At 53.7% G+C, this 50,942-nt stretch carries 51 protein-coding genes and 1 pseudogene; 27 read left to right on the top strand and 25 right to left on the bottom strand.

The window, feature by feature from the left end; genetic code table 11:
- On the bottom strand, window positions 1–1,565 hold a 1,565-nt coding region (mobF, locus tag IQ254_RS09700), incomplete at its 3' end, for a MobF family relaxase (protein ID WP_193965971.1).
- Between the two features lie 224 nt (window positions 1,566–1,789).
- On the opposite strand from mobF, the gene IQ254_RS09695 reads away from it, so the two are divergent.
- The 10 genes from IQ254_RS09695 (at window position 1,790) to IQ254_RS09650 (ending at window position 9,693) form a co-directional block, all read left to right on the top strand.
- Window positions 1,790–2,893, top strand: coding sequence for a ParM/StbA family protein (locus tag IQ254_RS09695; protein WP_193965970.1), 1,104 nt, complete (start codon window positions 1,790–1,792; stop codon window positions 2,891–2,893).
- Window positions 2,890–3,306 (top strand): hypothetical protein, encoded by a 417-nt coding sequence (locus IQ254_RS09690; protein WP_193965969.1) that lies wholly within the window; start codon window positions 2,890–2,892, stop codon window positions 3,304–3,306. The genes IQ254_RS09695 and IQ254_RS09690 overlap by 4 nt, the downstream gene beginning before the upstream one ends.
- 100 nt (window positions 3,307–3,406) lie before the next feature.
- Window positions 3,407–4,150, top strand: a complete 744-nt coding sequence (locus IQ254_RS09685) for a response regulator transcription factor (protein ID WP_193965968.1) — start codon at window positions 3,407–3,409, stop codon at window positions 4,148–4,150.
- Window positions 4,137–5,156 (top strand): HAMP domain-containing sensor histidine kinase, encoded by a 1,020-nt coding sequence (locus IQ254_RS09680; RefSeq protein WP_193965967.1) that lies wholly within the window; start codon window positions 4,137–4,139, stop codon window positions 5,154–5,156. The genes IQ254_RS09685 and IQ254_RS09680 overlap by 14 nt, the downstream gene beginning before the upstream one ends.
- 183 nt (window positions 5,157–5,339) lie before the next feature.
- The gene (locus IQ254_RS09675) at window positions 5,340–5,483 is read left to right on the top strand and encodes a hypothetical protein (RefSeq protein ID WP_193965966.1); all 144 of its coding nucleotides are present in this window, start codon (window positions 5,340–5,342) and stop codon (window positions 5,481–5,483) included.
- Between the two features lie 297 nt (window positions 5,484–5,780).
- Complete coding sequence (locus tag IQ254_RS09670) at window positions 5,781–6,152, top strand: hypothetical protein (RefSeq protein WP_193965965.1); 372 nt, start codon at window positions 5,781–5,783, stop codon at window positions 6,150–6,152.
- Window positions 6,153–6,386: 234 nt separating this feature from the next.
- Complete coding sequence (locus IQ254_RS09665; protein WP_193965964.1) at window positions 6,387–6,998, top strand: Uma2 family endonuclease; 612 nt, start codon at window positions 6,387–6,389, stop codon at window positions 6,996–6,998.
- Window positions 6,999–7,164: 166 nt separating this feature from the next.
- Entirely contained in the window at window positions 7,165–7,554 is a 390-nt protein-coding gene (locus IQ254_RS09660) for a hypothetical protein (RefSeq protein WP_193965963.1), read from the top strand.
- Window positions 7,555–7,620: 66 nt separating this feature from the next.
- Window positions 7,621–8,681, top strand: a protein-coding gene (locus IQ254_RS09655) for an ISKra4 family transposase (RefSeq protein ID WP_193965962.1) whose coding sequence is annotated in 2 segments (ribosomal slippage) — window positions 7,621–7,777 and window positions 7,777–8,681 — 1,062 coding nt in all. Because the reading frame shifts where the segments join, the coding sequence is not laid out codon by codon here.
- Complete coding sequence (locus tag IQ254_RS09650; protein WP_193965961.1) at window positions 8,662–9,693, top strand: hypothetical protein; 1,032 nt, start codon at window positions 8,662–8,664, stop codon at window positions 9,691–9,693. The genes IQ254_RS09655 and IQ254_RS09650 overlap by 20 nt, the downstream gene beginning before the upstream one ends.
- An 87-nt stretch (window positions 9,694–9,780) precedes the next feature.
- On the opposite strand, the gene IQ254_RS09645 is transcribed toward IQ254_RS09650, so the two are convergent.
- From IQ254_RS09645 to IQ254_RS31395, 6 genes and pseudogenes are all read right to left on the bottom strand, one after another.
- Window positions 9,781–12,324, bottom strand: coding sequence for a DEAD/DEAH box helicase family protein (locus IQ254_RS09645; RefSeq protein ID WP_193965960.1), 2,544 nt, complete (start codon window positions 12,322–12,324; stop codon window positions 9,781–9,783).
- On the bottom strand, window positions 12,317–13,234 hold the full coding sequence (locus IQ254_RS09640) for an Eco57I restriction-modification methylase domain-containing protein (RefSeq protein WP_193965976.1): 918 nt from the start codon (window positions 13,232–13,234) through the stop codon (window positions 12,317–12,319). Before IQ254_RS09640 ends, IQ254_RS09645 begins: the two co-directional genes overlap by 8 nt.
- Window positions 13,235–13,249: 15 nt before the next feature.
- Window positions 13,250–14,854, bottom strand: coding sequence for a DUF6399 domain-containing protein (locus tag IQ254_RS31400; protein ID WP_228040439.1), 1,605 nt, complete (start codon window positions 14,852–14,854; stop codon window positions 13,250–13,252).
- A 126-nt stretch (window positions 14,855–14,980) separates the two neighbouring features.
- Window positions 14,981–15,658 (bottom strand): annotated as a pseudogene (locus IQ254_RS09630) (Eco57I restriction-modification methylase domain-containing protein); the annotation flags it as partial.
- Window positions 15,655–16,326: an N-6 DNA methylase gene (locus IQ254_RS09625; protein ID WP_193965959.1), complete on the bottom strand. Its 672-nt coding sequence runs from the start codon at window positions 16,324–16,326 to the stop codon at window positions 15,655–15,657. The gene IQ254_RS09625 and the pseudogene IQ254_RS09630, both read right to left, overlap by 4 nt.
- A gap of 276 nt (window positions 16,327–16,602) precedes the next feature.
- The gene (locus IQ254_RS31395; RefSeq protein ID WP_228040437.1) at window positions 16,603–16,833 is read right to left on the bottom strand and encodes a hypothetical protein; all 231 of its coding nucleotides are present in this window, start codon (window positions 16,831–16,833) and stop codon (window positions 16,603–16,605) included.
- Here IQ254_RS31395 and IQ254_RS09620 point away from each other — a divergent pair.
- The 3 genes from IQ254_RS09620 (at window position 16,823) to IQ254_RS09610 (ending at window position 20,072) form a co-directional block, all read left to right on the top strand.
- A complete protein-coding gene (locus IQ254_RS09620) occupies window positions 16,823–17,203 on the top strand; it encodes a hypothetical protein (RefSeq protein ID WP_193965958.1) in 381 nt (126 codons plus the stop codon). The two genes, IQ254_RS31395 and IQ254_RS09620, sit on opposite strands and share 11 nt — an antisense overlap.
- A gap of 99 nt (window positions 17,204–17,302) precedes the next feature.
- Window positions 17,303–19,552 carry an NB-ARC domain-containing protein gene (locus tag IQ254_RS09615; RefSeq protein WP_193965957.1) on the top strand — a complete coding sequence of 750 codons (2,250 nt, stop codon included), beginning with the start codon at window positions 17,303–17,305 and terminating at the stop codon, window positions 19,550–19,552.
- 349 nt (window positions 19,553–19,901) lie between these two features.
- Complete coding sequence (locus IQ254_RS09610; protein ID WP_193965956.1) at window positions 19,902–20,072, top strand: hypothetical protein; 171 nt, start codon at window positions 19,902–19,904, stop codon at window positions 20,070–20,072.
- A gap of 369 nt (window positions 20,073–20,441) precedes the next feature.
- On the opposite strand, the gene IQ254_RS09605 is transcribed toward IQ254_RS09610, so the two are convergent.
- The 3 genes from IQ254_RS09605 to IQ254_RS09595 form a co-directional block, all read right to left on the bottom strand.
- A complete protein-coding gene (locus IQ254_RS09605; protein ID WP_193965955.1) occupies window positions 20,442–21,278 on the bottom strand; it encodes a hypothetical protein in 837 nt (278 codons plus the stop codon).
- Window positions 21,279–21,358: 80 nt separating this feature from the next.
- Entirely contained in the window at window positions 21,359–21,589 is a 231-nt protein-coding gene (locus tag IQ254_RS33530; protein ID WP_369011298.1) for a tyrosine-type recombinase/integrase, read from the bottom strand.
- Window positions 21,590–21,666: 77 nt separating this feature from the next.
- Window positions 21,667–22,224 carry a site-specific integrase gene (locus tag IQ254_RS09595; protein WP_193965954.1) on the bottom strand — a complete coding sequence of 186 codons (558 nt, stop codon included), beginning with the start codon at window positions 22,222–22,224 and terminating at the stop codon, window positions 21,667–21,669.
- 332 nt (window positions 22,225–22,556) lie between these two features.
- Between IQ254_RS09595 and IQ254_RS09590 the strand changes: the two genes are divergently transcribed.
- From IQ254_RS09590 to IQ254_RS09580, 3 genes are all read left to right on the top strand, one after another.
- The gene (locus IQ254_RS09590; protein WP_193965953.1) at window positions 22,557–23,156 is read left to right on the top strand and encodes a ParA family protein; all 600 of its coding nucleotides are present in this window, start codon (window positions 22,557–22,559) and stop codon (window positions 23,154–23,156) included.
- Window positions 23,153–23,467, top strand: a complete 315-nt coding sequence (locus IQ254_RS09585) for a plasmid partition protein ParG (RefSeq protein WP_084173699.1) — start codon at window positions 23,153–23,155, stop codon at window positions 23,465–23,467. The genes IQ254_RS09590 and IQ254_RS09585 overlap by 4 nt, the downstream gene beginning before the upstream one ends.
- Window positions 23,468–24,204: 737 nt before the next feature.
- Complete coding sequence (locus IQ254_RS09580; RefSeq protein ID WP_193965952.1) at window positions 24,205–25,275, top strand: YhcG family protein; 1,071 nt, start codon at window positions 24,205–24,207, stop codon at window positions 25,273–25,275.
- A gap of 115 nt (window positions 25,276–25,390) precedes the next feature.
- Here IQ254_RS09580 and IQ254_RS09575 read toward each other — a convergent pair whose 3' ends face one another.
- From IQ254_RS09575 to IQ254_RS09560, 4 genes are all read right to left on the bottom strand, one after another.
- A complete protein-coding gene (locus tag IQ254_RS09575) occupies window positions 25,391–27,037 on the bottom strand; it encodes a hypothetical protein (RefSeq protein WP_193965951.1) in 1,647 nt (548 codons plus the stop codon).
- Between the two features lie 348 nt (window positions 27,038–27,385).
- Window positions 27,386–27,964: a hypothetical protein gene (locus IQ254_RS09570; protein ID WP_193965950.1), complete on the bottom strand. Its 579-nt coding sequence runs from the start codon at window positions 27,962–27,964 to the stop codon at window positions 27,386–27,388.
- The gene (locus IQ254_RS09565) at window positions 27,961–28,515 is read right to left on the bottom strand and encodes a hypothetical protein (protein ID WP_193965949.1); all 555 of its coding nucleotides are present in this window, start codon (window positions 28,513–28,515) and stop codon (window positions 27,961–27,963) included. The genes IQ254_RS09570 and IQ254_RS09565 overlap by 4 nt, the downstream gene beginning before the upstream one ends.
- On the bottom strand, window positions 28,512–28,712 hold the full coding sequence (locus IQ254_RS09560) for a hypothetical protein (RefSeq protein ID WP_228040435.1): 201 nt from the start codon (window positions 28,710–28,712) through the stop codon (window positions 28,512–28,514). Before IQ254_RS09560 ends, IQ254_RS09565 begins: the two co-directional genes overlap by 4 nt.
- 189 nt (window positions 28,713–28,901) lie before the next feature.
- Between IQ254_RS09560 and IQ254_RS09555 the strand changes: the two genes are divergently transcribed.
- The 7 genes from IQ254_RS09555 (at window position 28,902) to IQ254_RS09525 (ending at window position 33,769) form a co-directional block, all read left to right on the top strand.
- Entirely contained in the window at window positions 28,902–29,483 is a 582-nt protein-coding gene (locus tag IQ254_RS09555) for a hypothetical protein (RefSeq protein WP_193965948.1), read from the top strand.
- 63 nt (window positions 29,484–29,546) lie between these two features.
- The gene (locus tag IQ254_RS09550; protein WP_193965947.1) at window positions 29,547–30,209 is read left to right on the top strand and encodes a hypothetical protein; all 663 of its coding nucleotides are present in this window, start codon (window positions 29,547–29,549) and stop codon (window positions 30,207–30,209) included.
- Entirely contained in the window at window positions 30,193–30,426 is a 234-nt protein-coding gene (locus tag IQ254_RS09545; RefSeq protein WP_193965946.1) for a hypothetical protein, read from the top strand. The genes IQ254_RS09550 and IQ254_RS09545 overlap by 17 nt, the downstream gene beginning before the upstream one ends.
- Window positions 30,423–31,685, top strand: coding sequence for a hypothetical protein (locus IQ254_RS09540; protein WP_193965945.1), 1,263 nt, complete (start codon window positions 30,423–30,425; stop codon window positions 31,683–31,685). The genes IQ254_RS09545 and IQ254_RS09540 overlap by 4 nt, the downstream gene beginning before the upstream one ends.
- Window positions 31,685–32,233, top strand: a complete 549-nt coding sequence (locus tag IQ254_RS09535) for a hypothetical protein (RefSeq protein ID WP_193965944.1) — start codon at window positions 31,685–31,687, stop codon at window positions 32,231–32,233. The genes IQ254_RS09540 and IQ254_RS09535 overlap by 1 nt, the downstream gene beginning before the upstream one ends.
- Window positions 32,234–32,235: 2 nt before the next feature.
- On the top strand, window positions 32,236–32,658 hold the full coding sequence (locus IQ254_RS09530) for a hypothetical protein (RefSeq protein ID WP_193965943.1): 423 nt from the start codon (window positions 32,236–32,238) through the stop codon (window positions 32,656–32,658).
- On the top strand, window positions 32,642–33,769 hold the full coding sequence (locus IQ254_RS09525; RefSeq protein WP_193965942.1) for a peptidoglycan DD-metalloendopeptidase family protein: 1,128 nt from the start codon (window positions 32,642–32,644) through the stop codon (window positions 33,767–33,769). The genes IQ254_RS09530 and IQ254_RS09525 overlap by 17 nt, the downstream gene beginning before the upstream one ends.
- A gap of 195 nt (window positions 33,770–33,964) precedes the next feature.
- Here IQ254_RS09525 and IQ254_RS32045 read toward each other — a convergent pair whose 3' ends face one another.
- Together IQ254_RS32045 and IQ254_RS09520 are read right to left on the bottom strand one after the other, a co-directional pair.
- On the bottom strand, window positions 33,965–34,090 hold the full coding sequence (locus tag IQ254_RS32045; RefSeq protein WP_255526991.1) for a hypothetical protein: 126 nt from the start codon (window positions 34,088–34,090) through the stop codon (window positions 33,965–33,967).
- Between the two features lie 209 nt (window positions 34,091–34,299).
- Window positions 34,300–35,451 (bottom strand): ankyrin repeat domain-containing protein, encoded by a 1,152-nt coding sequence (locus tag IQ254_RS09520; RefSeq protein WP_193965972.1) that lies wholly within the window; start codon window positions 35,449–35,451, stop codon window positions 34,300–34,302.
- A 900-nt stretch (window positions 35,452–36,351) separates the two neighbouring features.
- Between IQ254_RS09520 and crtL the strand changes: the two genes are divergently transcribed.
- A complete protein-coding gene (gene crtL / locus IQ254_RS09515) occupies window positions 36,352–37,605 on the top strand; it encodes a lycopene beta cyclase (protein ID WP_193965941.1) in 1,254 nt (417 codons plus the stop codon).
- 138 nt (window positions 37,606–37,743) lie between these two features.
- Here the strand turns inward: crtL and IQ254_RS09510 are convergent, their stop codons facing one another.
- Complete coding sequence (locus tag IQ254_RS09510) at window positions 37,744–38,634, bottom strand: AraC family transcriptional regulator (RefSeq protein ID WP_193965940.1); 891 nt, start codon at window positions 38,632–38,634, stop codon at window positions 37,744–37,746.
- 147 nt (window positions 38,635–38,781) lie between these two features.
- Here IQ254_RS09510 and IQ254_RS09505 point away from each other — a divergent pair, with 147 nt between their 5' ends.
- The 3 genes from IQ254_RS09505 (at window position 38,782) to IQ254_RS09495 (ending at window position 41,929) form a co-directional block, all read left to right on the top strand.
- Window positions 38,782–39,897 (top strand): aldo/keto reductase, encoded by a 1,116-nt coding sequence (locus tag IQ254_RS09505; protein WP_193965939.1) that lies wholly within the window; start codon window positions 38,782–38,784, stop codon window positions 39,895–39,897.
- A 93-nt stretch (window positions 39,898–39,990) separates the two neighbouring features.
- Window positions 39,991–40,884 carry an SDR family NAD(P)-dependent oxidoreductase gene (locus tag IQ254_RS09500; RefSeq protein ID WP_193965938.1) on the top strand — a complete coding sequence of 298 codons (894 nt, stop codon included), beginning with the start codon at window positions 39,991–39,993 and terminating at the stop codon, window positions 40,882–40,884.
- A 34-nt stretch (window positions 40,885–40,918) separates the two neighbouring features.
- A complete protein-coding gene (locus IQ254_RS09495; RefSeq protein ID WP_193965937.1) occupies window positions 40,919–41,929 on the top strand; it encodes a nuclear transport factor 2 family protein in 1,011 nt (336 codons plus the stop codon).
- 298 nt (window positions 41,930–42,227) lie between these two features.
- On the opposite strand, the gene IQ254_RS09490 is transcribed toward IQ254_RS09495, so the two are convergent.
- From IQ254_RS09490 to IQ254_RS09455, 8 genes are all read right to left on the bottom strand, one after another.
- Window positions 42,228–42,788, bottom strand: a complete 561-nt coding sequence (locus IQ254_RS09490; protein WP_193965936.1) for a GNAT family N-acetyltransferase — start codon at window positions 42,786–42,788, stop codon at window positions 42,228–42,230.
- 109 nt (window positions 42,789–42,897) lie between these two features.
- Entirely contained in the window at window positions 42,898–43,470 is a 573-nt protein-coding gene (locus IQ254_RS09485; protein WP_193965935.1) for a cysteine hydrolase family protein, read from the bottom strand.
- Window positions 43,471–43,624: 154 nt separating this feature from the next.
- Entirely contained in the window at window positions 43,625–44,392 is a 768-nt protein-coding gene (locus IQ254_RS09480; protein ID WP_193965934.1) for a hypothetical protein, read from the bottom strand.
- Between the two features lie 172 nt (window positions 44,393–44,564).
- Entirely contained in the window at window positions 44,565–45,197 is a 633-nt protein-coding gene (locus IQ254_RS09475) for a LysE family transporter (protein WP_193965933.1), read from the bottom strand.
- Between the two features lie 271 nt (window positions 45,198–45,468).
- On the bottom strand, window positions 45,469–46,071 hold the full coding sequence (locus IQ254_RS09470; protein WP_193965932.1) for an arsinothricin resistance N-acetyltransferase ArsN1 family B: 603 nt from the start codon (window positions 46,069–46,071) through the stop codon (window positions 45,469–45,471).
- Between the two features lie 581 nt (window positions 46,072–46,652).
- Entirely contained in the window at window positions 46,653–47,135 is a 483-nt protein-coding gene (locus IQ254_RS09465; protein ID WP_193965931.1) for an AAA family ATPase, read from the bottom strand.
- A gap of 439 nt (window positions 47,136–47,574) precedes the next feature.
- Window positions 47,575–48,438, bottom strand: a complete 864-nt coding sequence (locus tag IQ254_RS09460; protein WP_193965930.1) for an SAM-dependent methyltransferase — start codon at window positions 48,436–48,438, stop codon at window positions 47,575–47,577.
- A gap of 480 nt (window positions 48,439–48,918) precedes the next feature.
- The coding region (locus tag IQ254_RS09455; protein ID WP_193965929.1) for an AAA family ATPase at window positions 48,919–50,942 on the bottom strand (2,024 nt) is incomplete at its 5' end.

Here is a 50,942-nt window from a genome sequence, read left to right as displayed (position 1 = left end):
TGGGCATCTTTGGCGGAGAGCAGCCCGGCCTCGTCAATTACCCAGATTTCCCGCTGTTCCGGTGCTGAGCCCCTATCAGATGCTGGAGCGTGCAGCAGGCTGGCCACGGTATCGGTCGGCAGTCCGGCTTCTTTGCCCAGCACGTTGGCTGCTTCCGCACTGGGGGCAAACCCTCGCACCGAAAAGCCCTGGGCTTCAGCCGATTGTTTAAAGGCCTGCAATACAAAAGTCTTGCCGCTGCCCGGCAGGCCCTGCCAGGCCAACATCTGATCGCGACTGGTCAGGGCTAGGGTGAGCGCCCGCTGCTGACCAGCACTCAGGGTCGGCCACTGCGGCAACTGCTCCTGGAGTTCGGCTTCGCTCAAAATCGGTGCCCACTGGTGCTGCCCCTGGTGCATGAGTTGAATGGTGTCTCGCTCCCGGTGCAGCGCTGCGGTAGTGGTGTACTTGTCCTTTACGACCTCGACGGACAGCAGCTCGCCCTGGGCTGAGATCGCCTGAGACAGAGTGGCCAAGGGCATTTCACCCAGGGCATGTTCTAGGGCAAAGCGTTCTACCTTCCCCCGGCGAAAGACTGACTCTCGCTCTGAGGCGTGGGCGGTGCCCGCGCGGGCCATCTGGTCTGCCTGGTGGTAGGCAGTATTGGATAAATCTCGCTCCTGGTGCGGCACCTCGGGCAGGGTAAAGTTCTGATCGCTAACCTGCTGCTGCCAGGCCGCCAGCAGCACCTCGCGGGGCACAGCTTGTTTTCGTTTTCGGGTGCGCAGGGTCGCCTGTTTTTTCTGGCTGGCATGGAGCGGACTGCCCTGGGTTTCTGCCAGGTTTTGCTGCCACTGCTGGAGGTAGGTTTCGATCTGGCGGGTGCGGGTGGAGAAGGTGCTGAGCAGGGTGGGGCTGTAGTCGTTCAGTTCAAATTGGCCTTTGCCCTGGGGGTCGATGTCGTAGCCGCTCTGCCGCAGTTGGTAGGCCAGCTCGTTTTGATAGATCTGCCCCAGCAGGATCTGATTGGCCACAATCTCTTCGTTGCTGAGGCTGCGCCAGGTGCCGTCCGGTAGCTGGGTAGTATTCATCACCACGCAGTGGCTGTGGAGCTGCGGGTCGAGTTCGCGGCTGCTGTCGTGCTGAAACACTGCCGCGACGATGTTGCCGGTCACTACCCGCTGCCGTCCTTCGGCGGTGCTGACGCGGGCTTGGGCAAAGCGCTCCTGTAAGACACTTAGGGCGGTATCGACGGCCTGGTTGTGGGCGGCGATCGCTCGCTCGTAACCTTGCACCAACCCAGCAATGGAGACGCTCTTGGGGGCTGAGAAGGTGTAGTCGGTGGCCGCCCGGTGCCGGGTGGGATCAATGGCGCGGGCGTGGAGGCATTCACCGTTGGGGGCGGTGCCGTGGAGTAGGGCTTTGAAGTCCTCGGGCTTGACCTCACCCTGGAGTCCGAGGGTGTTTGCGCCCTGGCCATACCACCGGGCAGTTGAGCGGGCCGCGTCGGTGCCTGCGGTGTAGTAGTCGTCTTTTTCGTAGTAAGTTTCGGCCTGGGCAGCGGAGACCGAGCACATCGATAGCATGGGGCTACAAGTCCCTCAACAGCGAAGTCCTCCTGGATATAGCCGTCAGCGTAAGGGACAAGACGGGCAGAGCCGAGGCGTGGGACGCCCCGGCTCTGCCTGTTTCATCGTCTAAAGTCAGGGAAATTGTGCGCCAATCACCGATGTCTGACGCCTCTGCCCCAGGCTGGTCACCTGGGGTTCGCGTCTAACGCTGATTGCCCATTTCGCTGGAGGAACCCTCTATGGCTACCCATCAACTCTTTATCGACCTTGGGATGTCGGGCACCAAGGCCTGTTTAACCGATGGCAACCGCTGCTACGGCTATGCCTGTCCACCTAAGGTGGCGGATTTACCGCCCTCGGAACTGGAGGTGCTGCGTCACCAGGGCCAGGAGTACGGCGGGGGACTGGGGGCTGGAGCCTATCTCCAGTGGAACAATCAGGCCTATGCCCTGGCCGACGATGCCGAGGGGCGTCCCAACAAATCCACGGCCACCCTGCGCAAGAGCACCCTGGCCCATCTCCGCAGCCTGGGCGCGGTGGGGGAAATGGCCCACACCCATCATCTGACAACCCTGCATCTGGATATTGGCATCGCGCTGCCCTTTGAGGAGTATCTGTCCGAGGCCGAGGAGCTGACTCAGCGGCTGCAAGAAACGGGACACTTTCTCTATCGTGGGCAGGCCTACGATCTCCAGATCGATAGCGTTAAGGTGCTGCCGGAGGCGGCGGGGCTGGTGCTCTGGCGCAAGCAGCAGCACCTGGCCAGCCGCCAAAACTATGTCGTGATCATGATTGGCCATCGAGATTTGAGCTTTCTGGTGTTTCGCCAGGGCAAGCCTCCCACAGGGAAGCCCAGTGATTCGGAAAAGTTGGGCTATGTCGCTTTCCTCGAAGCGGTGGCCCAAACCCTCTGTGAACCGGAGAATCCCTACCTGGTGCAGGCGCTATTAACCCAGCAGGAGGCGGTGCAGTTTCCCGACCAGCCGGGCAAGGTGTTTCCGCTGGCCCAGCGCAGGCAGGAGGCGGAGGCGTTTTACTGGGAACAGGTGCGACACCATCTGAGCGAGCATTTTGCTGCCCTCGATTTAACAGGGTATGAGGTATTGATTGGCGGTGGTACAGCGGCCACCTTACTGCGGCCTCATCTGACGGACTACCTGGCGACTTTGCCCGGTGCGACGCCCAACTGGCTGCCCGATCTGGCTCAAGAAATGGCGTACCGGCTTCAGGAGGTCACCTCTGCCATCGACCAGGTGCGCTTTGCTGACTGCTATGGCGGGGTGAAGTGGTTGGCCACCAGGGCTCATGCCCGCACCAGGGCACTCCAGGAGGTGCGGGCATGAGCCGTCGGCATCGGGTGATCTTGCGCCTGGATGTGGAAGTGGATTCAGATGCGGGGCGGCTCTTCACCTATCTGAAAACGAACCCAGCGGTATCGCTGCGGGAAGCGGTGCTCAGGGCGCTGAAGGTGTTTTACCTGCCTTGGGCGTTAGAACCAGAGCTGAGCCAGTCGGAGCTTCAGGCTTTAGCTCAAACCCTGCTGGAGGACATGCAGCTGCGTAGTCTACAGATCCAGAACCGGTTTTTGGCGATCTCTGGGGCATCGCCGGTGCTCGTTATGGCTCAGGCTCCTGGGGCTCAGCCACTGTCTGCGGTGCCGAGGGCGGCGGAGTCGCTGTCGCCGGTGCGGGCTGACCCTGACCCGTTTATTGATGTCGATATAGATTTGGCGGCGGCGGGCCTCGATGATTTTTAGCCTCGTTATGAGAACCGGCTCGGCCACACCTCCGTCTCTAGGCTAGGTAGGGCACCGCTGGTACCGGCGGGGCTAGTCATTCCTTACTCTGACGATTGCTATGGCGGTTGTACTCATCATTGAAGATGACGCGGATGTGGCCGATACCATTCAGGCCTGCATTCAGGCGGCGGGTTACACCGGCTATCTGGCTGAGACGGGCGAACAGGGGCTGGAGCTTTGCAAGCAGCTCCAGCCCGATATCATCGTTCTGGATTTGATGCTGCCCGGTATGGATGGCCTTGAGGTCTGTACCCATGTCCGGCGGCTGGCGCTGAGGCGAGACCCCTATATCTTGATGCTGACGGCCCGGCGGGAGCAGACCGATCATTTGTTGGGCGTTGCCACCGGGGCCGATGACTATATGACTAAGCCCTTTAGCCCTGACATGTTAATCCTGCGGCTGCGGGCGCTGCTGCGCCGTGAGTTACGCCTTGAAGACCACGCGGTTGGGGCCGATACGGCGTTGATTCAGTATCAATATCTGCGGCTGCACCAGACCCATCGACGGTGTAGCGTCCGGGCGACGTCCGACGATGACTGGGTTGAGTTGGTGCTATCGGCGGTGGAGTTTGACTTGCTGGCAAAACTGGCCCGACAGCCGGGGCACGTTTATCTCAGGTCGCAGTTATTGGACGATATCTGGGGGCTCGATCACTCTGGGGATGAACACACTACGGTCGATTCTTGCGTTAAGCGATTGCGGAAGGAACTCCGCTCGAAACTGCGGGTGCCGGAGGGGGTGAACCCGTTGGTCAAAACGGTGAGAAGGGTGGGATACAAGTTTGAAGATGCCATCGATTAGGCAGGCCTGGCGCTCTGCGCCGTTGCAGATGCAGCTGTTGACCTCCCACATTCTGACGTTGGGGTTGGGGGTGCTGATTGCGCTGAGCCTTACAGCGATCTATCCCTCGCTGGCGGAGGGGGGGTTAGAAGTCGGCCTGGCGGTGATCACTATGGCCGTCTTTCTAAGTCTGTCGTCGGGAGAAATCATTGTCAGGCCGCTCAAGGCCTTGCGGCAGGCGATGGCGGCGTTTATGGCGGGTGACCTGGAGGCGCGAGCCCCCCTGAGCGATGTGCCGGAGCTGCGGCGGTTGGCGGTTGACTTTAACCGCTTGGCGATGAATCTACAGACGGTGGAGCAGCGGCGGCGACAGCGGTTGGCAGTGCTGATGCATGAGATCAACACGCCCCTGACGGTACTCAAGGGGGATTTGGAGTTGGCCCGTCAGGGGTCTCGGCCATTGACGCCTGACCTGTTGGGCAAGCAGCTGCGGCAGATCGAGCGGGTGAACCGCCTGGCGGAGGCGATCTCGGACTATTCAAAGCGGATGGATGATTATCTGCCAACCCGCTGTCAGGTGTGTGCGCTGCCCGCCATCCTCGGTGAGGTGGTGGAGCTGGTGTCGTCACTGCCGGAGTCCCGAGGCCGAACGATACCGGTTCGATGTCCTGACCCTCTGCCTTCGGTGTGGGCCGATCCTGACCAGGTCTATGAGGTTTTGGAAAACCTGCTGAAGAATGCGGTGCTGTACACGCCCCAGGGCAGCATTGCGGTCGAGATTGAGGTGAAGCACAATTTCGTTTGGATGGCGGTTGTAGATACCGGCCTGGGGATTGCGGCGGCTGACCTCCAGGATGTGTTTAAACTGCACCAACGTTCTGAGGCGGCACAGCGGTGCAACCCAGGCGGCAAGGGGTTGGGGCTGACGATTGTGAAAGACCTGGTGGAGTTGCAGGGGGGTGCCGTTGCCGTGGAAAGCCAGCTGGGAGAGGGGAGTAGGTTTTCGTTTTCGCTGCCGGTAGCTTAGCAACTCAATCTCCACGCGCCCTCTCCAAAAACGGTGATACTTCGAGTTTTTTGGGGCATGCCTTGCTCTTGCATCCAGCTTGGCCGCCACCGGGGGGAACCGCAGGCGTAGGAGGGCTGTATTGCCTTAGTTCTTTCTGTACAGTCAGTTCCGTCTGAGTTCGCGGTCAAGTGGTCAGCAGTGATGGACTACTTGGTGCTGGTGCGATCGGTGCCCTCTAGGCCTAGGCGCTTTGCGGTGTCGGTGCCCTGCACGATTCCTAGTGGACATGTGCAGGGCACCGATGGGCAGCGTGGCGGCAGGGGCCGCTGTCAGTTGATGAGGTAGTTACCGGGCTCTTCGGCTCCCTTTTTTTGCGGAGGAACTCTCCCTCTGAAGTTTTTAGAGGACAAAGAGTCATGGAAGGCTGGACGTTCGATTTCCCCGAATGGGTTTGCCATGCTGTCGTAGCTTGGGCCGTTACTACATCACTTAACACCGGGCTGAGTCACTTTCGACGGATCTGCCAACGGCGCGAGGCCCAAGACTCCAACAGCCGTGAGGAGTCATAGGGTGCGATCGCAGTCAAATTGGAGAAATCACGCTACCCTCACTAGAAGTACATATGTTCTTGGAGTCATTGCTATGTTTGAGTGCGTTGTTAATGTTGAACTTCCGATTTATCCAGGGGAAGATCGGAACATAACAAGTTATCGGATTGCTTCCTATGATTTTGATCCTAACTTCCAGGTAGGAGAGAAAGTGCAAGTCAATGATGCATCTTTTTTTCGAAGCAAGCGCAATGGTAAGCGAGTTAGATCCCCTCAAGTAGAAAGGTTTAGCTTTCAAGCCATTGTTAAAGAAAGAACAAAAATCATCGATCCAGATGTTCAATTAGACAGTGGAGAAGTCGTAGATCAGCTAATTTTGCTGATTGTTCTAGAGGTAGCTGACAAAGAACAATTACCCGAAATTTCAAGAATTATGAGGGAGTTCGAAGCTAGCACTCAGCCGTAAAGATAGAGCGGGCGATCGCATTCCATCTCCCCCGGAACCCGCCCCTGCGCCATTGGCGGGGCGCAGGCTACCAAACCTGCTTAGGTCTGCGATGGCCAAAGACTGGCCTCGGGCCATCGCACCTAGCTAAGCTACCTCACATCGTTGATTGACCTGCCCTTCCGCATCTATCCGATCCACAGCGCTAAACTAAAGGGACTTTGTGCCATTGCCTAGCTGGGGCCATTAGTCACCATGACTCAAGCCATTGCACCACCACTCAGCTTTCTAAATTTTCTGGAGACAACGCCTGAAGATGGCAATCGCTATGAATTGGTCAATGGGGAGCGAGTTCAGCTGATGGCGACCCGCGCCCATGACGACGTAGCCGATTTTATCTACGACGCTTTTCGCGATCAGGTTGAGCGTGATCACCTGAATTACAAGGTCTCGCGGTTTGCCTCGGTTAAAACCCGACGCGATGATGGCCTGGTGCAAGGCCGCACTCCCGACGTTAGCGTGATTGATAAAGACGTTTGGGCAGCTGACCCCAAAGCCTATGCAGCCCTAGAGGAACCGATTCAGCTGGCGGTAGAGGTTAGCTCGACCAACTGGCGCGATGACTATCTCTATAAGCTGGCTGAGTACGAGGCCCTGGGGATCCTGGAGTACTGGATTGTAGATTACCTAGCGGTAGGGGCTATTCGCTACATTGGCTCACCCAAAACGCCGACGGTTTCGGTGTACACGCTGATCAATAGTGAATATCAGCTCCAGCAGTTTCGCGGGGGCGATCGCATTCTCTCGATGACATTTCCAGATTTGGCAGTGACAGCGGCTGAGATTTTTGAAGCGGCTGGCATCTAGGCACTAAAGTAGCAAAGCTGAGATTTGCGGCAATCGAGTTCCTTTGGATTGTGGCGACTCAAGACCTGGCGGGTGATCGTCGATGGCGGCGCTACAGCAGTACCTGGATATGTCGAAGGATAAGAAGGTGGATGAGATCGTCAGTTATAGTCTCTAGGGTTACTCCATGGATATTGAAATAAACGACTTTTCAAAGTGGGATATTCCTAAGCCGAGACTCTATCTCCAAAGATTTCCAAGTCAGGCTTTTCTTCTATATAGAGGTTTTGCTGAGATTATTTATGGTGATAATGAAACTGTTGTAGAAGGACAAGGACGGGTGACTCTGGAATGGCATCCCACTCCTTGCATTAAACTGCATTTTATTTGTCAAGGTCACAATGATGGTGAGCTAGGATACGCAGAGCTTAAGCTAACGGAATTAGGATTAGAGAGTCGAGCAAAAGTTCATCTATGGCAATCACAAACAACGCAAGCAGGCAAAAGAGTATTAAGAGGTAATCTAACAGAGCCTTTCTTTGTCAAGGGTGCATCCCAGTTATGTAATGAGCAATAATACTTAGTCTGGGCTAAGCCTATGAACGTTAAGCTTTGAGCAGTTCAACAGAGGAACTTCACTGCCATGGATGCCTCCAAAGAAGCCCGTCTCAAAGCCCTGACGCAGGAGTTAGCCGAACTGCTCTACGAGGAGACTGACCCCGAGGACGTCAAGACACTAGACGGAATCGAGACCGCCGTGCGGGGACATCTGCTCGAGCATGTCGGCCCAGAACTCGGTCATTTTTTATCCGCACAAGCAGCGGCACAACGCGAGGCCGCCAGCGAGGTGTTACCAGCATCATCGGCCAATTGAGCATTAGCGAACAGCAAGGACAACGGCTAGGCCTGAAAGCCCGAACTCAGTGGAGCCCGCAGTTAGAGACGTGTTGTTTGTTGGTGAGTGCCAACGAGTCCTACGAAGACACGGCTCATGACATTGCGGTGCTAACCGGGATATCGGTTTCCAAGAGCACTCAGCAGCGGCTCGTGCATCGTCACGATTTCCCGTCTGAGTCGGTAGATGGCGGCGTTAAAGAGATGAGCCTTGACGGGGGCAAAGTGCGCCTGCGGACGCCCAAAGGTCAACGGAGTGATTGGCGCGACTATAAGGCCGTTAACCTGCATCAAGGCTGTGTTGCGGCCTTCTTTAGAGCGAATGATGCCTTGGTCGAGTGGGTCAACCAGCAGCCATTGGCGTCTCCGGTGGTGTGCTTAGGCGATGGGCACGACGGGATTTGGAATCTCTTTGCCCAAGTCGCACCGCCAGTGCAGCGACTTGAGATTCTAGACTGGTACCACCTGATGGAAAATTTGGCTCAGGTTGGCGGGTCACAACACCGGCTAGATGCCGTGGAGACCTGTCTGTGGCGAGGCGATCTTGAGGGAGCCGTCAAGCAGTTCGATGACTGGTCTCATGAGCGAGTTGACCGATTTATCGCTTACCTGGCCAGACATCGACACCGTATCGTCAACTACGCCTACTACCAAGCCGAGGGCATCTCCATTGGCTCGGGTGCAATTGAATCAACGGTCAAGCAAATTGGACGTCGAATCAAGATTTCAGGGGCTCACTGGGACGAAGATAACGTGCAACAAGTGCTCCGACAGCGATGTGCTTATCTGAATGGCTACTTCTCAAAATGAGTCTTGCAAGACTGGGATGCACCCCTTTGTCAATGCCCCGTGCGATATCTCATCATTAGTTTTTCATGTAACCAATTTCGAGTTTTTTAACCTCGACAACTTTTATCCTCATGACTTAGATGACAGTTATCAAGGGCCACCTTTAAAGGGGTGGTTGGATTTTGAGGGTCAATTTGTATTTCAAGATTTAGAGTGGCGAATTGTGCTTTGCACTCTTGATAACTGTTTTGATTTGCAAGAGATGCTGCATTCTCAAGGGGGATATGGCATTACTCATGTATGCAAGCTAGAGAGAACAGATGGCAAACCATTTAAGTTTGAAGAAGCTGTCGATAGAATTGAACCTTTCATCTACTACCTTTCCTTTGCTAGAGGTATATGGGTTGCGCCTATTGTATTCGCTGGATATGACGGCTCAGGAAATCTTGTTTTTGAGAAATGGGAGAATGTAGAGCAGAAGACAGATCCTTGGAGTAATAGGTCTTGTTGGTTTGAATCAGATTCAACTGATTTAGTCAGGCTGTTTCCTGGATTTATCAAGCTATGGAATGATGAAGCATGGAAAGATGTCTTAAAAATTACGATTGAATGGTTTATTGAAGGATTTAAAGGCTCAAGTGGGGTTTCGGCGTCTATTGTTTTGCAGATAGCTGCTTTAGAAAGGTTGGGGTGGGCGTTGTTAGTATCTAGCAAGAAGGCTATAAGCTCTGATGGTTTTGGCAAGCTCACTGCGGCAAACAAAATAAATCTGCTTGTTTCTTTCTTGGGCCTCACTGTTGATCCAAGTGTAGACGAAAGCTTTCCCATTCTTAGCAAGCTATCTAGAAAAGATAATGGTAAAAGCTTATTTGAGGTGATGACTGAAATTAGAAATAAGATAATACATCCGCCTGCCAGGAAATCGAAATCAAATGATTTTAATGATGTTGAGCTTAGTGAAGCATGGATTTTTGGAAGCCAGTTGTTATTGTTATGTCTATTTGAATTAATTGAAATGGATGTCTATAAGTGACATGCAGAGGCTACCTATTCAAGTGCATTTGCCTTGGGATTGCCTTTTCTGAGTACACCAGCCTGCGATCGCACCACCACCCAAGTCTCACTCTTTCGCCACTACGGTGTCGTACAGCCCGTAATGGGTCAGATCTTGATGGCTCTCAATGCCGGTATAGCGGAGTGATGCGTCTTCATAGCGCCGAAATGCGAACACGGCCTGGTTCATGTGCTCGGTGTTGAACACCTTGAGATCCACGAGCAGATGGAAATCCTTAACCGTAAGGCCGGTGACGGTCAGAAATAAATCCGGCTCTAGCTTGGTGATCACATCCTGGAGGGTGTTTTCTCGGAAGTCGGTCAGGTACATGAACGCTGGGATGCGGGTGGCGAACTTGATCAGCTTCTCCTGGATTTGCTTGCGCTTAGATTTGTACTCCTTTTCCTCGTCGGTGAGTTCTTTCTTTTCCTTAGCCGTCAAGCCGTCTCCGTTTTCCTTTGCCTTGTTCTTCAGACCCTTCACCTTCTCGCTCTTGTTGATGATCGTCTCGATAATGTTGTCGCCTAGCGCCCGCCAACCCTCGATGCGCTCCACAGCGGCCAGGGCTTCGGGGTTGTCTAGAATGCGGCGTAGGGTGTCGTTGTCTACGTTCACCAGCAAGGCGCTTTCCCATTTGCGGGCCAGCAGTGTGGCCGAGGTGCCCGCCATGGCAATATCGAGAATGCCGCCCGCGTCAATTTGGGTCATATTCGCGCCGTCGTAAGCCAGAACGGGGAGGAACGACACGAGGTCTTTAACTGCATTCTCTGGGTTTGGCTCACTAGGCGATAGGCCAATGCCATACTCCGAGAGCTGCCGTAGGGCACGGGTGGGGGCGAAGTCGAACACGAAGCAGGCGGGCTTAAGGATCTCTTCTTCGTTGGGGTTGTCGCCGTTGGGGTTTTTGATCGACCAGGGTGACTGTACGCGAAAGGCGGCTTGAAAATAGGTCTCTGGTGACTTGAGGTTGCGTAGCATCAGGATGGATGACCAGTGTGAAACCGTTACGCCAGTGGTGAGTTTGCCGCACGAAAGGGTAATGGTCTTGGTCTCGAAGCCGCCGCCGATCGCCTTCCGTACTGGGGGCAATGCCTCTAGTCCAATCCCCGCCGAGGTGCCAGCGGCGACAATTGCCCTATAGTCGTGCCAAAAGGTGTTCTGCCGTTCAGCTAGCAGGTTGGCCATAGCGTGGCAAGCGGCCACATTGGGGAGGAACCAGAAGGAGTGCTGTAAGTAGGGCAGCAGGCGATCATCTCGATAAGGAAATGGTGGCCGATGGCCTGTCTTGAGATGTTCGACTGACCTAGGCAAGTACTCACCACGAATGATGTCTAGCCACTTTTGTACGTCGCTCTTATGTTTGAACTTGGCGGTGGGGCCGGTGCTGGATGCCTCGAAGAAGGCGTTGAGGTCGAACTCGTCGAACTCTCCGGCGCTGGCGATTGCCAGTAACTCATCTGGCATCTGGTAGGTCAGCAGGCGCATCTGTGGCAGCGCACCGTAGGGGTTCCGTTGGCCGGGGTAGTTGGCCGCGAACTCTTCTTTGGCTCGCTGTTCGTCTGTGTAAGTCCAGTTGAAGATCTGCTCTTCGATGAACTCGCCCGTGGATAGCGCCCGGAATGGTGTTCCCGACAGGTACAGATAGGCTTTGGTTGTGATGGGCAGGAATTCGGTTTCCCGCTCCAATGGCTCCTGCAAGTCGGCGATTTTCTCCTTCAATCGCTTGTCATCATCGAGGCGGGCCTCCATCCGCGAGATGGCTTCTTCCTCGCCCTCAAACAATTCCTTCGCTGACTCTCGCCACGCGCCAAAGTGGTACTCGTCAAACACCACCAGATCCCATGTCTCTTTGTGCAGCCATTTATTTTTGGCTTTAATGTTCCCAGTGTTATCACAGCCCAGGAGGTCTTGGAAGGAGCCGAAATAGACAACGGGATGACGGCGATCAATCTGGGTGGGGTCGCGCCCAGAGGATTTTGAGAGGTACTGCCACCCGTCAAAGTCTACATGGGATTCTAGGTCGGTCTTCCATGCGTCCTCTACAGCAGGCTTGAAGGTAACCACCAGAACGCGCTTAGCTTTCAGTTTCTTAGCAAGCTGGTAGGTGGTGAAGGTTTTGCCAAATCGCATTTTCGCGTTCCACAAAAATCGGGGAACAGCGTGCATGTCTTCTTTCCAAATGGAATGGAAGTAGGCATGGGTTTTATCCACAGCCTTGGCCTGCTCCCGGCGCATGGGGAAAGTTTCGTGGTGGGTACCAGTAAACCGCTGGCCTGTTCGAAGTTCGGTCAGCACCGTTCTTAAATCGGCAACGGTGCAGCGCATCCACTCTAGTTCAACCCTATCAAACCCTTTAGCGACCAAAGCCGCCCGCACTTCATGGTCGCTGAATGTGCTGCCATCGTCGCGCTCGGCAGGTTCATTGAGTTCGATTCGGTAGTTTTTGATGGCAGCAGTTTTGAGTTGTTCTGCAACGCGCTGTTTCACATCGCGAGTAGTTTGTCCTACTTTTAGAAGCCCCTGGTGAGCTTCATCGTCAATAGAGTAGGCATAAACCCGCAGCCGTGCCTCTGGCTTGGGCACAAGGATTTCTTCAACAGTCTTAGCCATTGTCCTCACCCATGGGACGAATCATAGACTCGATAAAAGCTTGCTCTTCCTTCGTGATGGCGTACTTCTCATAGAGCTCTGCGTCTGTCCAGATGCGATCCCATTTCTGCATCGGTACCCAGCGATATGTCGAGTGGGTGGCGTCCTGAGTAATCTTCCGTAGCGAAACCAGAAACCGGAAGAAACGAGTCTTGTAGTACGACTGAAGGCTCTCAGCCTCCTCACACGACGAAACGGAGAAGAAAAGGAATGACTGAGTGCATACTGATGGCGCTGGAGCAATCAACGACGGCCCAAGGACAAGATCAATGCCACTTCGCTCCCTCTCCCTGCCAGATCCGACCTTCGGTACGAGCAGTTTCCATGTATCGATGAGGTGCTCACTCTTGGTGACAGCGCTACGGGCGATAAAGCCCTGCCTTCTTTTCATCGAACGAATATAGTACAGAGGTACGTCCCCCGGCTGTTCCGTGGTGTGGAAGCCATCGAAGTTGGATGTCCAGCCAAACTCCTTGTCCCGAGCGAGGATCGTGTTAACAGACGGTTCTCCGTGGCCCAGTATCCTACGCAAAATATCTAGGCTACGGTTGTCACGAACGAGTACATCAAACTCGCCAAGTGACCGACTTGTTGGCCCAAAAACTTCACCAGTTCGGACCGTGGAAATACTACAAGTGCCGTCATAGGCGGTATCCCATAGGAAGTAACAAGCACCACCGTTGATACCAACAGTTGGGAATACCTCGGCTGCATTCGGATAGTCCACAAGGATTCGAATACGTGTATCGCTGAGCATTGTCTGACGAAATTCGGTCAAACCGAGTCCGCCTGCCATCCAGCGCGACGGAATAACCATCGTCAAATAGCGCGGTTCCAGCTTCTTCGCTTGCTCAACGAAATGATGATAGATCGGGAGGGTATCAACTTAAGCCGGAACAGCTTGACGGTACCAGGGATTGAGCTGTTGTGACGAAGTAGACTGCCTAGGCCTAGGCAGCTCCGTAAAGGTACTCAAGACAGCCTCAAAGAGGTCAGGAAAGGGATGACCAAAGAGTCGCTGGGCGGCGGTGGAGCCATCCGGGCGCTTGAGGTCAAAATTGTGGAGGATCGTGAGCACTGAGAGGGCCTGGGGCGAAAAGCCTCGGGAGGCGTGATGTCGCTGGGCGAGATAGCCATTGCGGCCCTCCACCGCCGAGGAGGTGCGCTGATAGTTGGCACACATCCGTCGGCCCCACTGTATCCACCGTAGGACATCAGCCTCCTGGAGCATCAGCGTCATCTCGGCTCTCATCAGGGAATTGAAGGCATCACTAGCCGCCTGTTGGTAGCGATGCTTGAGGTGAGGGGTGCGGGTTTTATCGGCTTGTTGCGACCAATACAGCCAGGGCAATAGAACCGTCAGCACCCAGGTTTGCACCTCAGGATCTTGGGTTTCTACCGATAGGGCTTGGGTGGCCCAACGCCACCAGGCGTGAACGCCTTGGGCTAAGGCCGGGATCTGACGTTCAAAGGTCGCCACGGCAGACAAGGCGGATGCTCCACCGTAGTCTGTGGCCAGGGCATTGAGGGTGGGCAGCAGGGCGCTGAGTCGAGCCCTGAGGTCGGTGGCCAGTTGCCATTGGCCGGTCTCCAGGTCGAAGGGATGGACGCTTAGACTGATGGCTTGTCGCGTCTGACGGTAGCGCTGTTGGTCGTCGATGACCTGCTGCTGCTGTTGGATAACGGCGTCATATTGAGTCTGCAGGCAGGGGTCAGGTGCGTCGGTAGACGCTTGACTCAGGCGGTGCAGCAGTTGCCTGGCTTGCGTCTCCACCTGCGCTAACTGTTGCCCCAGGCTCCGCCCCAGCGGTCGTCCCAGGTTGCGCAGAACATGGAATAAGTCCGCTACACTGACGGTGCCTAAGCCTGTGGTGGCCAATTTAATCAGCGCCCGCGCCTCATCGCTGACCAGGCTGTGACAGGTCCACCCGGCTGGTTCCCACTCGGACGGGAGCTGCGATGTCCAGGTTTCGTAGGTGCGGTCTTGGGTTTCAACCTCAGTGAAAATAAAGCCGCTAGCTAACTCCATCAACACCAGGGTGGGCAGGCCAAAGAAGGTTTCATCGGCCCCCAGCCAAACTCCCTGACCCGGAGTGGGGTGGCCGTGCTCGGCTTGAGCACGGCCGTAGTCCACAATAGCGGCCTCCACCCGATGCTTAAGTTGCCGTAGCGCCGTGGGCGAACTACCCACGTGAGTGTCCACATGAATCGCCTTGAAAAACGCCGATAGGCTCTCGGCTCCCACCCCTTGCTTAATCCCAAAGTGATACACCACCGCTATCACCAAGCGCACCAGCCACTGGTACCCCACTACGGTTTCCCACCCACGCGACTCAGGGTATTGCTCAGCGTGCGCTATCGACTGCTGATGGCGATGGACACTGCTACGGCTCATTCCCGTCGCCTCGGCTATCACACTCAGCGCCGCTCGACCCTGCGTTCTCAAAAATTTGGCGACCTGGTGTCGCCGTTCTCGTATATTAGAGGTCATCGTTCCGGGTTGAATTCGTTCCGGTAACGATACCCGGCTCTGGGCGTTGCCGCAGAGCCTTTTATATCATTTTGATAGGGTGCTTATTGATACCCCAAACCGAGTATCTCTTTATCCCGCTTTACGTTGATACCCGATCGGGACATCACGAGTTCCGCCATTACTTGCTAATTGATACGGCGGATTGCCAATAATCACATCAAATTGCATGTCGTCTCCAAATATATCGGCCACCCGAGCATTTATATCGTCAGTGTGAATAAATGCATAGGCATAGGTCTCAAGTCCTTCGCTCCTATCGAGGGTCTCCTGGCTAGCCCGGCAATACACACACTTCCCTCTATTCCAGGTGTGCTCGGTTCGCTGGAACCAGATATTTCCCTCATCGCTAGCCAAGCTTTTGGCGATGGAATGTTCCCCGTTAGCATGCTTACTGCAGTACACACTTCGCCGCGCCAGCAGGCTGGTAAGATGCGTGATGCCGATGCCAAACACCTGCTTCGTTAGGATGTGATCTACACGTTCCTCAAGGCTAGGAATCTCAGCTTCAAGGCCTTTGGTAAGGCGGCTAGTGATCTCGCGCAGGAAAACCCCTGACTTTGTGAACGGGTCTAAGAAGGCTACCGTTTTATCTGCCCACAAGTTAGCTCCGCCGTTATTCTCTGCCCACGCCTCCGCCACCGTATCCAGCATCCGGTTAGCAAATTCCGGTGGCGTAAACACCTCATCGTTTGAGAGGTTAGCAATGCATGTCAGCACATCTGGGTTACGACCGCGCAGGGCAAAACCAACCTGATCACTCATAGGACGACATCCTTCAGCACGTCACCGAGATCGGCAGCAGCTAGCTCGCTCACCGTCATGGGCGGGTAGGTTTTCGTCGGTGTGAAAATCTCGTGCTTGCCCAGGTGGGCAAAGAGCGAGTCTTCCGCGCTAAAAGTCGATGAAAGGGTGAGGGTATCGAAGCGGAAGTCGCGCCGCTGAAATTTGCCCTTGCCCAAGTAGCCCCACTCAGCAAAGGTGATCGGCTGGTCGGTGTGGGTACGCATCGTCAAGGCATCGCCGTGTAAGAGGTTCTGCGACAGCACGTAAGACGCAGCACGATAGAAATCGTCTGCCTCATCCAGATTCAGGTACTCGGAGAAGATCTCCAGCACATTGGCACGGCACTCGACAATGTTGTCCGCTAGCAGCTCAATCCCGTAGATGCACATCAGCCCGAGCAAGGCATAGTGCCGCCGCTCGAAGTCAGACTTGCTGTACTTAAGCTCCACCGCCGCCAGCTTGCGCCGTATGATCTGCACCAAAAAGTTGCCGCTTCCACAGGCAGGTTCCAGAAAGCGAGAGTCAATGCGCTCTGTCTCGTGCTTTACCAGGTCGAGCATCGCCTCCACCATCCACGCCGGGGTAAACACCTCCCCATGGTCAGCGACCCGTTGTTTGGACTTGACATAGTTCGTGGGGCGATCCATTTCAGGCAATGCTTCCTTGTAGTCATTGCAGGGTAACGCCTTAATGGAGGGAAATTTCCTGCCTGACATTCCTGGAGGGGGATTAGGTAGAGAAGCTCAGTGTACCCAGCCCTTCAACTCTGCCCGCGATCGCACCAGTTATCTTCAACCTTCCTTTACCCCAAGCCCACTGCGGTCAATGGTGCGATCGCACGGGGGCGACAGGTGAAGGCATCCTAGGCCGAGCATTTGATTACTCACCCCACCTTCCCCAACACCCCATCCAGGCGATCGCAGCTAAACACAGATCGCCTGGATTGCCCTGGTCATAGCCGCATAGAGCAACCAAGCCACATCCTTAGCTGGCTCCGTAAAAATTCCCTGCCCTTGTTCTTCTCTAAAGTCTTTTTTACCTTGAAGGCTTCGTCGCATTGTCAAGCTATGAAAATGGTCAAATCGGGAAAGTCCTGCCAGAATTGAAGCATTAATACCGTTAAAACTCTGCTGAGAAAGGCTAATGGATCCCATTACTGTGGCAACGATTGCCCTGACGCTAATTGCGACCAAAGCAACGGAGAAGATAGGCGAGAACCTTGGAGAAGGTGTAATTGCCTCTACCAAAAACCTGCTAGAAATCTTGAGGAAGAAATCTCCCGACACAGTGAAACGACTAGAATCTGGAGCCAATGCTCCTTATGTCATTGATGCTGAAATCATTGAAGAAGTTCAGCGAGTTTCGGAAGCGGAGCCAGAGGTGCAAGAGGCGTTGAATGCCACAGCTCAAGCGATGCAGCATCAGTTTGGCAGCGTGATTAATCAGGGCAAGTTGGCCGAGAAGATTGGGTTTGTGATCCAGGGAGGATACAATACCGTAAAAATCGAGAAGTTCGAGTTATGACTAGAGTCGTCGGGAGGGGCACCGACAAAGTTAAGCGCCCCACACAACCTCCCTCGTAGCGGACTTGAGCCAAACAAATTCGTTGGACGTGCACCAGAGTTGCAATGGTTGCATGACCGCTTTGAGCAACATGACCGGGCTGAGATTTCGGCAGTCTCGGGTATGGGTGGTGTAGGCAAAACAGAACTATCCCTTCAATATGCGCTATCTAATCAACAGAACTATTTAGGAGGTATCTGCTGGATAGAAGCTAGAGAACAAAATATTTCAAATCAAATAATTACCTTTGCGGAATCTAATCTGTGTCTAGAACTTCCAGAGAAGAAAGAAGGACATCTAGAACAAGTTCAGTGGTGTTGGCAAAATTGGCCTAAAGGCAATACTTTAGTTATCTTCAATGATGTCACTAGCTACGCGCGTATCAAGCCCTATTTACCACCAGCAGGAACTGGTTTTCACATACTCCTAACAACTCGCCTCAGGTTGCTCAAGGACTCTGAAAGATTAGAGCTTAAAGTACTTCATCCCGAAGATGCTTTTTCGCTTTTAGAGTTGCTAGTAGGCAAGGAGCGAGTACAAGCGGAAGCAGACGTAGCCAAACAAATTTGTCAGTGGCTTGGATATTTACCACTTGGATTAGAACTCGTCAGCCGTTATCTAATCAGAAAACTAGATCTTACTTTGACAGAGATGCTAGCTCGTCTGAATGAAAAACGTTTAGAACAAAGAGCTTTAAAGAAGCCTGAAATAGAATCGGACATGACTGCTGAGCTAGGAGTTGCTGCTGCTTTTGAGTTGAGCTGGAACGAATTAAGCTCTCTTGCGCAGGAAATAGGATGCTTGCTCAGTATTTTTGATGTTGTACCTATTTCCTGGGATTTGGTAGTGAAGTGCTTCTGTCAAATTGATCCAGAGGAACTAGAAAATTCAAGAGATGAGCAGCTACTAGAATTTCATCTGCTTCAGAGAGAAAGTAATAAAGTTTACAGACTACATGAACTTGTCCGTGAGTTTTTTCAATCAAGACTAGCTGAGGCTTCATCAGCTGGCAGTCTCCAAAAGGCAATAACAATAAAAATTGCAGATATTACGAAGCAAGATCCATCCACAACTTTAAAGATCCTAAACGAAAAATTGCTTGATTGGTATTGGAGTAACAATTTCTTAGATCCATCTGCGTTAGAAATAGGAGAATTTCTCTTAATTGCTCAGCAAGGCTGGAAAAATGGTATAGAACCTTTATCACAACTTATACTTGAACATCGGGCGAATGGAACCTTTCCTACGATTGGAGTTAGTGTCTATCAAAGATATGATGAGGAATTAAAACAATCTTTCACATATGCGAATATTGGGAAGAACTTTTCAGAATCCATGTCCAGTTCAGTTGTTGATTGCCCTCTCGACGGCGATATTCTTTTTCATGACAGTCATGAATCACATGAGATCGTGAGTAAGCTTTTTGAGACTGGGTGGAAAACTTTTTCAAGTACGCTGTTTCATCAGCAAGTGTCTTGGCCTTGGCATCAAACTATTCAACCTTCCCTTGACAGGCTTTCAGAATATCTCAATGAACGACGCTTGCCAGTAGATGCTGGTTATTTATCGTTTGAGGCAGCTTGGCATGCTGCATGGTGTTTAACAAAAGGAAACTATCCACGATTTCCTGCATACGTGACTTTCTCACCTATATCTCTTGACGATATTGAAAATAAGTTGTCTGAAGTAGTATATAGGCGATATTCCTTGATGATGCAGCACTGCATCAGCCAACTTAAATTAGAGGTTGAGTATGCTAGACAACAAGGGGAAACATACTTGAAATTGCCTGAGGATTTTCGAGCTTTTAAGATAGGCTCTGCTACTTCCCCTGACATTCTTCTTAACTACACTAGTTATGTATTTGGGAGCGCCTTGATGGGGTATCAGCAGATCGTCGAGCGATGGTTCCCCAAGTTTTTGTCGGATTTTCGACTGGCTAGTTATCTACCTGTACGATTGATTGGAACAGTAGTACATCCTGGCCTAGAGGCAAAAGTTAAGGTTGACTACTATTGGGAACCGTTACCGAATGGACAAAGTAGTTATATTGAATTCCAACTAAGTGATCAACCATCTTCTCAAGAAAGCTCTCGTCGTCAAACTGTATTCAGACAGCAAGAGATTTTGCGTCCTGGTCACAAAATGAATCAGCAACACAAATTTTATTCACAACATCCTTTTGACAAGTTTTGGCTGGGCAATCAGCCCATTACAGAGTTGACTTACCAATGGTTATGGGAGGACTTGACGCAGCTTAAATGGGTAAAGGATAAGTTTAAAAACGCTGGTTACCCATATTGGCGTTAAATTAATTGTTTAGATCGAGAACACCCAACCTTTGAGGGGCAGATTCCAGCGACAATGATGGTTGCTCAACCTCTATAATGCCCTAAAGTAGCGAAGCTGCGATTTGGGGCATTATAGTCAATTTGTATTGTCTGGATAGCTGAACCACAGGCAACCCTTCAACAAAAAAATAGGAGTTTCAGCCTCTGAAACCGACAAATATAGGCAGAGTACTACTCAGTTTTGAAGAAAATTAGTTCAGGACTAGTCCAAGTGGTGTACTATCTGAATCCCCTGCTGCTTGAGGGGTTGATCGGTAAGTTGCCCCAAATCGCAGCTTCGCGAGTCTAAGACCTACAGGGGACTTGTTTTGCTTCACAACAGCACGACTACCGAGTGGGACAATGGCTGGGATCAAATCATTACGGATGGAGATGTTACCCACCAGCAGACCAATGCAATGAAGGGCAAAATCATCGGCTTTGCCTTTCTAACAAGCTGCAATCATGACCTCGAAAACCCAGAGGGCTTTCTCCACTAGATAGATGGCCCTGCCCTATTTGCCCGCCAGTAGTTCCGGGCACCCGGATCCGGGTGCCCGGAACTACTGGCGGGCTCGAAAGCCTGCCCAGCAACAGGCATTCAGCCGGACCTGGGGACTGATTCAGGCAAGGCAGTACCAGGCAGCCAACCCTGACCGCACCACCGAGCTACTGGTCGAGCACGGCCACCAGAAGCCCCGGATATTCATTGCCGGGCCGGGGGGCCACGTCACCGAGCACCTAATCGAATAACGTCACCCTTAGCGAGGGAAAGCAAGCCAGGGAACTGGAAACGGAAAGGTACAGGTCGACCTACACGACATGCACTACCGCTGCGTCGTATCGTCTCGTGAGCGGAAACATAATAATTACATTGTCAGTTTATCCCAACGGTCATCAGAGAATTGGGCGAAACGCAGAAGCAAAATCAGCGATGTAAATGCTTCTTCCTCGCTGATTTTGGTTTCTTCACCATGCGCCGCATCATTACGCCAGTAAGTCAACAGGCTCGTGTAGTTTGGGAGTTCCTGTTGAACGTGGCTGTTCTGATTTGACAAAATTAAATTTTCAATCCTGCTGCGTCCTTTGCCAGTTCTATAGTCGGTAATAACACGTTCCTCGTTACCTGTTTTAGCAATAGCTAATGACAGGAGAATAGATTCCGATGCGGCACCACACATAACGCAGCAAGCGAGATAAGTGTGAGCACGGTAACATCGAACAGCTTCTTGACTACGAACTTGATAGCCATCTCCGAAACGTTGTGCATGAGTGGCCAATAATTGTGAGAACCGCCCAAACTCGGAAGGGATACACTCATAACCACTAACTTCAGAAAGCCATTGCCGACCATAAGGAGTGAGATTGAATCCAGCGCCGATGACGCCAGCATATTCAAATTGGCGGCCTGTAATTGTTATGCCTGGTCGTAAGATACCTCGTGTGCAAAGGCTCCAAGCAGCATCATAGAATGATTCGGAGTTTGTTTGGGTATCTAACTCAAGCCTTACCATTCCAACACCAACATTTTGCCGTCGCCACTCTGCTTGCACTTCGTCAAGGCATGCGAGTACGACATTTGGAATATACAAGTCATTACCGTAATCAGAATTATTTGGGTCACCCTTCTTGCCATTTCTGAGATGGCTTAAAATTAGTGCTGAGGCTTCTTCTTCAGAAAACTTGGAAATTTGCAAACGTGGCATATTTAAATTTTACTAAATCATCGTTTGTGAAAACATGACCAAGCTGCATACGGCTATGCGTGGCATTCTTGCTTAATAGTTTAGAGCCGAGATCGCCGCCTTCTTCTGCTCTGGCAACACCTCCAGATATCGCTACAAGCTGGCCAGGCACGGTGACCGTTGATCTTCTGAATCACCCGCAGGGACACCCTAGCATTACTTAGATTGGTTAGAGCGGTGCGCCTAAAGCTGTGGGTGTTAATTCCCAGTCCCTCCAGCCCGGCATAGACCAGCACCTGGTCGAGCAGCCAATCCGCTGACGATCGCGCCAGCTTGCCATGGCCATGGCGACCGGGGAATAGGTACTCAGCGCCACCGTTGTCATAGGCCGCCAGCAGCGCCGCCAGCCCTACTCCACATACCGCGCCGTCATCGAGGCCGAGCTATGGCCCAGCAACCGCGCAATCTTGGCTAGGCTGTAGCCCTGTTTGTGCAGGTTGGTCGCAAAGCTACGCCGGAAGCTGTGGGTGCTCACCCCATCCAGCCCCGCAAACTCACAGGCATCGCGCAGCACCTTATCCGCCGCCTGCCTGCTGACGTGGCCACCCTGGCCGTTGTGGTGGGCCGGGAATAGGTAGCCAGCGCCGGGGGCATCGTAAGCCGTTAGAAAAGGCCTCAACACATCCACCACCATCGCCACCCGTGGCTTCTTAGTCTTAGTATTCTCGCGCCGGAAGCTGATCCGGTCGTTGGCCACGTCGGCCACATCGAGGCTCAACACCTCGGAAATTCTGGAGCCGGTGAAATAGGCGATCGCAAATACCGCCCTCCACTTATTGGTAGGCAACTCTGCAAAGATGGTGCGCAAATTCTCGGGAGTGAGGTTTCGCGCCTGGCCGCGCCGATCTACCTTGCGGGCCTCGGGCAACTCAATTGCCCCCAGCTCAAAATCTGCCGCTGTGAACATGGCCTACCTCTGATTGCCCTCTCACCCTACATGCTCTTTTGCTAAAACAGCAAGTAGAGATCAACGTGTCTAGGGGCTTTCTGGGTATTGGGTCATGCGGTGGTTTCACGTCTCACCTGAGACACCGGAAAATCCTTGGTTTTGCGTTGATCAGTCTCAGGACTAGAGCAATGAGACGGGAACACTGAGTCAGTGTCAGTCTTACATGCATTAACGCAAGACGTTTAGCCGTTTAGATGTCTGAACATTTAAGCATCTAAACTTTCAAGCGTTTAAGCATCCAGACTCCTAAACATCTGGTATGCTCACGACATCATTTAGGAGTTGAGGCAGTGATCATAACCGTCGTCAGCTTTAAGGGTGGAGTGGGCAAGACCACCACCGCCATTCATCTGGGAGGATACCTGCAAAGTCTGGGGGCAACGCTGGTAGTCGATGGCGACAGCAACCGCTCTGCTCTCCAGTGGGCTGGTAGCGATCGCCTCCCCTTTACCGTGGCTGATGAGCAGCGATCACCCAAGCTGCTCATGTCTGGCAAGTTTGAGCATGTTGTTATAGACACAGCCGCTCGGCCATCGTCTGATGAGCTAGCCAGCCTTGCCCAGGGGTGCGACCTACTAATCATTCCATGCAGCCCCGATGCCCTGAGTATGGGGGCTATGCTCCAGATGGTAGAGCCACTGCAAGGGCTTAAGGCAGAATATCGGGTATTGCTCACCATCATTCCCCCCAAGCCCAATGCAGCCGGAGCAGAAGCTAGGGCATCTTTGAACGACGCGGGGCTTCCTCTATTCACTGGCGGCATTCGCAGGCTGAACGCTTTTCAGAGGGCTGCACTTGATGGATGCCTAGTGAAGGACGTGAAAGGCGATAGCTACGCGGGTATCGCCTGGAGCTGCTACACCGCGATCGGGAAGGAGATATTACCGTGAGTGATCAGAACCGATTCGCCAACCTGCTTAAAGCAGCCCAGCAGCAGCCCGAAATAGAAACACCCGTCCCCTTTGAACCATTGCCAGATGTCCAAACATCTGAGCATCCAGACACTCAAGCATCTAAACAGCCCGACATCTCGACATCTAAGGCAAAGAGCAGCAGCAGCGACTATAAGCGCACCACCGTTTATCTAACTCAAGAGTTACACCGTCGACTAAAGCGGGCCAGCCTTGACGAGGGAATGGAGATGAGTGACATTGCCGAGTCTGCGATCGCGGCATGGCTCGAAGAGCATTCAGACGTTTAGATGTCTAAATGTTTAGACGCTTGGACATTCAATTCAGAATGAACGGCTTGGCTTTTGTTCGCTGCTTGACTGCTTTGGCGTAATTAGATTCTGGAGTGGCCTGAGAGTGGCGATACCGGAACACTCACCCCTAAACCCTTCAAACATCTGAACGCTTAAACGCTCAGATGTTTGAACTTTCAAGCATTTAGACATCTAAGCGCAAGGGCGGCAGCGACTAGAAGAGGACTACCGTTTGTCTAACACAAGAATTACATCCCAATTGAAAAGGGCCTGACTTGGCGAGGGCATGGAGGTGTATGGTGGCCGAAGCTGCGATCACGTCTAAACATCTAGATGTTTAAGCATCTGGATGAATGGTTTTATTTTTTGATCGCTCACTATTTGGTACAGAAAAATAAAACGGTATATCAGGGTTTCAGCCCCTTTCTGCCAGAGGGGTTCAATTGGTACGGAAATTAGAAGTGCTTAGCGTAGGTTTCTGTTCCATTACTACTCCAACCCACAGACAGGGCTTTTCACCACGCAATCTCAAGTATATTTGGGCCTTCGCCGAAGCCTGGCCTGATGAACGATTTGTGCACCAGGCTGGTGCACAAATTCGGGTATTGCACCGATTCGTGTGAAAATGGGCCACATCTCTTGAAGCCCTTGTAGAACAGTGGTTACAAGATTCAGAATTTCTGCGCTGGTCACGTCTCTTTATGGCCGCTGATCCACCAAATGACTGTTGCGCTATGCCCCAACCCCCTGCCCTTTTTCCCGAAGACGAAAATTACTTTGCCCTGATTAATGGCCTAAAGCAACGCATCCGTAGAGCGCAACTCAAGGCTGCCCTGGCTGTCAACCAGGAGCTGATCATGCTTTATTGGCACATAGGCCAAGAGATTGTGGAACGCCAGCTATCGCAGGGTTGGGGCAGCAAGGTCATTGACCGCATCTCCAAAGACCTCCGCCGCGAGTTTCCAGAGATGAAGGGATTCTCTCCTCGAAACCTGCAATATATGAGGGCTTTGGCCGAGGCCTACCCCGATGAGCAAATAGTGCTACAGGTCATAGCACAAATTCCTTGGGGGCATAACCAGTCGCTGCTCAACAAACTCAACAGCCCAGAACAGCGTCTGTGGTATGCCCGCAAAACCGTTGAATTTGGCTGGAGCCGCAACATCCTAGATCTACAGATCGACACCAATCTGTTTACCCGCCAGGGTGGTGCTATTACCAACTTTGAGCGCACCCTGCCACCTGAACAGTCAGACCTGAGCCGCGACCTGCTAAAAAATCCCTACAATTTCGAGTTTTTAGCCCTTGCTGATGAGGTGCAGGAGCGTGACCTGGAGCGGGCTCTGGTAGAGCGCATCCGTGACTTTTTGCTAGAGCTAGGGGTAGGTTTTGCCTTTGTAGGCAGCCAATACCGGCTTGAGGTAGACGGCTACGAGTACTTTATTGACCTACTGTTCTACCACCTGAAGCTACATCGTTACGTGGTCATAGACCTCAAGGTGACGGAGTTTAAGCCGGAGTATGCAGGCAAGATGAATTTCTACATCAGCGCTGTCAACCACCTGCTACGCGACGAGAGGGACGAAGCCACCATTGGCATCATCTTGTGTAAGTCCAAGAAGCGCACCACCGTTGAATTTGCCTTGGACGCAGTGCAGAACCCCATTGGTGTGGCTACCTACAAACTGCGTGAAGAACTGCCGCCAGCCTTACAGGGATGTCTACCCACCGCTGAGCAGTTGGAGATGGAGCTAGATGCAGCCATCAGGGAAATTGGGGCTGAGCAGGACAACTCTCCTCTGTGACCACGATAGCCTAACAACGAGTAACCACCTTCTTTCATACTAATTCGGGTCACCCTGAAAAGACTTATGGGTAAGGGTTTGAGGTACCTAGACCCTCTAATTTGCATCACCCTGTTTATCTATCAACTACACGCAGATGATAGAGCAGGAGTAAACGCTCATCCTCCGTCAGCTCAGACCAGCGTTTGCCCCCAAATTGGTCAGCAATGAACTGCCCAATCACCGGCGCAGACCACCCCAGGCTCCTGATCTGCTGTTGAATCTGCTCATGCAGGGCTGGGTTGTAAGTGGATGGCTCAGCATCCTGTGGAAAAGCAGGCTCATCCCCCCGCACCCCCCTTTCCGGAGAAAAAGAGATTTGATCCGAGCCCAAATCACCGGCGCAAAGCGCCTCACCCTTCATATATCTCTCCGAGGGGTGTAATTCCTTGATTTCTGAGGGTTCTAGCGATTCTGGCATGGCTTCGGAATTCACCTCTTCAGAGGCTAGAAAGCTTGCTAGCTGGGCTATTACACCCTCTTGATGTGCAGGGTGCCAGAGACTGAGGTGCTTGTAGAGGGTCTGCTGGCTGACTTTGGCCAACTGGGCGATCGCCTTGGCTCTCGCCGTGATTTGCTCAGGCAGCTCTCCGGCCTGCTCTAGCTCGGTATAGGCAGTACAGATGCGGTGCTGGGCGTCTTCGGCCTGCTGCTGGTTGAAGGGCACCAGGTTGTTCTTCGGTTGGCTGGTGTCGCGGCTGGGGGTGGTGCCCAGGGGCCAGTAGTAGCCTTCGACAGCTCTGACCCAGGCGGTGACTTTGCGCTCGATGTCGTGCTGGTGGCGGCAGTACTGCTCGTAGCCGGGGCAGGTGAGGGCGATGCGCAAGGTGTAGTCGATCAGGGCCTGGCCCTGGATGCTCTCGAAGACGTGGCCATAGCAGGCGATGGTTTTGAGCAGGTGGTTGGTCTGACCGTAGTCTGTCCAACCTTCGGTGATCTCAAGGTCGAGGTCGTGTCGCCAGCTCTCGACGGGGTGGCTGCGCCGTTTAGGGCGTTTGCGGTGGTTGTCGCGGCCTATTTTCATCGCAGGGCGCAGGGCGTCCATGTCTTGGTGGCTAGCTGCACCATCCCAGAGCCAGAAGAAGCGGGCCAGGCTACTGCCGATGGGGTTGAGGGCATCGTCAAGCAGGCAGGAGCCGCTGCCCGGCTGGAGGGGCAGCCGGTGGCCCATGTATTCGATGAAGGTCTGAACGCCGTAAGCTTTGACGTTGGGGAAGATTTCGAGCTGCCCCGCCTGGAGCCGGAACCCCTGGGCCTGGAGGCATTCTTTGAGGGTGACGGCCAGGTTAAAGGTGTTGACCAGTTCGGCAAAGGGGATGTACAGGTGCAGGCCACCGCTCCAGCTAGAGCGAATCAGCAGGGTGCGGGTGATGCCGATGGTCTCTAGGGCGGCACGGATCTGGGCGACGCCTTCGGCGGTGCAGTAGTCGCCACCGGCATCAAGGTCGAGCAGGGCGTAGCGGGTGTCGTGGGTAAAGCGGACGCCGATCAGCTGGTTGGCGTCTTGCCAGTGGTTCCACAGCACCCGAGGCCGCAACGGATAGGTGTTAACGGTTGTCCAAGCGGCTTTGGTGGTGGCGTCATCCGGCAGATCGGCACGAATGAAGCTCCAAGGGTAATGGCCAAAGATTTCACACAGCCGCTGGCCCGTGGGGTCAGCGGGGAGGGGTTCGGAACGGGGAGTCTTACACGACTCCTCGGCCCATCCTATAGATGCGGTCATGGGGGCCTCTCTCTCCTAAAAAAGAGCAATGAGTATTGCCCCGAGAGAGATCCGGTGTTACCATAGCCACACAAGCAATTAGCGCGTGACTCGGGAACTGGTCCTCTCGGGTTTTCGCTTTTTAAAGAGCCGGTGGCATTCGCTGCCGGTTCTTTTTGCGTATTAAGGGTCTGGTCAGGACGCTTAACACTGATTCACGCGATCGCCAGGTGGTCAGCCCAGCGGAGCGTTAATCATTGCCGGATCATAGTACAGGTGTCTATGTCGGGCAAGCAGACTCTAGATATTTGATTTCACTGGGTTTTTGGGGGTGGTATCGGCCTCCTAACGTGCAACAAAAGACTGTGGTTACCGCTCGGTTGGCGGTAGTTGCCAGGGCTCTAGACCAGCGTCGCGGAGCTGCTGTTCTAGACGGGCAACCTGTTCACGCAGGGCGTCGGGTTCTGCGTAGACTTCGCCCAAGACGGCTAAATCGGCCTCGGTTCTCTGGAGCCGCTGGGTGAGCACAGCCTCGCGATCGCTCTCGCTACGCTCCACCCCAAAGGCAGCATCAAACCGGCGTTCTAGGGATTCCTCTAGCAGGGCATCTACCAAGGCAAACGCTTGCTTATTCCCCCGGTAGGCTTGCCACAGCCAGTACTTGCTAACCACGGCCAAGGGGATGGCCTGAATCCGAGTTTGGCCCCTGGCTTGCTCTGGGTTGGGTTCCACCTCAATTTCAGCAATCGAATCCGTAAACCCCTCTCCCAGTAAGCGTTTAGCTGCCTTTGATCGCAAAAAATCGAAAGCGTTTCTAGGGGCTAACCCAACTGCGTCAGCCGCACTCGACAAGCTCATCCGATACTCACTGTTGGGCATTTGGTACCCCTCTGCATTTAATAGGCCGATCGCCACCGTGGTGCGTTTGGCCTTGTCTCCGGTGGTCATCCTGCCACCCGCTGCCACAGCCGGGCAATCTCGGCCAGAAGCACCTGAATGTTTTGGGTGAATGCCCGGTGCTCTGTAGCATTGGCTTGGGCCTCTAACTGCCACTGCTCACGAGCCGCCCGCATCTCTGCTCGGTCGGCCCTGGCCTCAGCCAGAAAAGTCTCAAAGCGCTGATCGGCTTCTGCCTTGTGCTGCTCTGCCCTCTGTCTATCGGCCCTGGCTTCTTCCAGCAGATTGTTGAACCGCTGATCGGTTTCCTGCTGCTGTTGCCCCAGGTTTGCAATCATCTGCACTGTGTCAGCGATCGCCTGTTCCATACGGGTGTTTGTGTTCGCCGCGATAGAGCTGCTGACTTCCTCGGCCTCAGCTATGCCATCCTCGATGCGAGTTGACCAGGCTTCAATGGCACGGGCGTTGCTGTCGGCGATCGCACGGGTTTCGCGCAGGCCAGCAGCGTTCTGCTCAACAATAATCTGGGTGCGGGCTTGGCTCTCCGCCACAGTGGCCAGCAGGGCTTCTACACGGTCTAGGCGATCGCTGCTCTGAGTCATTTGGTGGTCTCCGAGGGGATTTCTCCTGCTTCCTTAGCTGCCTCTATAGCCCGCTCAATCAGCACGGCGATCATTTGCGACATGGAACGACGCTCCTTATCGGCCAGCGCCTTTAGGTCGTCCTTCAGCTCTTCTTCAATAAACGCTGTGACGGTGACTTTGGCCATTTCATCAGGGTTATGGTCTGCAAACATCATACTCACCTATCAGGAAAGATCACACTTCGAACAAATTATAACTAAAGCTGTTATTAATCTAACAAGTTTTGTTAGGATACACCAAGACGCGAAACGGCATAGGTACAGGGCGGGGCCTAGTTGGCTCACTGTTTGCTGTGCCATGCCGCGCCAAACCCGTACCTGCAACGGACTAAAGGACTTTTAGCTATGACCGAATCCATAAGCCTTCATTCGTTCTGCAAAGAGAACGGCAACCTGCCTAAAACCTCCGTGCGCCGCTGGTTGAATGACAACGGCTACAGCACCAGCAACGGACTTAGCCCCGCTGCTGTAGAGGCTGCGATCGCCCAATTCTGCCCCCCTGCGGCCCCTCCCGAACCCACTGTTGGGGGGCTAACAATCCACGCTGGCAACCACTGCACCAGCATCGACTTGCCCAATTACCAAGGCATGACCGTAGACCTAGCCCAGTTTCGGGACTCTGAAGCGCTGGTGATTGATGACCCCTTAGCCGTAGCCGAGCAGTTTTTGCAGACTGCCGATCTGATTCAAGGGGCGCTTGCCGATGACATCGCCGCCCGTGAGCAGCGCCTGCAAGCCACCAAACAAGCCCAAAGCAAGATCGCCGCTAAGGCCCAGGAACTAGCCCTAGAGCAGCGCCTCTACCTCTTGCAGACTAGCCAGATTGATGCGGCCCAGACAGACGAAACCAAATCCCTAGCCGATGCCCTTGGAACGCTGAAAGCTTTGGGAAAGCCCACCGAGCCCGATACCGCTGCTGCTGGTTAGGGGGTTTAGCCCTGATAACCGCCGTTTTCATCCTGTTAACGCCGTAACTCTGGTCATAACGCTATGGAAGCTAAATTCACTCCCCCTGCCGTCCCCCTCGAATACCGTCGCGAGGTCGTTGGCGGTGCATCGCCTATCCAAAACATCTACCTAACTCCCGTTCCCTGGTGGCAAAACCGCCGTTACTGGGCAGCCGGTGGCATCGCGGTGGCTGCCCTCTCCGGCATTGCCTTCGCCTTGGCTCAGTCTGGCCGCACCGGGGACGAGGGCACCTATCAGAGCGAACTGCCCGCTCCTAACTACGAGAACGTGCTCGCTGCGGCCCAAGACCGGCTCTCGGGCAACTACGAAGACAGCCGTTTGGTGTTGGCCGATGTCGGTCGGTCGGTGCTCAACAATGAGGCCTATCGCTACCGCCAGCAGGCGGAACAGGACGTTCTGAAGCCTACTGACCCGTGCTACCAGCAGCAGCTCATTTGCCCCCTCAACCGCTATCAGCGTGACGCCCAGGTGATGTTGGATACGGCTAAGGGCGATCGCGATTGGCGACAGGCCCAGGCGGCGCTCTTCCGAGTTGAGGCCGTGGAGGTGGCCCGCTCGATGGCGTCTCTGCCCCAAGACCCGCCGACCAACTTGGCGGTGGTGGCGATTGAAAACCTGGTGCAGTACCACGACCGGCAACACTCCCTGTCTGAAGAGGTGCAGGCCCATGAAGTACGCGATTAACTACGCCCGCTTTATCTGGTTCCTGCTGTGGCGCTCGACGCCTGGGCATCTACTCCAGACCGCCATTGTCGCCCCTCTAACCGGCATCGTCCTGATTATGGTCTTAACGCGGCTAGCGGAGTTTCTGGTCGCGCTGCTACTGGGTTGGGGGTTGTTTCTGCTGGGGCTGTCAGCCGTTCGAGCCGTAGCGTTGCGATTCGGGAGGGGCGTTCGATGAAGCAGCATTACTTGCTCTATGGCTCCATTGGAGCGGCTGCCCTGGGGCTGTTCTGTGGTCTGCAACGGCCTGCCAGCAACCTCACCCCTGCTGACCTGGAAGCCTTCGCCAATGGGGCTCAGATTCGCTACGAGAAAACCTATCCCTATCTGCCTGCGGCGATTGCCTTTGGAGCGGTGGCCGTCGGCTGTGGGGTGGCCTGGGCGTTGGGGGGAGAGCAGCCCAAAGTTGCCATTACAGGCCCCCAGATCACACCAGAGCCGCAGGGCTGGAACGGGCAGGTGCCTTTCGCCGGGGCCACCGAGTCTTTCCGGGTAGGCAACCCTGCTGCCATTCTCGCGGCTCGTATGCGGCCTACCTTAATCTCGGCTAACCCACGGGTCGGCAAGGGGCTAACGGTGGCCCACGCCTACCGTCAGGCCCAGGTGAAACAGGGCGCGGTGGTGTGGGTGATTCAGCCCAAGTATCACCCCAAGGAGCATGGCTACTGGAAGCAGGCTGACAACGTGCTCGGGTTCATGGCTGATTCTCTGGAGTCCAAGGAGGATATCGACGACATCTGCGAGCAGATGCAGCGGTTTATCTTCGCTTGGCGGCAGCTGCCCCAGCGGCCCAAGGTGCTGATCATCGACGAGCTGGCGATGATGAAGACCGCCTTCAAGACCTGGTATGACGGGTTCCTTAAGTCGCAGCTCACCATGGAGCTGTCGTCAGGGGAGACGGATGATCGCGCTCTATGGGCCATTACTCAGTCGTCGCTGGTGGGCGATATCGGAGTCAGCGGTGGTATGAGAGCCACGTTTGACCTGCTCACGATTCAGACCCCCAGCAGCCAGAGCCATCTGGAGAGCCTGCGCAAGTCTGACACCAGCATTCCGCCGATTGAGGATGAGGTGATTTTTGAGCGATCGTTCTCGCCCAAGCAGGCGGTCTTCTACCACTCAGAAATCAAGGAATGGCTGCCGATGGTGGCCTATGAAGTGCCGAAACCGAGTTACGCCCCTGCAACGGCAGGTGCAACGGACGGAAACGAAGACGGGGTAAGGCTTTCGCCTCTGGGTGAAACGAAAGTTTCCACGTTTCCAGACCCCTCTTTAGCCCCGGATCTGCCCCTGATCATCGCGGTAACCAACGCGTTGGCCCAGGGGATGCCCCGCTCCCAAGTCATCAAAGAGGTGTTGGGTTGCACCGGCAAGAAGTACCAGGAGGGCTGTGATTTATTTGACCGCATCAAATCCATCATTGAGGAAAATTCCTAATGGCTAGCTCTAAGAACAATCAACTTGCCAATAGCAACAATGGCCCTGAGATTATCGACGGGCAAATCATCGACATCACGCCTCAGCTCAGCTCACCAGGTCGGGGCAGCGGTGTCCAGCTCGCGCCACGCAATGCCATGCGCTCTAACGTGCAGGATGGTGGCTGGTTCGATGCCACCAGCGGCAAGCGCAAGCCCATCTTTGTCATCACGCCCACTACCGATCCCTGGAGCATTTTCCCGGTGATTCGCAGCGGCCTCAGCTGCTTGCGGAACCACCCGCTACAGACGATGGGTGGGGCTTTTATCTCGGTGTGGGGCGGGCTATTCGTGCTCTCGGCTGGGCTCAATATCCTCCAAGGTTCGGCGGTCAAAGCCGGGGGCGACATCTGGAATCCGGTGGTGGCGGGGACTAACTTTGGGGCGATGTTGGTGGTGCCGACGCAGAGCATTGCGGGCAGCGCTCACAAGGTCTTGACCGGGGAAGAACGGGTCGGTCAACCGATTGAGACTCGTCCCTACACTCGCGCTGTCAAGGTCGGGGAGTAGCAATGCTGTTCTGGCGAATCAGAACCCGGTATCTGCTGGCCCTGGCGGCGTTGTTCGTCGGGGCCGCGTTTTTAGACCTGAAGCAGCCGGGCCGGGGGCAGTTCTACAACCCCATCTATGGGGTGAGGTCGTGGGTCAACACCCATCAACCTGCGGCGTGGCAGCTGGTGCATCGTCTATCTGGCGAGGATGCCCGTCTGCAAGCCTGTGTGGCGGTGGCTCCTGATCCGGTGGCCCTCGATGCCACCAAGGCGGAGCTGCGTAAGGCATTGGTGGGGGAGTCGGAGGTGATCGCTCTGGAGTGGCTGGGGCAGCCTGCCTGCGCTCTGGGTAACGGGGTCTACCGCTGGGCCTTGGACAACGGCCTGGCCCTCGATGTGACGGTAACAGAGGGGGAGGTGGCCCACAGTGAGCTCAACCGTTAAGGACATCAAGCCCCACTGGTCGGAGTTGCCGCCCACCTGGCGTTACGTGATTGGCACGGCGATGCAGGCGGGCGAGCTGGTGCTCAAGCTGGGCTGCGTGGGGGCGATCGCCACATCGACTTGGGTGATGGTGGATCAGGAGACGAACGAAACCTGGGGGGCTCGGTTCCGCAAGGCGAGCGCTATGGCGGAGGCAGTAGCAGGATTCTACGACGATGACTTCAAAGCCTCTATCAGCAAGGGCGATGTGATTGCGGGATACACGGTCAACTCGGGTTTTGGTCTGCGGATGCACCCCATCCATCAGGAGATGCGGATGCACTCGGGTATCGATTTGCCGACGCCTGAGGGGGTGTCAATTCATGCCATTGGCTATGCGGGCGATCGGGTGTCGGTGCGCTGCTGGAGCGACCCCAAGGGTTATGGCACGGTGGCGGATATGACCAGTTCGGCGTTCCCTGACATCACCTTTAGGGCAGCGCATCTGTCCCACTGCAAGGGAGGTGAGCATCGGGCCGGGGCAGTGGTGGCGAAGACGGGCAACACCGGCGGCAGCACGGGCGCTCACCTGCACTGGGAGCAGATCCAAGGGGGCGTAGCTCAGGCTCCGCAGAAGGGTTACTTGGTCTGGGCATTGAATGGTCGCAAGCCCAATGAGCGACTGGGGGATACGATTGCCCTCTACCAGGCGATTGTTGCCAAGGAATCGGGCGGTGACCCCAGGGCCGTCAACCCTGACACGGGGGCGCTAGGGCTAGGGCAGGTGATGCCGCAGAATCTCAATTGCGCCTGGGACGGCAAGCCGAAGAGCAACTGCGGCTGGGATTACGATGTATTGGGCCGCGATGTGTCGCCTCAGGAGTTTTTGCAAAGTCCCGAGATTCAGCAGCAGATCGTGGGGGTCAAGCTGGAGAGTGCGCTCCAGCGGCAAATCCAGGCGGGCCACGATATGAATACGGCGGTGAAGCGGGTGGCGGCGGAGTGGTACTCGGGCAATCCTGAGCTGGCTCACGACACTCGACCCCAGGCGGGCTATGAGTCGATCAAGAGCTATGCCGACAGTGCGGCAGAGAAGTTTCACCGGCTAAGGCAGGAGAACTTGGAGAAGTAGACCCTTGGCAGTGGGGGCGATAGCAGGGGTAAGCTGTCTAGCGTAAATAGAATTTCACCTCTGCCCCTGGCGATTGCTGGGGGCATTTTGTTGGTTATTGCCGCCGCTACCCATCCCTCACAACCCCTTAAAGGGGCCAAGGCCGGTGGGGCAATGGCAGAGGATCTATTGTGATCATCCCTCCCCCAAAAATTGCTAAAACGCCTGGTAGGTGGAGTTTAGGGGCATTTCACCCCGCCAGGGATGGCGTAGTGTCTGTACGGTTCGGATGCGTAGCCCTCCTGGGCGTAGCCACTCTCGCCGCTGAAGCTGCTGCGCCATCTAACGCTCGGTGTCGCCCTATAACGCCCCATGACGTCCAGGAAGGCCGAGGCAGAGGGCTCTGGCGAGCAAAAGCGGGCAATGGCGGTAAGTGGCGTCACATTGCCCAAAACGACACCACCACCAGACGGCAAGGGCTTTTAGCTGGGAGGTGCGATCGCGTGGAGGGGGTGCGATAGTGCGATCGCCCTCAAATTGATCAGCCACCGTCAGCCCATGCCTTTTGGGCCGTTTTTGGTGCTCACTGTTTGCAACAGATTGACCATCTCGGTCTTGCCCAGACGCTGGGCTAGTTCAAGGGCCGTTTCACCCTGGTGATCTCTAACCTGAACCAGGCCAGATTGAGGTTGAGCCTGACTTAAAAACAGCGCCACCAACTCCGGGCCAAAGAAACTCTGTTCTTCCAGCACGGCCTGGTGCAGGGCCGTTCTACCCTGATGGTCTTGAACTATCAGATTAGCCCCGGCGGCCAGGAGTTGCTGTGCCACCTCCAGGTTGACATCAAACAGAGCCGTTCTACCCTGGCTATCCTGTCGGTTCACATCGGCTCCGGCGGCCAGCAACTGGCCGATCAGCTCCGGGTTAAATCGATGGACATGCAGGGGCGTTTGTCCTGCCGCATTGGCCAGGTTAATGTCTGCCCCATAGTCAAGCAGCAGCAGCAGCACCGCTGGATTTAAAGAGGGGGTATGAATGACCGCGCCAGCATCGTTTTGTAGGGTCAGATCAGCGCCTGCTTGCAGCAATCGTTCTGCCACCCCTGAGTTTGACCAGGCGGCGTAGTGCAAAGGCGTAAAGTTTTGGTTACTGCGGGCGTTGACGTCGGCTCCGTGGCGAATCAGCAGGTCAGCAATCTCGGACGACCCTGCGTTGGAGACCAGGTGGAGTGGTGTCAGTTGTCCATTGTCTTGAGCGTTGACCTCGGCCCCGGCCTCAATCAGCAGGGCCATCACGGCCACATTTTTTTCGCCAAATACGTTGTGCAATGGGGTAATCCCATTCTGGTTGCGGGCATTAACGTTTGCTCCCTGCGACAGTAGGCTTTGAGCCAAGACCGGGGATGCACCGACGTAGTGGAGAGGTGTATTACCCTCACCGTCTTGGGCGTTGACATCGACGCCCTGCTCGATCAACTGCTGGGCCAGGGCGTCATCGGTAGAGAGCAGGTAGTTCAGCGGCAACCACTGCTCACCATATAGCAGGCAGGGCTGGTTCAAGTCTCCCCCCTGGTCAAGGGCTACGCTGAGAATCGCCTGATCGGAATTCCCAAAGGGGCTGAACTGGGCGACCAGCGTCTGACAAAACGGCGAGACATCGGCAGCTGGCCCGCCAGGCTGACTATTCGGAGTCGGGTCGGACATCCCGGACTCTGCTGGTAGATGCACCACAGCGGCAGTGCCTAGGGCCGTCAACACAGTAACTGCCGCCACTTTGAAGCCAGGCCCCTGGCGATGGGAAAAAGAGGATGGGAAGCCATAACCCATAAGTACTTGAACCCAATAACGTTCGGTTAGACGATAAACAAGGAGGATTTGCCAGGTGATCATTCAGTGTTGGGGGCAGCAAAGCCACTGTGCTGTTGATCGCCCTCTAACAACCTGCCATTGAGCATTACTGATCCTGCTGGGACTATAGCGCTGGCCTGATGGCTTACGACGGATCCACATTCCGCCCTTTGAAGTGTCACATCAAAAATTAAGGCGGCATACGCTCAACGGTGATGAAAGGGAGGTAAGGGTGTGATGAGTGACTCCAGTTTGACGGTCAAGAGGTGGCTTACCCGTTAACTCAATGGTTGAGAACACGCTGGTTAGCCGTTGGAGCTGGGTCTAGTGATTGCGTAGGTCACACGTTAATCCCAGGCCAAAGTCTGACTGGACATTTTGGGTTATTGCCGCCGCTACCTCACCCCTCGCACCCCGCCAACGGGGCTTTGGAGATTATCCCGCCTGCAAAATCGCTAAACCGATTGACGGATGGGGTTTAGGAGGGTTTTTCCCTGCCAGAAATGACTAAGGTCTGAACGGTTCGGAAGCGTAGCCCTCCTGGACATAGCCAGCCACAATGCCGTGCTATCTGACGCCTGATGACGCCTAGGGGGTGAGAATATAGCAAGGAGCTATCGCCATTTGTCACCCAACGACGCCAGACCCTGAGTGCCTAACGGAAGTGGGTAAAAGGCTTGGAACCTCGTCACAGGAACGGGAAAGGGTGATTGGAGTTAGGTGGCTACAATTTAAAAATCTCCTTGAAGTTTTGCCATGTGCGATTTTGATGTTCTAGTCATTGGGTCGGGGCCAGCGGGCACCATCATCGCGACTAGCCTTGCAGAACGGGGGCTCAAGGTGGGCGGTTTGACCGCTACGCCTGTGGACAAACCTTGGCCCAACACCTACGGCATTTGGGAAGACGAGCTAACGGCTCTGGGGTTGAGCGATTTCCTGAGTCATCGCTGGGATAACACTGTTTCTTACTATGCCAAAGGGGAAGTAAAGCACAATCGCGCCTACGGCCTGCTCGACAAGATTAAGTTCCAGCGCTACCTGCTTGATCGCTGCGCGGCAGGTGGCGTGAGCTGGCAGATGGCCCAAGCCCATGGCATTACTCATCAAGACTTGGGTTCAATCGTCACTACTGATGTTGATGTGGAATTAAAGGCGCGGGTGGTGGTGGACGCCAGCGGTCACAATCCGGTCTTCGCTAAGCGCCAGAACCAAGGGCCAGTGGCCTATCAGGCCGCCTACGGCATCGTGGGACGTTTCTCGGCCCCGCCGGTGCAGCCTGGGCGATTCGTCCATCAGGACTTTCGGAGCGATCACCTCTCCGACGTGGAAAAAGCCCAAACCCCGCCCACTTTTCTCTACGCCATGGACCTCGGCCAGGATGTTTACCTCATAGAAGAAACGTCCTTAGCTCTGGCTCCGGCGATGGGTTTAGATGTGTTGGAGCGCCGCCTACACCAGCGTCTCAAGTTTCGTGGTATCGAAATCGCGGAAGTCCACGAGGTAGAGCGCTGCCTGTTCCCCATGACTCTGCCCCTGCCAGACTTACAGCAGCCGGTGGTAGCTTTCGGTGGAGCCGCCAGTATGGTAAATCCGGCGTCAGGCTATATGATGGGCGCTTTACTGCGCCGCGCTCCCAGTTTGGCCGATGCTTTAGCCTCAGCCCTAGCCGATCCACAAAGTCCGCCCCAGCAAATCGCCCGCGCCGGTTGGCAGGGATTGTGGCCAGCTGATCGACTGCGGAAATACTACCTCTACCGCTTCGGCTTAGAAAAGCTGATGCGCTTTGACGAGCAGCGACTTAAGCATTTCTTCGATGCCTTCTTTAGCCTCCCCCAACACCAATGGTCGGGCTTTTTAGCCGATGAACTCTCTACCTCTCAACTGGTGGCGGCCATGGTAAAGCTCTTTGTGCAAGCTCCCAATGACGTACGCTGGGGTTTAATGCAGTTCCCCGGCCAAGAGAGCCAGCTTTTTTGGCAATTTTTGAGCCTGCAAGCGGCCCAAGCCTAAGCTCGACTTTAGCCATCTGGAGGGAAGCAGGGCGACCTGTTGGTATAGGGATGGGGTGGCCAGAACGACTAGCTGTGCGCGCAGGCAACTAGTCAAAAAAGGTGGAGCAGTGGAGCGCGACGCAACAGGACTAAGTCCTTAGAGATTCTTGATAAACGTTTTTGGTGTCATTCCTTTGACCTGCTTAAATACTCGGGTGAAGTGGGACTGATCGGTAAAACCAAACAGATAAGCAACTTGAGCAATGGCTTCTCCCTGTTTGAGAAACTGACTAGCCCTCTTAATGCGCCGATTGAGCAGATACTTATGGGGTGTCAGTCCAATGGCTTCCTTAAATAACCGCGAGAAATGAAATTTGCTCAAGCCTGCTTCTAGCGCTAAATCTGCCAAGCTTAGATCTTCCATGAGATGAGCTTCGATATAGTCAATCACGCCGCCCAACCGCTGGCGTTCAATGGGGTGCAAATTGAGAAGGTTGATAGGCGTATCAACGCTGTAGTGATTGACGAAATGAGCCACTAACGCCGTAGATAGGGTATCGGCATAGAGGCGGCCATTGGGGCCACCCATTTCGGCTTCAATCAGCAGAGCTTGCATCAAGGTCTGCAGGTGTCTGTCCTTGGCCTGGTGTTGTCGTCTGAAGACCTGGCGTTCCAGCAGCGGTTGGTCGGGCAGCAGTTCTGCCACCTTTTGCGGGTCAATGGTGAGTAGCACAAATTGATTGGGACCGCTGATGCGATGGGAGAAGGGCACGCCCGCTGGATTCACCCACAAGTCCCCAGTTTCATAGCGGTGGGTCTTGAAGGTTTTGCCGTCCTTCCATTCCCACTCAAAGGCAGACCCTGTATTCATGGCGAAGTAATGCTGGGGCACGGTGACATCTTCAGGGATAAATTCCTCGTTCTCACCCTTTTCGATGTAAATACCGTCCCAGGAAAGCTCTTGACTGGAAACAAGAATCTGACCAGCGGTGATGTCAGGCTTTGGGGTCAGGGTATGGCTATCGACAAAATTGATTTGGCTTTGCATGGGGCTGACCCAGTGAATTAGCCGAGCGCAATTTTCTACCAAAACTCAGCAATCCGTTGCAAGAGCCCATTTGAGGATTGCTCGATAGTGATGATTGTAAGCCAAATACAAGGCTTCTAACCTTCATGCCGCGACGGGAGACTCACTATGGATTACTACACCTTGGGCAAGACCGGATTAAAAGTCAGCCGCCTAGCACTCGGTACTATGACCTTCGGCGATGACTGGGGTTGGGGAGCCGATGAGGCTAATGCCCGTCAGTTGTTTGACACCTACCTAGAAGCAGGCGGCAACTTTATTGATACCGCCGACTTGTATACCAACGGCAATAGCGAACGGATGCTGGGCCGGTTTGTGAAAGAAAGTGGGACGCGCGATCGCGTCATCATCACCACTAAGTTCAGCTACAACGCTGAGCCCGGCAACCCCAATGCTGGCGGCAACGGACGCAAGAACATCCTGCGTGCCGTCGAAGGCTCTCTGCAACGCCTGGACACCGACTACATCGACGTCTACATGTTGCACACCTGGGATCAAGTCACCCCAGCTGAAGAGGTCATGCGCACCCTGGAGGATCTGGTGCGGTCCGGCAAAGTTCGGTATGTCGCGTTATCGGATGCTCCCGCCTGGTACGTGGCTCAAGCCCAGACCCTAGCCCAAGAGCGCCACTGGGAACCTATTAGCACCGTACAACTGGAATATTCCCTGGCGGAGCGCAACATTGAGTTTGAATACACCGCCCTGGCCCAGCAACTGGATACCAGCATTATGGCCTGGTCGCCCCTGGCCAGTGGCCTGCTCTCCGGCAAGTACCGCCCCTCTAAGGACGGTGGTGAAGGCTCAGGTCGATTGGCAATGCTGGCCAATAGCGGCAATCCGGCCTTCAACAAGTTCACCGAAGAGAACTGGGCGATTGTGGCCGAGCTAGAAGCGGTTGCCAAGGAACTAGACCGCTCCATGGCTCAGGTGGCACTTAACTGGGTCGCCCACCGTCCTGCTGTGGCTTCCGTCATCATCGGGGCGACCAAGCTGCACCAGTTGCAAGACAACCTCGGTGCTCTGGATTTTGAGATTCCAGCAGAGCTACAGCAACAGCTGAATGAGGTCAGCCGTCCAGAGAGCCGATTCCCCTACACCTTCTTCGAGCCCGGCCTGCAAGGCATGATCACTGGCGGTGCAACGGTAGGCGATAAGCCCACTTCCTACCGACAGCCCATTTTGATTCAGGGGAGCGGGGCAGGCGTCGCTGCAAGCAACGAGTAGAAATTTTCGACAGCAGCAATTTCCTAAGTTTCTGGCTCCATTAGGGTTGCCAACTCCGCATATTCATCTGCGTTCAACTATTTCTCAAAAATCATGCCCTTTATCAATCGTCGACAAGTTCTCACAATTGGCAGTGCCGCTGCGGCAGGTTTAGCCGCTGTATCACTCGGCCAAGCTAACGCCAATACGCTTAATCCACCTGAAAGCGAGGCTGAAATTACAGCCAACCCAGGAGGTCGTTTTGCTGGCAAAATTGTGCTGATCACGGGTGCAACGTCTGGCATTGGCGAGGCGACCGCTCAGGCCTTTGCCCGAGAAGGTGCGAAGGTGGCTTTTAATGGACGCCGTGCCAACTTAGGACAGCAAGTTGAAAGTGAAATTCGCTCTTTTGGCGGCGAGGCAACTTACATTCAATCAGATGTGCGTAACCCGGAGCAGGTTGAGCAGTTTGTTACTGCAACAGTTGAAAAATATGGTCGTTTGGATATCGCTTTTAATAACGCGGGTATTTTTATGACCCCCGTTGAGATTCAAGACATGGATCTTGAGAACTATCGCGATCTAATTGCGACGAATTTAGACGGGGTGTTTTATGCCATGCGGTACGAACTACCCATCATGATTGAGCAGGACAGCGGCATTATCATCAATATGTCATCCGTCGCAGGGCACCGAGGGTTTGCCAATACTCCTCATTACAACGCCAGCAAGCACGGTGTGATCGGTTTGACGAAAGCTGCTGCTACGGCTAACGCCAAACGCAACATTCGCATCAACTCCATTTCTCCATTAGCCGTCGATACCCCAATGCTACGCCGTTCGTTTGAGTATCAAGGGCTGACCTATGAGCAAATGGCTCCTAACTTCGTTACGCCCCGCATTATGACGACGACGGAAATAGCCAACGCCGTCATGTTTTTGGCCTCGGATGAAGCAACTGCCATCAACGGCATGGATCTAGATGTGACGGGTGGTCAACTTGCTTGAGCCCCCAATTTGACCATTAGTCGGAGCTTTTGACATGAGAAATTTATTTGCTGCAGCGATCGCTACTTCGGTTATCAGCATTTCGATTCCTGCGATCGCGCAAATCTCAACATCCAGTCCTACATCACCATTCGTCAAATTCGTTTCGCCCATCCAAACCATTGACGAGGCAGCCATTGCGACAATGGTTCATAGCGTTGCTAATTTAGCTGATCAGGGCGATTTTGAAACCCTAGAATCCCTCTTTGCTAGCGAGATTCAGGTTGATTACACCTCACTGTTTGGCGGCGCGATCCAAACTCAGACGCCAGAGGGCTTGATGACTGCCTGGGCCTCGGTGCTGCCCGGATTCGACCAAACCTACCACGCCATCTCGAATATTCAAGTTGACGTTAAAGGCGATCGCGCCATCGCAACTGCCGATGTCACCGCCAGTCACTACCTCGGCGACGATTACTGGCAGGTGTCCGGGCAATACGAGTATCAGTTAGTGCGTCAACCCAATCATTGGAAGGTTGAAACCATGACGTTCAAACTCAGCGATGAACAAGGTGATCGTGCTTTGCTGGAGCAAGCCACCGCTGCTGCTGCCGATACCCCCTCAAGTTATCTTCAGCAGCAGCAAACCGAACAGGCGGTGCGAGCCTTTCTTACCAGCCTGGAAACGAAAGACATGGACGCCTTCGCCGCAGTTTGGGCAGAAGATGCCGTGCAGGATATGCCCTACGCCCCAGAAGGATTTCCCCGTCGAGTGGAAGGTCGAGACAATCTGATCCAGCACTATGGAGCGTGGCCGGAGGTTAGTGGCGAGGCGAATTTTACTAATGAACTGGTGTTTTACCCCATGGAAGACCCAACAATGGTGTTTGCTGAATGGCATGGGATGGTCGAAATCATTCCCACGGGGCGTATCTACGACCAGCGCTATGGTGGGCTTTTTCGAGTCGTGGACGGCAAAATTGTGCTATTTCGGGAGTATTTCAACCCCATCGTATTCGTTGAGGCGTTTGGCTTAAATGAAGGTGGGGAGTTTGGCAATCAGTAGCGCAGTCTTCCTACCTATCTACGCTGTTGAACCGAAAGTTGGAGTAGTTGCCCCGCGCCACAAAGCAGCATCACAGCCTCTCTTGGCAGGTCTTTCGTGAGTACAGGCGTGGGGTAAGCTAGATTGGCTAATTGCGCGCGCAGGCAACTACTCAACCCACAAGCATCCAGCAGGTTAAGGTTATTGAGCACTTTGATTAATCGATAGTCACCTCAGCTACCTCCCCACGGTGCCATTCTGCCCATTCAAAGTCGATGTTTCAGGAAACCGGTTGACTGCGGGAAGTCTAACGCCCAAATCAGCCGACGCTTTCAGCGGTCGGCTGCATTTGTTTGTTAGCAGCCCACTCTCTCCGAAGAAGCGCATAGCAGTGCATGTCATACAGCTTCCCCTTGGAATACGCCGCCTCTCGATGTGTGCCTTCGAGATTGAATCCGCATTTTTGTGCTACTTTCTCAGACCCATCATTTCCAGCGGCGACCCTAACCTCAAGGCGGTTGACTTGAAAGGCCTCGAATAGGTATTTACAAAGCAACTTGAGAGCCTCAGAAGCATAGCCCTTACCTGTATCTTCCTGATCGAATATTCTGTAGCCAATTTCAAAGGCGTCAAAATATGGCACTGATTTGAATGACCAAGTCAAACCTATTACTTGATCCGAAGGATTAACTATAGAAAAGCGCGAGAAGGAGGGAGTCAAAAATCCTGTGCCCTCAAATTCCGAGCGGAAACCTGGTTCGGATTGCCAAACATTAGGCAAGAACGCACCAACTGAATCAAGCTCATTTATAGCGCTAATAAGTTGGTCAAGATCAGCTTCCTTGACCGGCCGAATGGCAATGTTTACTCCTCTTAGCATCTAGACTCCATAAGCTGCTAGCGATCGCAATCACCGGACACGGATAACACCTGTTGACAAACAGCATACTTCAAAGTTCCGGTGCATTGTGGTTGTTGGGTTGTAACAACTACAAACCTTGTAGCAGAGCCTGTGTATCGATCACTGTTGCATACTCTTTATGGATATTAGCTAAGGAAAGGGCATGAACCTGCTCTGCTGGATGTAATTGCTGATCTAAATCTATCTTGTCAAACGTCGCCGTAGCATCTGCAACAACATAGGTATCAAAACCAAGATTGCCCGCTACTCTAACCGTTGCCTCGACAGAGTTATTCGTTATCACACCTGTCACAACCAAGGTCTGATAGTCATTTCTTCTCAACCACTGCTCCAAATCAGTGCCAATAAAAGCACAATGCACTTGTTTATCAACAATTTTCTCACCTGCATTGGGCAGAACAGCGTCCTTAAAATCACATCCTTCTTGTCCTGGACGATAAGTTGAGTCTGGTTCAGTTGAAAGATGGCGAACATGAACAACTGGACGTTGGGTTTCACGCCAAGCATTCAGTAACTGCACAATATTTGCTTCAGCTTGCTCATTGTTGCGTCGTCCCCAACTAGGATGATCAATCGCCTTTTGCACATCAATGATAATGAGGACTGCGTTGGGTGGAACGTGTGTCAACTCAACCTCCATCTTCGAATGAATAGTAACCAATCAGCATCTAAAGAGATAGCTTCCAAGAACTACCTCGACTGATAGCTTAAGCAGCCCAACGGTGAAGCTCAACAGCGGCAGACAACTTTTGCATCATAACCGAGAACTTTATTCCGTCCGTTGCAGCGCAGTGTTAACCGCCATTCGGCTCACTGCTTTCGGAGCCCACTCGCTCAGCCAATTCGTTGAGCAGCTCGGTGCCCCAGGCCTGGGCTGCGGCGAATCGGTACTCCAAGTCCTTAAGGTCTCGAACGAAGAGCAATTCGCAGAACTGCGCATGCACCGATGGAGGCAGGTCGAGGTCGAGGTATCTCATTCCAAAATCCCAACGGGCCGGGCAGTAGCGCATGCGCAACAGTTCAGCAAGAGGTCGGAGTGTATAGCCCCAGAAAGCCGCCATGGCGTCAGCAGATCGGCCCCGCAACAACTCCTTTCGAACAAAGTCTTGGCTTATCAGGAACCATCCCTGCAACTCAGCATACCGGTGCTGTCGCGCAGTCGCCTTGGCGGGGTCGCTCGTGCCCGATGCGTGTAACCAGTCAGCCTTGTCGAAAAGAGGTACCGCTTGACCATGGCGGTCGACATCAAGCTGGTAGTCGGAGTCACTTACCCGAAAAAAACAAAGGTCTAGCAGGAGAAAATCCCCAGCATCTCTGAGCTTGTAGTAGCGTCCAGGCGGGGCGTTATGGCTAGCCAATATCGGAGATATTTCGCGCAGCGCTTCTTCCGAGATCGCGTACAAGGCGTCTAACGAAGCGGCATCGGTGACGAGAAAGGAGAGGTCGATGTCCGAATAGGCGTCGACAATTCCAAAGGCGGCGCTACCCCCCTCCCATCCAGCGAGCACATCCGGGCTAGGCCGAAGCGCCTTAGCCACTGCGATACGGATCCGATCGCGCATTTCGTATAGGCTTGTCACGGTGAGATACTCACAGGCTAAAGGTTGCGTTCAGCAGTGCTTACGGCACATAGGTCTATGGGAGCTAACGGCAAAACGTAGCGGCGGTAGATAACCCTAAACTCAGCACCAGCGGCTTTCAACTGTTCCCTACCGTGAAGTGTTAGGGGGCGGATTAATCACTTACCTCCGCTACAGCTAGGCGTAAACCCAATGCTATAAGAGCGGCACCAGTCAAACGCTCTAACCAATGCGAAAAAGATAGAATTTGACGTTTGAAAGCTTGTTGTGAGATAACTACTGCTACTATGGCAAACCAAAATAACGCTACTACAGCAACTGTCATTCCATAAACTGCTTGTACAAACATTGGTGTTGACGGTTGTACGATCTGTGTAAATAATGCCAGGAAAAACAGTGTCGCCTTAGGATTCAGTAGATTGCCTAGAAAGCCAACACGAAAAGCTATCCATCGTTTGATATCTCTTTGTTGTTCATAATTTTCTGCCGAAATCGCCATTTTTCTGGTTTTCAGAGATTTGATGCCGATGTAAATAAGATAAGCAGCACCAACCCATTTCAAAATATTGAACAGTAAGATTGATTTAGAGATAACTGCACCGATGCCAATTAGTGAATAAGTTGCATGAACAAGATTACCAGCACCAACACCAACTGCTGTGTATAGTCCTGCCCGTCGAGAGTACGCCAAGCTGTTACGCAAAGTCAGGGCAAAATCAGGGCCAGGAGTAACAACTGCTACCAAGCTAACAGCAAAAACAGTGATCCAAGCTGAAAAGAACGCCATGATTCTTTCCTTATAAAAAACTGTGCCTAAGAATCTAACATCGTTTGCTAACTAAATTCTGAGCTTTTGATTGCAGATTAACGGATTAGCACAATCAGTCGGCCTTACACCCAATGAGAAGTCTCAAAGTGCCGTCCCCACCGAAAACTTAAGCCCCTAACGACCAAGATCCCCCGCCGTCAGAAGCCGGAGCGACGGGAGGAACGACCAAAGCGCAGGCTATGGGTGGTCGAGTGCAGCGCCTTGTTGTGCTGAGGTTGATCGGTTGCACCTACAACTTGAGGAACGGCAAGCCAGTATTTAAAGCTGCCTGCCACTCAGCACGCTCTTTAACCTCCCCAATAGGAAGTGGAAGGGCAGGCGTTACGGAACGTTCCTGCAACGCTAACTGCCACCATATAACGCTATGCCATGCCCTAAACTTATAACCAACAGCTTCATAAACACCAACCGGCTGAAACCCAAGAGCTTCGTGCAAACCAACGCTGGCCGGGTTGGGCAAGGTCGCGCCTGCATAAGCATTGCAGAACCCTTGCAGTCTCAGAATCTCGAACAACGATAAATATAAAGCCTTGCCCACACCTGAGCGATGATAGCGTTGATGAATATAAACTGACACGTCAACCGACCACAAATAAGCGGCTCTGGCACGGTGCGAATTGGCATAGACGTAACCAACAACCTCGGCTTGATGTTCACAAATCAGCCAAGGGAACTGGCGAAGAGTATCTTCGATACGTTGCTGCATCTCCTTAACTGAAGGCGGCTCAGCTTCAAACGAGATAGGCGTGTCACGAACGAACGGTGCATAGATGTCCTGAACTTGAGCAGCGTCACTCTTGCTGGCGAGCCTAATAATAGAAGTTGAAGACATATGAACTATTGTGATATACAACTAAGCCACACGCAGCAGCACAACAATCTTGTCAGAGAGATAGTTTCCACATATTGCCCCTATCAGGGTGAATAGGCAGAAAGTTTCCGTATATCTGCCTTAATCCGCAAGATCGCTGAAAACTTTCCGCATGTTATCCGGATCTGGGTGGATAACTACGGAAAGTCTTCCAATATTTTAGCTATAGTACATACCCGATTAGGCTGCATAATGGCCCAGGAGTTGCCCGCCCCTCAAAGCAGCATCACAATCCCTCTCGGCACCTCTTTCGTGAAACGTTCCACAATTTGTCCAGCACTGCGCTGGACAAATTACCATGCAGCTATGCCCCGCTCCTGTGGGTACAGGAGCGGGGCAAGCCAGAACAGGTTGTGCGAGCAGGCAACTACTCAACCCACAAGCCTTCAGGAGGTTAATGCCATTGAGCACTCGGCTTGATCGATAATCACCTCAGCTACCTCCCCACAGTGCCATTCTGCCATTCAAAGTCGATATTTCAGGAAGTAGGTTGCTTGTAGGCGGTCAGATACAGTACCTTTTCAAGTCGTTGTTAATACATATCAAGACCGCACTTCTACCATCTCGAATCCCTCCGCCTCAGTTGGATATTCAAATTGGGCCACAAAAACCTGTAACATCTCCGCAGAAATATAAAATGCACCATCAGGTAATTTTTTGTTCCGTGTTTCAAGTCGACGTTGTAACACTTCGTAAGGAGTCTGCACATAATACAAGACCATATGTGCTCCTGCTTTATTGATACGGGTTTGATATTCTCTTCTTTTCTCTCTCTTCCAAAAGCCAAAATCTAAAATGACGGAGAATCCTAGCAGAAGCAAACGTTCAGCAATGTTCCAAATCATTTTCTCACACCGCTCAGAACGCTCGTCAAACTCTGCACGTGACATTATTTCACCATAAAAATTGAGCATCCATTCATCTATAGAAAATCGCATAGCTCTGCTTTCAGATTCGAGTCGTTTTGCGAGTGTTGTCTTACCAGAGCCTGGCAATCCACACATCAGATATACAACTGCTTTCATGATCATAGTTTTTAAGCATTTGTGGCCAAACTGCGCGATTGTCTAACGTTGCCCATAACCCACTGTGAATCGACTCTTGAACTCAACTAATCGCCGCAAGCTACCCCCACAGGTATGGAGGTAAGTCGCCATCGAGCACCGAAAGCTGCGGATACTGGCCTATCCACTCCACCAGCGCCGCCTTCCACCGATCTGAGAGAACAGATGCCCATTGCCAAACACCTAGCCTTTAACCTTCAGACACCCACCCGCCCACTTCTAAACTGTTACCATCACTAATGTAAATGCTCATTTTCTAAACATGGAAGTTATTTAATATCTATCACTTTGCGCACCGCACGCCAACGTTCTCAACCAGCGATGGCAGATAGCTCTCAAATTTAGTAACAACAGCTTTTGTTCACCCACTGAATTGAAGTTGTTAGCGGGACGGAATCCATTACACTTTAGCTGACACCACATACCACATATTGCTTGGCAGTGTACGCTTGTGTAAGACTCTATCCTCTAGGTCATCCTGTTGCAGAATCTCAATATTTTGAAATCCTTTTTCCTCTAGCCAATTTTTCATCTCATCACTATACATACCAAACAAATATGGCTCACCAATTTTAGAAAGCTGATCAATACTAGATGCTATACCTGGAACTTGGTCATTCTTGTAAGTCATCAGGGGTGAGCAGCAATCAAAGACCAGCACTGAATCAGGTGTCATTTGCGATTTAATATAGTCTAAAACTTGGGATACGCTCTCTCTGGGCAGATAATAGCTGACTCCTTGCCAAACATAAGCTGTTGGAAGAGTGTTATCAAATCCATAGCGATCAAGACTGTTGAGATCGCCATGATTAAAGTCAAGAGGGATAAGTGTTAGCCCTTCAGGAATATGTCCCAGCTTATCGGATAAGTACTTTTTCTTATTATTAATTGTCTCTGGCAAATCAACTTCAAATGTGGCAGTAGCTCTCTCTCGCACAGCAGAAATTCGAAAAAACCTCGTATCGTAGCCCGATCCAAGTAGAAGAAGTTGTCTGCATTCAGAAGCGAGAGCATCTACAATTACTTCATCACAATACTTTTCTCTCAAAATTGTATACCAATACGAGATCTGCTGAAATCTCTGAGAATCATCGACAGGTTCTACATTAAGATTGAGGGAATTTTCCTGTAAAGACTTTGCTGTAGAATCGTCAAAAAACCAACTGACATATTCATCTTGCAAAATCACATTAGGTTGAAATTGATGAGCGAACTTCATCATGGCAGTCCCTTTATTAGTTGACTTGCCCATATCAATACTCACTGTCTCACCTCCAAATGATTGAGATACTGAAAGTTTAGCTAGAAAATTTGCTTCTATCCAATAGGGCTTCAAAAGTAACGCTGATTGTTGCCCACACATAACCTCGCAAGCTATGCCTTAACCTTCAAACTCTTGCCCCGTCTCGAATTCGGCTCCCTTGACTAGGGTTTGAGGTAGAGAGAGGACTGAACGAAGCTATCAGGACTTTGGAGAACTGGCACAAGCCAAATAGGGACATTTAGTCCACTCACGATGGCCACTGTCACCGAGCACATTTGCTTAGGGTGCATAGCCCCGATCCCAGCCTGGCCTTTGACCGTGAACCCGTTTGAACTGCTAATCCCGCCTGATTTGGATCACCCTCAAGGCACCTCAGAATAGCCGTTTGAAACCCTTCCTCCCAGCTATTTGGATCACCCCATCAGAATCGCGTTTTTTGGGAAAGAGGGGACAGCCAGACGATGGGTTACGAGCTTCGCCTTAGCGTTCCATCTCAACCTGACGAGAGCGCTGGGGTGGCTGCATCGCCTGATGGAGAAGCCGATGAGCCTTTTGGATCTGGCCAACATCCGTCACCGTGATGCCCTGGGCTAGCTGCGGTTGCCAGGCTTCCTGGTGCCACTGAAGTCGGAGCAGCTCGCCGCGACCATCCTGGGCGACCAGGGAGAGCGTATGAGTCGCTTTGCAAAACGACAGCGAGTAGTGACGTCCCTTTAGAGCCCAAGTCTCAGGCCCGGTTTGCTCGGTCTCGCCAGCCTGCCTGGCTAGCAGCATGATGTTGGTCACCACCGGCACTAAGCGTTCAGCCCACATCATCTGCTCGGCGCTGATCCGCTCCCGTTGTTGCTCCCGCTGCTGGCGTCGTCGTTCAAGGCCGCGAGCGAGGTCATGAGCAAGGCGAGCGATCGCTCCTGTCCATCGAGATTGCTGCTCACCCGCTGATTTAACGCGTTCAGCTGTGTCACTAAGGCCGATAAGAGTGCCTGCAATTGTCTGGAGCTGTCGCTGCTGCTGCCAGTCTCTAGCCCCTTTAGCAATGCGTTCAAGCTCTGCTGGAGGTGGCTGTGTTCGGTGGTCATCTGCCTCAGCACCTGCTCCGATTGGGCCTGGTGGTTCACCAAGTCCTCGATCTGAGATCGCAGCTGGGCGTTGTCCTGCTGGAGTCCCGCAATCTGCTGCTGGAGCGGTAGCAAGGCCTGCTGCAACGCGCTCACCAGCGCATCGGCCAAGATCCCTGGCGGCATCTCGATCGCCCACTGCTGAGGGGGCGGCGGCGGGGGTACTTTCCGGGGTCTGGGCATGGGTGTTCACCAAATTAAAGAGTGGGATATAGTCGCTGACGTTCTCCTTGGCTGAGGAGCGCTGCGCCTGGCGCAGCAGCTCATCTGGGTCGGCGGTATAGAGCGAGAGGTGGTATTTGGCCCGCGACACGGCCACATAAAACGACTCCTGGCTAGTGGTGGCATCCATCAGCGCCATCACTCGGTCGGCGGTTTTGCCCTGGGCGCTGTAGGTGGTGCTCACCAGGCCGTAATCGACATACTGCAAGCCGGTTAGATCAACGGCGTCACAGCGACCATCGGGGTAGCGGATCTCGGCCTGGCCTTGGGCATCAATGGCGGACAGGGTAAAGGCCTGCCCATTGCGCAGGTTTTGTGCCCGGTCGTTGCGTGTCCAGCGCAGGCGATCGCCTACGGCAACGGGGATCGCCTGGCGGGTGTAGACCGTCTTGTTGGGGCAGGCTGTTGGGTCAATTTCGACGGTTTGACCGGCTGCGTTGGCCAGGGTCAGCCGGTTGCGGCGGGCATCGACTTGGACGACCTGGTAGGGCTGCTGCTTCACCAGGCCCTGGCGTTTGTACTGCTGGTTGAGGGTAACGATGTCGCCGCTGGCGTAGTGGGCGGCATAGCCTGCCTGGGCTTGGGTCAGGTCTTTGCGCCGCAGGGAAGTCAGGGTAAAGCCGTCGGTGCTTAGCTGGCCCTGAGCCTGAAGCCCTGTGCGAATCAGGGCGGTGAGGGCCAGGCGCTCTTGGTTGGTTCCGGCGAGTAGCAGCGTTTGGTCGCGCTCTTCTTCGCCCTGGGCTAGATAGTCGGTGGCCACCTGCTGGAGGCGTGTCTCTGGTGATTTGATTGTTTGAATCGAGCCCGCCCCGACTAGGGTTTGAAAGGCGGCTTCCGTCTGGTCGGTGGCCAGCAGGTTAACGGCCTGTTTGAGGGCCGCTGTCTTCTGTCGTCGAGACTCATCGAGGAAGGCGGTTTGAATGCCTCCGGCCTGCAAGCTCTTGAACGGGTTGCCCGCCTCCACCGCCGAGAGCTGGCGGGTATCGCCCACCAGGATGACGCGAGCCTGTCGCTCCACGGCCAGGCTTAGCAGACCGTGGGCATCTTTGGCGGAGAGCAGCCCGGCCTCGTCAATTACCCAGATTTCCCGCTGTTCCGGTGCTGAGCCCCTATCAGATGCTGGAGCGTGCAGCAGGCTGGCCACGGTATCGGTCGGCAGTCCGG

It is taken from the genome of Nodosilinea sp. LEGE 07088, from assembly GCF_015207395.1.
Classification (GTDB): Bacteria; Cyanobacteriota; Cyanobacteriia; order Phormidesmidales; family Phormidesmidaceae; genus Nodosilinea.
The sequence above is the reverse complement of the archived record's forward strand: the minus strand, read 5'-3'. Positions and strand labels throughout refer to the sequence as shown.

Excerpts from the sequence above, each read along its gene's own strand:
- IQ254_RS09535 (WP_193965944.1), top strand. The coding sequence starts at position 31,685 with ATGGCTAGCTCTAAGAACAATCAACTTGCCAATAGCAACAATGGCCCT.
- IQ254_RS09465 (WP_193965931.1), bottom strand. The coding sequence starts at position 47,135 with ATGAAAGCAGTTGTATATCTGATGTGTGGATTGCCAGGCTCTGGTAAG.
- IQ254_RS09690 (WP_193965969.1), top strand. The coding sequence starts at position 2,890 with ATGAGCCGTCGGCATCGGGTGATCTTGCGCCTGGATGTGGAAGTGGAT.
- IQ254_RS09695 (WP_193965970.1), top strand. The coding sequence starts at position 1,790 with ATGGCTACCCATCAACTCTTTATCGACCTTGGGATGTCGGGCACCAAG.
- IQ254_RS09545 (WP_193965946.1), top strand. The coding sequence starts at position 30,193 with ATGAAGTACGCGATTAACTACGCCCGCTTTATCTGGTTCCTGCTGTGG.
- IQ254_RS09470 (WP_193965932.1), bottom strand. The coding sequence starts at position 46,071 with ATGTCTTCAACTTCTATTATTAGGCTCGCCAGCAAGAGTGACGCTGCT.
- IQ254_RS09620 (WP_193965958.1), top strand. The coding sequence starts at position 16,823 with ATGGATCCCATTACTGTGGCAACGATTGCCCTGACGCTAATTGCGACC.
- IQ254_RS09560 (WP_228040435.1), bottom strand. The coding sequence starts at position 28,712 with ATGATGTTTGCAGACCATAACCCTGATGAAATGGCCAAAGTCACCGTC.
- IQ254_RS09625 (WP_193965959.1), bottom strand. The coding sequence starts at position 16,326 with ATGGATCGCCCCACGAACTATGTCAAGTCCAAACAACGGGTCGCTGAC.
- IQ254_RS09520 (WP_193965972.1), bottom strand. The coding sequence starts at position 35,451 with ATGTCCGACCCGACTCCGAATAGTCAGCCTGGCGGGCCAGCTGCCGAT.
- IQ254_RS09680 (WP_193965967.1), top strand. The coding sequence starts at position 4,137 with ATGCCATCGATTAGGCAGGCCTGGCGCTCTGCGCCGTTGCAGATGCAG.
- IQ254_RS09670 (WP_193965965.1), top strand. The coding sequence starts at position 5,781 with ATGTTTGAGTGCGTTGTTAATGTTGAACTTCCGATTTATCCAGGGGAA.
- IQ254_RS09675 (WP_193965966.1), top strand. The coding sequence starts at position 5,340 with ATGGACTACTTGGTGCTGGTGCGATCGGTGCCCTCTAGGCCTAGGCGC.
- IQ254_RS09530 (WP_193965943.1), top strand. The coding sequence starts at position 32,236 with ATGCTGTTCTGGCGAATCAGAACCCGGTATCTGCTGGCCCTGGCGGCG.
- IQ254_RS09685 (WP_193965968.1), top strand. The coding sequence starts at position 3,407 with ATGGCGGTTGTACTCATCATTGAAGATGACGCGGATGTGGCCGATACC.
- IQ254_RS31400 (WP_228040439.1), bottom strand. The coding sequence starts at position 14,854 with ATGACCTCTAATATACGAGAACGGCGACACCAGGTCGCCAAATTTTTG.
- IQ254_RS09540 (WP_193965945.1), top strand. The coding sequence starts at position 30,423 with ATGAAGCAGCATTACTTGCTCTATGGCTCCATTGGAGCGGCTGCCCTG.
- IQ254_RS09510 (WP_193965940.1), bottom strand. The coding sequence starts at position 38,634 with ATGCAAAGCCAAATCAATTTTGTCGATAGCCATACCCTGACCCCAAAG.
- IQ254_RS09550 (WP_193965947.1), top strand. The coding sequence starts at position 29,547 with ATGGAAGCTAAATTCACTCCCCCTGCCGTCCCCCTCGAATACCGTCGC.
- IQ254_RS31395 (WP_228040437.1), bottom strand. The coding sequence starts at position 16,833 with ATGGGATCCATTAGCCTTTCTCAGCAGAGTTTTAACGGTATTAATGCT.
- IQ254_RS09555 (WP_193965948.1), top strand. The coding sequence starts at position 28,902 with ATGACCGAATCCATAAGCCTTCATTCGTTCTGCAAAGAGAACGGCAAC.
- IQ254_RS09505 (WP_193965939.1), top strand. The coding sequence starts at position 38,782 with ATGGATTACTACACCTTGGGCAAGACCGGATTAAAAGTCAGCCGCCTA.
- IQ254_RS09480 (WP_193965934.1), bottom strand. The coding sequence starts at position 44,392 with ATGCGCGATCGGATCCGTATCGCAGTGGCTAAGGCGCTTCGGCCTAGC.
- IQ254_RS09565 (WP_193965949.1), bottom strand. The coding sequence starts at position 28,515 with ATGACTCAGAGCAGCGATCGCCTAGACCGTGTAGAAGCCCTGCTGGCC.
- IQ254_RS09490 (WP_193965936.1), bottom strand. The coding sequence starts at position 42,788 with ATGCTAAGAGGAGTAAACATTGCCATTCGGCCGGTCAAGGAAGCTGAT.
- IQ254_RS09645 (WP_193965960.1), bottom strand. The coding sequence starts at position 12,324 with ATGGCTAAGACTGTTGAAGAAATCCTTGTGCCCAAGCCAGAGGCACGG.
- IQ254_RS09650 (WP_193965961.1), top strand. The coding sequence starts at position 8,662 with ATGGCTACTTCTCAAAATGAGTCTTGCAAGACTGGGATGCACCCCTTT.
- IQ254_RS09475 (WP_193965933.1), bottom strand. The coding sequence starts at position 45,197 with ATGGCGTTCTTTTCAGCTTGGATCACTGTTTTTGCTGTTAGCTTGGTA.
- IQ254_RS09570 (WP_193965950.1), bottom strand. The coding sequence starts at position 27,964 with ATGACCACCGGAGACAAGGCCAAACGCACCACGGTGGCGATCGGCCTA.
- IQ254_RS09580 (WP_193965952.1), top strand. The coding sequence starts at position 24,205 with ATGCCCCAACCCCCTGCCCTTTTTCCCGAAGACGAAAATTACTTTGCC.
- IQ254_RS09495 (WP_193965937.1), top strand. The coding sequence starts at position 40,919 with ATGAGAAATTTATTTGCTGCAGCGATCGCTACTTCGGTTATCAGCATT.
- crtL (WP_193965941.1), top strand. The coding sequence starts at position 36,352 with ATGTGCGATTTTGATGTTCTAGTCATTGGGTCGGGGCCAGCGGGCACC.
- IQ254_RS09595 (WP_193965954.1), bottom strand. The coding sequence starts at position 22,224 with ATGTTCACAGCGGCAGATTTTGAGCTGGGGGCAATTGAGTTGCCCGAG.
- IQ254_RS32045 (WP_255526991.1), bottom strand. The coding sequence starts at position 34,090 with ATGGCGCAGCAGCTTCAGCGGCGAGAGTGGCTACGCCCAGGAGGGCTA.
- IQ254_RS09500 (WP_193965938.1), top strand. The coding sequence starts at position 39,991 with ATGCCCTTTATCAATCGTCGACAAGTTCTCACAATTGGCAGTGCCGCT.
- IQ254_RS09485 (WP_193965935.1), bottom strand. The coding sequence starts at position 43,470 with ATGGAGGTTGAGTTGACACACGTTCCACCCAACGCAGTCCTCATTATC.
- IQ254_RS09660 (WP_193965963.1), top strand. The coding sequence starts at position 7,165 with ATGGATATTGAAATAAACGACTTTTCAAAGTGGGATATTCCTAAGCCG.
- IQ254_RS09575 (WP_193965951.1), bottom strand. The coding sequence starts at position 27,037 with ATGACCGCATCTATAGGATGGGCCGAGGAGTCGTGTAAGACTCCCCGT.
- IQ254_RS09605 (WP_193965955.1), bottom strand. The coding sequence starts at position 21,278 with ATGCCACGTTTGCAAATTTCCAAGTTTTCTGAAGAAGAAGCCTCAGCA.
- IQ254_RS09665 (WP_193965964.1), top strand. The coding sequence starts at position 6,387 with ATGACTCAAGCCATTGCACCACCACTCAGCTTTCTAAATTTTCTGGAG.